This window comes from Streptomyces albidus (ex Kaewkla and Franco 2022) (assembly GCF_013870515.1).
In the GTDB taxonomy this organism is placed as follows: Bacteria; Actinomycetota; Actinomycetes; order Streptomycetales; family Streptomycetaceae; genus Streptomyces; species Streptomyces albidus.
On record NZ_JACBXA010000011.1, the window covers coordinates 1 to 57,671 of the forward strand.

General features: G+C 69.3%; 49 protein-coding genes and 7 tRNA genes (1 of these 56 running past the window's edge). 21 read left to right on the top strand and 35 right to left on the bottom strand.

The features are described from left to right. The first annotated feature begins 394 nt into the window (after positions 1–394). From H5J26_RS03750 to H5J26_RS03760, 3 genes are all read left to right on the top strand, one after another. The gene (locus H5J26_RS03750) at positions 395–2,035 is read left to right on the top strand and encodes a hypothetical protein (RefSeq protein ID WP_309237763.1); all 1,641 of its coding nucleotides are present in this window, start codon (positions 395–397) and stop codon (positions 2,033–2,035) included. Positions 2,036–2,171: 136 nt separating this feature from the next. Continuing rightward, positions 2,172–3,665 (top strand): N,N-dimethylformamidase beta subunit family domain-containing protein, encoded by a 1,494-nt coding sequence (locus H5J26_RS03755; RefSeq protein ID WP_181764230.1) that lies wholly within the window; start codon positions 2,172–2,174, stop codon positions 3,663–3,665. A 243-nt stretch (positions 3,666–3,908) separates the two neighbouring features. Further along, positions 3,909–4,850, top strand: coding sequence for a phosphoribosylaminoimidazolesuccinocarboxamide synthase (locus tag H5J26_RS03760; protein WP_181764231.1), 942 nt, complete (start codon positions 3,909–3,911; stop codon positions 4,848–4,850). Positions 4,851–4,928: 78 nt separating this feature from the next. Here H5J26_RS03760 and H5J26_RS03765 read toward each other — a convergent pair. After that, positions 4,929–5,001 (bottom strand) — tRNA-Gly (locus H5J26_RS03765). Positions 5,002–5,275: 274 nt separating this feature from the next. On the opposite strand from H5J26_RS03765, the gene H5J26_RS03770 reads away from it, so the two are divergent. Further along, the gene (locus H5J26_RS03770; protein WP_181764232.1) at positions 5,276–6,298 is read left to right on the top strand and encodes a helix-turn-helix transcriptional regulator; all 1,023 of its coding nucleotides are present in this window, start codon (positions 5,276–5,278) and stop codon (positions 6,296–6,298) included. A 186-nt stretch (positions 6,299–6,484) separates the two neighbouring features. Here the strand turns inward: H5J26_RS03770 and H5J26_RS03775 are convergent, their stop codons facing one another. The 14 genes from H5J26_RS03775 to H5J26_RS03840 form a co-directional block, all read right to left on the bottom strand. Next, positions 6,485–8,068 (bottom strand): phytoene desaturase family protein, encoded by a 1,584-nt coding sequence (locus tag H5J26_RS03775; RefSeq protein ID WP_181764233.1) that lies wholly within the window; start codon positions 8,066–8,068, stop codon positions 6,485–6,487. Continuing rightward, complete coding sequence (locus H5J26_RS03780; RefSeq protein WP_181764234.1) at positions 8,065–9,984, bottom strand: ABC transporter ATP-binding protein; 1,920 nt, start codon at positions 9,982–9,984, stop codon at positions 8,065–8,067. Before H5J26_RS03780 ends, H5J26_RS03775 begins: the two co-directional genes overlap by 4 nt. Before the next feature lie 12 nt (positions 9,985–9,996). Then, the gene (locus H5J26_RS03785) at positions 9,997–10,755 is read right to left on the bottom strand and encodes a class I SAM-dependent methyltransferase (protein WP_181764235.1); all 759 of its coding nucleotides are present in this window, start codon (positions 10,753–10,755) and stop codon (positions 9,997–9,999) included. A 187-nt stretch (positions 10,756–10,942) separates the two neighbouring features. Beyond that, positions 10,943–11,653, bottom strand: a complete 711-nt coding sequence (locus tag H5J26_RS03790; RefSeq protein WP_181764236.1) for a hypothetical protein — start codon at positions 11,651–11,653, stop codon at positions 10,943–10,945. Further along, on the bottom strand, positions 11,650–13,488 hold the full coding sequence (locus H5J26_RS03795) for an alpha/beta fold hydrolase (RefSeq protein WP_235980381.1): 1,839 nt from the start codon (positions 13,486–13,488) through the stop codon (positions 11,650–11,652). Before H5J26_RS03795 ends, H5J26_RS03790 begins: the two co-directional genes overlap by 4 nt. Before the next feature lie 350 nt (positions 13,489–13,838). Next, complete coding sequence (locus H5J26_RS03800; protein WP_181764238.1) at positions 13,839–14,009, bottom strand: hypothetical protein; 171 nt, start codon at positions 14,007–14,009, stop codon at positions 13,839–13,841. A gap of 82 nt (positions 14,010–14,091) precedes the next feature. Further along, complete coding sequence (locus H5J26_RS03805; protein ID WP_181764239.1) at positions 14,092–14,265, bottom strand: hypothetical protein; 174 nt, start codon at positions 14,263–14,265, stop codon at positions 14,092–14,094. A 548-nt stretch (positions 14,266–14,813) separates the two neighbouring features. Continuing rightward, a complete protein-coding gene (locus H5J26_RS03810) occupies positions 14,814–15,455 on the bottom strand; it encodes a response regulator transcription factor (protein WP_181764267.1) in 642 nt (213 codons plus the stop codon). 20 nt (positions 15,456–15,475) lie between these two features. After that, on the bottom strand, positions 15,476–16,768 hold the full coding sequence (locus tag H5J26_RS03815) for a sensor histidine kinase (protein WP_309237764.1): 1,293 nt from the start codon (positions 16,766–16,768) through the stop codon (positions 15,476–15,478). 34 nt (positions 16,769–16,802) lie between these two features. Continuing rightward, complete coding sequence (locus H5J26_RS03820; RefSeq protein WP_181764240.1) at positions 16,803–17,615, bottom strand: ABC transporter permease; 813 nt, start codon at positions 17,613–17,615, stop codon at positions 16,803–16,805. Then, positions 17,612–18,592 (bottom strand): ABC transporter ATP-binding protein, encoded by a 981-nt coding sequence (locus tag H5J26_RS03825; protein WP_181764241.1) that lies wholly within the window; start codon positions 18,590–18,592, stop codon positions 17,612–17,614. The genes H5J26_RS03820 and H5J26_RS03825 overlap by 4 nt, the downstream gene beginning before the upstream one ends. Before the next feature lie 228 nt (positions 18,593–18,820). Beyond that, a tRNA-Gly gene (locus H5J26_RS03830) sits at positions 18,821–18,893 on the bottom strand. A gap of 80 nt (positions 18,894–18,973) precedes the next feature. Beyond that, positions 18,974–19,045 (bottom strand) — tRNA-Gly (locus H5J26_RS03835). Positions 19,046–19,152: 107 nt separating this feature from the next. Then, complete coding sequence (locus tag H5J26_RS03840) at positions 19,153–19,470, bottom strand: histone-like nucleoid-structuring protein Lsr2 (RefSeq protein ID WP_181764242.1); 318 nt, start codon at positions 19,468–19,470, stop codon at positions 19,153–19,155. Between the two features lie 418 nt (positions 19,471–19,888). Here H5J26_RS03840 and purS point away from each other — a divergent pair, with 418 nt between their 5' ends. The 3 genes from purS to purL are packed head-to-tail and all read left to right on the top strand — an operon-like array spanning position 19,889 to position 23,141. Beyond that, on the top strand, positions 19,889–20,161 hold the full coding sequence (gene purS / locus H5J26_RS03845; protein ID WP_181764243.1) for a phosphoribosylformylglycinamidine synthase subunit PurS: 273 nt from the start codon (positions 19,889–19,891) through the stop codon (positions 20,159–20,161). Further along, a complete protein-coding gene (gene purQ / locus H5J26_RS03850) occupies positions 20,158–20,853 on the top strand; it encodes a phosphoribosylformylglycinamidine synthase subunit PurQ (protein WP_181764244.1) in 696 nt (231 codons plus the stop codon). Before purS ends, purQ begins: the two co-directional genes overlap by 4 nt. Next, positions 20,850–23,141: a phosphoribosylformylglycinamidine synthase subunit PurL gene (purL, locus tag H5J26_RS03855; RefSeq protein ID WP_181764245.1), complete on the top strand. Its 2,292-nt coding sequence runs from the start codon at positions 20,850–20,852 to the stop codon at positions 23,139–23,141. Before purQ ends, purL begins: the two co-directional genes overlap by 4 nt. 12 nt (positions 23,142–23,153) lie before the next feature. On the opposite strand, the gene H5J26_RS03860 is transcribed toward purL, so the two are convergent. The 5 genes from H5J26_RS03860 to H5J26_RS03880 all read right to left on the bottom strand — a co-directional run bounded on the left by H5J26_RS03860 (position 23,154) and on the right by H5J26_RS03880 (position 28,862). Then, positions 23,154–24,038: a polysaccharide deacetylase family protein gene (locus tag H5J26_RS03860; protein WP_181764246.1), complete on the bottom strand. Its 885-nt coding sequence runs from the start codon at positions 24,036–24,038 to the stop codon at positions 23,154–23,156. 81 nt (positions 24,039–24,119) lie between these two features. Then, on the bottom strand, positions 24,120–25,649 hold the full coding sequence (locus H5J26_RS03865) for an alpha-N-arabinofuranosidase (protein ID WP_181764247.1): 1,530 nt from the start codon (positions 25,647–25,649) through the stop codon (positions 24,120–24,122). 95 nt (positions 25,650–25,744) lie between these two features. Beyond that, positions 25,745–26,632 (bottom strand): carbohydrate ABC transporter permease, encoded by an 888-nt coding sequence (locus H5J26_RS03870; RefSeq protein WP_181764248.1) that lies wholly within the window; start codon positions 26,630–26,632, stop codon positions 25,745–25,747. Positions 26,633–26,637: 5 nt separating this feature from the next. Beyond that, a complete protein-coding gene (locus H5J26_RS03875; RefSeq protein ID WP_181764249.1) occupies positions 26,638–27,540 on the bottom strand; it encodes a carbohydrate ABC transporter permease in 903 nt (300 codons plus the stop codon). Further along, entirely contained in the window at positions 27,537–28,862 is a 1,326-nt protein-coding gene (locus tag H5J26_RS03880; RefSeq protein ID WP_328514946.1) for an extracellular solute-binding protein, read from the bottom strand. Before H5J26_RS03880 ends, H5J26_RS03875 begins: the two co-directional genes overlap by 4 nt. 229 nt (positions 28,863–29,091) lie before the next feature. On the opposite strand from H5J26_RS03880, the gene H5J26_RS03885 reads away from it, so the two are divergent. The 4 genes from H5J26_RS03885 to purM all read left to right on the top strand — a co-directional run bounded on the left by H5J26_RS03885 (position 29,092) and on the right by purM (position 33,924). Further along, positions 29,092–30,099 carry a LacI family DNA-binding transcriptional regulator gene (locus H5J26_RS03885; protein ID WP_181764251.1) on the top strand — a complete coding sequence of 336 codons (1,008 nt, stop codon included), beginning with the start codon at positions 29,092–29,094 and terminating at the stop codon, positions 30,097–30,099. Positions 30,100–30,270: 171 nt separating this feature from the next. After that, positions 30,271–31,086: a maleylpyruvate isomerase family mycothiol-dependent enzyme gene (locus H5J26_RS03890; RefSeq protein ID WP_181764252.1), complete on the top strand. Its 816-nt coding sequence runs from the start codon at positions 30,271–30,273 to the stop codon at positions 31,084–31,086. A 121-nt stretch (positions 31,087–31,207) separates the two neighbouring features. Beyond that, complete coding sequence (purF, locus tag H5J26_RS03895) at positions 31,208–32,785, top strand: amidophosphoribosyltransferase (protein WP_181764253.1); 1,578 nt, start codon at positions 31,208–31,210, stop codon at positions 32,783–32,785. A 68-nt stretch (positions 32,786–32,853) separates the two neighbouring features. Next, a complete protein-coding gene (gene purM, locus H5J26_RS03900; protein ID WP_181764254.1) occupies positions 32,854–33,924 on the top strand; it encodes a phosphoribosylformylglycinamidine cyclo-ligase in 1,071 nt (356 codons plus the stop codon). Positions 33,925–34,044: 120 nt separating this feature from the next. Here the strand turns inward: purM and H5J26_RS03905 are convergent, their stop codons facing one another. Together H5J26_RS03905 and H5J26_RS03910 are read right to left on the bottom strand one after the other, a co-directional pair. After that, positions 34,045–34,296, bottom strand: a complete 252-nt coding sequence (locus H5J26_RS03905; protein ID WP_181764255.1) for a DUF3073 domain-containing protein — start codon at positions 34,294–34,296, stop codon at positions 34,045–34,047. Between the two features lie 261 nt (positions 34,297–34,557). After that, positions 34,558–35,718 (bottom strand): Leu/Phe/Val dehydrogenase, encoded by a 1,161-nt coding sequence (locus H5J26_RS03910; RefSeq protein ID WP_419183750.1) that lies wholly within the window; start codon positions 35,716–35,718, stop codon positions 34,558–34,560. Between the two features lie 214 nt (positions 35,719–35,932). Here H5J26_RS03910 and H5J26_RS03915 point away from each other — a divergent pair, with 214 nt between their 5' ends. Together H5J26_RS03915 and bldC are read left to right on the top strand one after the other, a co-directional pair. Beyond that, positions 35,933–36,808, top strand: coding sequence for a hypothetical protein (locus H5J26_RS03915; RefSeq protein ID WP_181764256.1), 876 nt, complete (start codon positions 35,933–35,935; stop codon positions 36,806–36,808). 531 nt (positions 36,809–37,339) lie between these two features. Beyond that, positions 37,340–37,546 carry a developmental transcriptional regulator BldC gene (gene bldC, locus H5J26_RS03920; RefSeq protein ID WP_027749187.1) on the top strand — a complete coding sequence of 69 codons (207 nt, stop codon included), beginning with the start codon at positions 37,340–37,342 and terminating at the stop codon, positions 37,544–37,546. A gap of 506 nt (positions 37,547–38,052) precedes the next feature. Here bldC and H5J26_RS31235 read toward each other — a convergent pair. The 4 genes from H5J26_RS31235 to hrpA form a co-directional block, all read right to left on the bottom strand. Beyond that, positions 38,053–38,241, bottom strand: coding sequence for a DUF6274 family protein (locus H5J26_RS31235; protein ID WP_309237765.1), 189 nt, complete (start codon positions 38,239–38,241; stop codon positions 38,053–38,055). An 88-nt stretch (positions 38,242–38,329) separates the two neighbouring features. After that, complete coding sequence (locus H5J26_RS03925) at positions 38,330–38,965, bottom strand: DsbA family protein (protein WP_181764257.1); 636 nt, start codon at positions 38,963–38,965, stop codon at positions 38,330–38,332. Positions 38,966–39,074: 109 nt separating this feature from the next. Next, a tRNA-Asp gene (locus tag H5J26_RS03930) sits at positions 39,075–39,149 on the bottom strand. A gap of 94 nt (positions 39,150–39,243) precedes the next feature. Beyond that, the gene (gene hrpA, locus H5J26_RS03935) at positions 39,244–43,395 is read right to left on the bottom strand and encodes an ATP-dependent RNA helicase HrpA (RefSeq protein ID WP_181764258.1); all 4,152 of its coding nucleotides are present in this window, start codon (positions 43,393–43,395) and stop codon (positions 39,244–39,246) included. Positions 43,396–43,530: 135 nt separating this feature from the next. On the opposite strand from hrpA, the gene H5J26_RS03940 reads away from it, so the two are divergent. Next, entirely contained in the window at positions 43,531–44,634 is a 1,104-nt protein-coding gene (locus H5J26_RS03940) for an ABC transporter permease (RefSeq protein ID WP_235980383.1), read from the top strand. A 520-nt stretch (positions 44,635–45,154) separates the two neighbouring features. Here H5J26_RS03940 and sph read toward each other — a convergent pair. Continuing rightward, positions 45,155–46,177 carry a sphingomyelin phosphodiesterase gene (gene sph / locus H5J26_RS03945; protein ID WP_181764259.1) on the bottom strand — a complete coding sequence of 341 codons (1,023 nt, stop codon included), beginning with the start codon at positions 46,175–46,177 and terminating at the stop codon, positions 45,155–45,157. Positions 46,178–46,432: 255 nt separating this feature from the next. Between sph and H5J26_RS03950 the strand changes: the two genes are divergently transcribed. Beyond that, positions 46,433–47,914 (top strand): FG-GAP and VCBS repeat-containing protein, encoded by a 1,482-nt coding sequence (locus H5J26_RS03950; protein ID WP_235980384.1) that lies wholly within the window; start codon positions 46,433–46,435, stop codon positions 47,912–47,914. Between the two features lie 184 nt (positions 47,915–48,098). Here H5J26_RS03950 and H5J26_RS03955 read toward each other — a convergent pair whose 3' ends face one another. Then, positions 48,099–48,476, bottom strand: a complete 378-nt coding sequence (locus H5J26_RS03955) for a peptidoglycan-binding domain-containing protein (RefSeq protein WP_181764260.1) — start codon at positions 48,474–48,476, stop codon at positions 48,099–48,101. Between the two features lie 398 nt (positions 48,477–48,874). Between H5J26_RS03955 and H5J26_RS03960 the strand changes: the two genes are divergently transcribed. Next, a complete protein-coding gene (locus H5J26_RS03960) occupies positions 48,875–49,432 on the top strand; it encodes a snapalysin family zinc-dependent metalloprotease (RefSeq protein ID WP_419183751.1) in 558 nt (185 codons plus the stop codon). Positions 49,433–49,671: 239 nt separating this feature from the next. On the opposite strand, the gene H5J26_RS03965 is transcribed toward H5J26_RS03960, so the two are convergent. The 3 genes from H5J26_RS03965 to H5J26_RS03975 all read right to left on the bottom strand — a co-directional run bounded on the left by H5J26_RS03965 (position 49,672) and on the right by H5J26_RS03975 (position 51,783). After that, positions 49,672–50,277 (bottom strand): GNAT family N-acetyltransferase, encoded by a 606-nt coding sequence (locus H5J26_RS03965; protein ID WP_235980385.1) that lies wholly within the window; start codon positions 50,275–50,277, stop codon positions 49,672–49,674. A 327-nt stretch (positions 50,278–50,604) separates the two neighbouring features. Next, a complete protein-coding gene (locus H5J26_RS03970) occupies positions 50,605–51,021 on the bottom strand; it encodes a hypothetical protein (RefSeq protein WP_181764261.1) in 417 nt (138 codons plus the stop codon). Positions 51,022–51,315: 294 nt separating this feature from the next. Continuing rightward, entirely contained in the window at positions 51,316–51,783 is a 468-nt protein-coding gene (locus H5J26_RS03975) for a hypothetical protein (protein ID WP_181764262.1), read from the bottom strand. Here H5J26_RS03975 and H5J26_RS03980 point away from each other — a divergent pair. After that, positions 51,782–52,216, top strand: coding sequence for a tyrosine-type recombinase/integrase (locus tag H5J26_RS03980; RefSeq protein ID WP_235980386.1), 435 nt, complete (start codon positions 51,782–51,784; stop codon positions 52,214–52,216). The genes H5J26_RS03975 and H5J26_RS03980 overlap by 2 nt on opposite strands. Positions 52,217–52,314: 98 nt before the next feature. Here the strand turns inward: H5J26_RS03980 and H5J26_RS03985 are convergent. The 4 genes from H5J26_RS03985 to H5J26_RS04000 form a co-directional block, all read right to left on the bottom strand. After that, a tRNA-Phe gene (locus H5J26_RS03985) sits at positions 52,315–52,388 on the bottom strand. A gap of 4 nt (positions 52,389–52,392) precedes the next feature. Further along, positions 52,393–52,467 (bottom strand) — tRNA-Asp (locus tag H5J26_RS03990). 39 nt (positions 52,468–52,506) lie between these two features. Continuing rightward, positions 52,507–52,579, bottom strand: a tRNA-Glu gene (locus H5J26_RS03995). Positions 52,580–52,664: 85 nt separating this feature from the next. Then, complete coding sequence (locus H5J26_RS04000) at positions 52,665–54,374, bottom strand: metallophosphoesterase family protein (protein WP_181764263.1); 1,710 nt, start codon at positions 54,372–54,374, stop codon at positions 52,665–52,667. 108 nt (positions 54,375–54,482) lie between these two features. On the opposite strand from H5J26_RS04000, the gene H5J26_RS04005 reads away from it, so the two are divergent. From H5J26_RS04005 to H5J26_RS04020, 4 genes are all read left to right on the top strand, one after another. Next, positions 54,483–54,845: a metallopeptidase family protein gene (locus H5J26_RS04005; RefSeq protein WP_181764273.1), complete on the top strand. Its 363-nt coding sequence runs from the start codon at positions 54,483–54,485 to the stop codon at positions 54,843–54,845. Next, a complete protein-coding gene (locus H5J26_RS04010) occupies positions 54,842–55,435 on the top strand; it encodes a FluC/FEX family fluoride channel (RefSeq protein WP_181764264.1) in 594 nt (197 codons plus the stop codon). The genes H5J26_RS04005 and H5J26_RS04010 overlap by 4 nt, the downstream gene beginning before the upstream one ends. Further along, positions 55,432–55,806, top strand: coding sequence for a fluoride efflux transporter CrcB (gene crcB, locus H5J26_RS04015; RefSeq protein ID WP_181764265.1), 375 nt, complete (start codon positions 55,432–55,434; stop codon positions 55,804–55,806). The genes H5J26_RS04010 and crcB overlap by 4 nt, the downstream gene beginning before the upstream one ends. Before the next feature lie 889 nt (positions 55,807–56,695). Then, on the top strand, positions 56,696–57,671 hold part of the coding region annotated (locus H5J26_RS04020; RefSeq protein ID WP_181764266.1) for a DEAD/DEAH box helicase (this coding region is incomplete at its 3' end). The annotated region continues 307 nt past the right edge of the window; 976 of 1,283 annotated nt are visible.

Consider the following 57,671-nt stretch of genomic DNA (forward strand, 5'->3'; position numbering starts at 1 on the left):
GGCCGGACGGCAGCCCCGGAGAAACGGCCGCGCGGCCCGGCCTGGGCCCCGTTTCGAGGGCCGTTCCGCAGCGGGACTCCCCCAGCTGCACGGACAGGGCGACCAACGCCGCATAAGGGACACCTCCCTCACCCCCGGGCAACGCAAGAGCTCTCCCCAAAGCCATTCCATCGAGTGACCGGGCGGCGGAGCGGCTGACGCATGTCAGGGCCCCAACTAGGGTTCGGCGCAAGCCGCATGAAGCGTCCCCGAGTGGCCCTGCGCACGTTGCGCTGTCACCGCGCGGTGCCACAGTGGGGGAATCCGAAGGCCGTCGAGCACATCGTCCGGGGGTGAGCAGTTCGTGGTGGGCCAGCAGGCAGGCACGCGTTCGGCGCGTTCACACGCTCTCTCCGTGCTGCGCATCCGCGGCACGGCGCTCGCCGTAGCGCTGCTCCCGGCGGCTGCGGCGGTGATCCTTCTCGTGGGAGGAACGACCGGCCGGATCGGCGCCGGCTGGGACGGCGTCCGCTGGGTGGTGAGCGGCGTGGCGCTGCTTGCCCTGGCTGTCGCCGCGGGCGTGGCGTCCGTGATCATCAGGGCGGAGCCCGCCCTCACACCCACGGTCGCCCTGGACGAGAAGACCGCACCGGACCTCTACCACCTCGTACGGGACCTGGCCGAGCGCCTTGAGGTCCCCGTCCCCTCGGCCGTCGCCCTCACGCCGGACTGCGACAGCTGGCTGGAGGACCGCACCCACCCCTCGCACAGCGAGAACGGCGCCGCCGGAGAGCGGCGTGCCGGCCGGTCGCGGGCGGCCCCGGTCCTGGTCATCGGTTCACCGTTCCTGTGGTGGATGCGGGTGGCCGAGCTGCGTGCCCTGCTGGCCCCCGTCGTCGCCGGCACCGGGCCTTCGGCCCATCCGGACATAGCCGCGGCCCGCCGTTTCGTACGAGGGCTCGACGGCGCGGTCGCCGTGGCGGAGCGGGCAGGCAGGCATCCAGGTCTCCGGTTCGCGGGCGTGTGCGCCCGTCTGATGCTCCGTGCCTGTGCTCCGCACGCCGCCGAGATGGAGCGAGGCGTCGCCGCGGCGGCAGCGGCTCGTGCACAGACTGTGGATTACGCGCTGCGTACGAGCGCACAGGAGCAGGTCGGTCTCGCATACGCCGGCTGGGACAGGCTGCTCACCAGAGTCGCCCTGCCCGCGTGGCGCATCGGCCGGTGGCCGGCCCGGCTGGACGCGGGCGTCGTCTCGGCCCTCACCGAACTCTCCCGCCGCGACAGGCTCGCGGAGGGGTTCACCTCGCGCCTCGGCGAGCGCCCTGCCTGCGATCTGCTGGACGAGCCCGGCGCCGTCGACGAGGCGGTGTCCCTGCTGGCGGCCCGCCTCTTCCACGGCGGCCCGCCCGAGCCCGGCCCCGACTGGTCGCCTGTGGACTGGCAGGCGTATCCGGAGGAGGTCGTGGACCGCATATGGCGCAGCCGGGCGGCCCGTCTCTTCACTGAGTTCGACGCCCTGGACGTTCTGGAGCAGACCCTGCCCGAGGAGTCCGCTCGGGAGGACGCCGCACGCCCTGCGGGGGCAGGCGGCCTCCGTGTGCCGACGCTCGCACGCGTCGTGGAGCGGCTCTCCGCCGCAGGGCCACGCACGGACGCACCCGCGGACGCCCCGGCCGCCCGCATCGCCGCTGCCGTCGCCCGTGAGGAGGCCGCAGCGAGCACCGACGAGAGAGCGCTGGTGGCCCCCCTCATAGCGGGCGCGGGAGACGGCACGGGTATCGCACCCATGGGGCTCCCGCTCCAGGGGCCGCGCAGCGGCCGCGAGTTGATGGCCGACCACATCACCGCAGTGGTCTGCTGTGCCGCCGTGGACACCGCGGGTGCGGCACCCGGCCTGGACTGGCTCGACGGCCCGGTCCTCCTCGTCGCGGGGGAGCGCGCGCCGGACCTCACGGGCCCCGTGCTCGAACTCGTGGAGAACGCGGACCCGCAGCCGTTGCGTGACTGGCTCGCCGCCGTCGGCGTCCGCTCCGACAAACCTGTGCGTCTCGTCTGACCGTCCACCGAACACCCCTACGAGTGGAACGGCTCGGTATCGGCCAAATAAGCGACCAAGGGTGATGCCCCGCTCGCGTAATGTGATGGGCTGAAGCTGTCGGGGGCGGCGAAGAAGAGTTGGGCGGGTGAGACAGGTGGGGACGGAAGAGATGCGGCGCTGGGAGTCGGGGGCACTCGCACACGCCGTCACCGACCCGTTCGGCCAAGGTCCGCTGCCCTGGCTGCGATTCGGCGAGCAGTATTTCGACAACGGCCGGATGGTCCCCTGGTACGTGGACCACACCGGCCTCGAAGGCGTGGTGGACGGAGACGTCCGCCGCACGGCCGGAGTCGGCCGCCCGCAGACCGCGGACGACGTGCACTGCCAGATCAAGGGCTTCGCGGGAAGCGACGGCGGTACGGCACCCGGTGAGTCCCTCGACTTCCGCATCACGGTCGACCCGCCCCAGTCCTTCAGCGTCGACGTCTACCGCATCGGTCACTACTCGGGCGACGGGGCCATGAAGGTCATCACCAGCCCGCGGCTGTCCGGGATCCGGCAGCCGGCGCCGCTCACCGCCGAGCGCACCGTCTCCTGCCACCACTGGTGGCTCTCCTGGCGCCTCCAGATCCCCGCCACCTGGTCCACCGGCGCCTACGTCGCCGTCCTGACCACCGCCGACGGCCGCCACCGCTCCCACATCCCCTTCACCGTCCGCGACCGCGATCCCGCCGACCTGCTCCTCGTGCTGCCAGACATCACCTGGCAGGCCTACAACCTCTTCCCCGAGGACGGCCGCGGCGGCGCCAGCCTCTACCACGCGTGGGACGAGGAGGGCCGGCTGCTGGGCGAGGAGGACGCCGCCGTCACGGTCTCCTTCGACCGTCCCTACGCGGGCGCCGGCCTCCCCCTGCACGTGGGCCACGCCTACGACTTCATCCGCTGGGCCGAACGCGTGGGCTACGACCTGGCCTACGCCGACGCGCGCGATCTGCACGCGGGCCGCGTCGACCCCTCGCTCTACCGCGGAGTGGTCTTCCCCGGTCACGACGAGTACTGGACCGTGCCCATGCGCCGTGCTGTCGAGCGGGCGCGCGACGGAGGCACGGCGCTGGTCTTCCTCTCGGCCAACACCATGTTCTGGCAGTCCCAGTTGGACCCGCTTCCCGGCGGCTCACCCGACCGTCTGCTGACCTGCCGCAAGCACCAGGGCCCGGGCAAGCCCGCCCAGTGGCGCACCCAGGGCGAGCCGGAACAGCACGTGCTGGGAATCCAGTACACGGGCCAGGTCCCTCGGCCGAACCCGCTCGTCGTACGCAACAGCGAACACTGGTTCTGGGATGCCACGGACGCGGGGGACGGCGACGAACTGCCGGGTCTCGTGGCCGGGGAGGCCGACCGCTACTTTCCCCGTACGAGCCTGCCGGACCACACCGAACGAGTGCTGCTCGCCCACTCCCCGTACCGCGATGCACGTGGAGCGCGCCGCCATCAGGAGACGTCGCTCTACCGTGCCCCGTCGGGCGCCCTGGTCTTCTCCTCGGGCACGTTCGCCTGGTCGCCGTCCCTGGACCGTCCCGGTCACGTCGACTCGCGTGTCCAGCGGGCGACGTCCAACCTGCTGGATCGCGTCTGCAAAGGTGCCTGACCCGGCCTGACTTCGTCGTCCGGCGCCTCGTCCGGCGCCTCGGCCGGCGGCTGCACGGGCCGAAGGCTCAGCGCCCGGCCGGTGCCGTCCCGACTCCGGCGTGGACAGGGCCGAGGTGCATGCCCTCGCGGGTGTGCGAGGACCCGTGCGGGACAATCGGAACCTGAAGTCTTTTGAACTCTTCAGCCCGACCCGCCGGTGCGGCCGTCGCCGCCCCCGGCATCGATGTGACCCGGAGGACCAGTGTCCGGATTCGTGGAGAAGCCCGACCCCGTGCAGGTGCCGGGCCTGCTGCACCTGCACACCGGCAAGGTGCGCGACCTGTACCGGAACGAGGCGGGGGACCTCGTCATGGTGGCCAGCGACCGCGTCTCGGCGTTCGACTGGGTGCTGCCCACCGAGATCCCCGACAAGGGCAGGATCCTCACGCAGCTCTCCATCTGGTGGTTCGAGCAGCTCGCCGATCTCGTGCCGAACCACGTCATCGGCACCGACGTGCCCGCGGGCGCACCGGCTGACTGGGAAGGGCGCACGATGGTGTGCCGTTCGCTGCGGATGATCCCGGTCGAGTGCGTGGCACGCGGATACCTGACGGGCTCGGGCCTGGCGGAGTACCACAAGACCCGTACGGTCTGCGGCCTCGCCCTGCCCGAAGGCCTCACCGACGGCTCGGAGTTGCCCGGCCCGATCTTCACGCCGGCCACGAAGGCCGCCGTCGGCGATCACGACGAGAACGTGAGCTACGAGGAGGTCGCCCGCGAGGTGGGCGCGGAGACGGCGACGCAGCTTCGCCAGCTCACGCTCGCCGTCTACCAGCGCGCCCGTGACATCGCCCTCGACCGCGGAATCATCCTCGCCGACACGAAGTTCGAGTTCGGGTACGGAGCGAACGACGGCGAGGACGGCATCGGCATCGCGGCCGAGACCGATGTCGGACTGGTCCTGGGGGACGAGGTGTTGACCCCGGACTCCTCCCGTTTCTGGCCCGCCGACCAGTGGAAGCCGGGACAGGCCCAGCCCTCCTTCGACAAGCAGTTCGTGCGCGACTGGCTGGCCGGCCGGGAGGCCGGCTGGGACCGTACAGGCGAGACGCCGCCGCCCCCGCTGCCGGAGAAGATCGTGGACCAGACCCGCGCCAAGTACGTGGAGGCGTACAGGCTGCTCACCGGACTTGAGTGGTCCTGAGCCCGGGTCGGCCCAGCAGCCCGCAACGACGAGAAGGGTCCCGGCCGCACGGCCGGGACCCTTCTTCGTGTGCTGCGGAGCGGACGACGAGGTTCGAACTCGCGACCTCAACCTTGGCAAGGTTGCGCTCTACCAGCTGAGCTACGTCCGCAGACGCCGATGCCCGTATGACTCCACCGGATCGACTGCCCCCACTATAAACCAAACGCACGCGGGCTTTTCCGGAGCTGAATCCTCCGCGGAGGAAGGTGCATACGGGGGCAGAAGCTCACCACATGGCAGCCGCACGCGAATTGTTCATGGTCTACGGGGTGTTGGATGCCTTCGTTTTTCTTATGCTCGAACTCCTGTTGAGGCTCGAGCTACCTAAGTTCTGACGACCACCATGCCCGAGCCGGCAGGCGACCGAAGTGGGGGAGATCAGCTTGGGTACGAACGAGATGTCGTATCTCGGTCTCACCGAGGAGCAGGAGCAGATCTACCGTCTGTGCCTCCGTGAGCCCGGTATCGGCCTCGACGGCCTCATCGACCAACTCCGTCTGCCCCCGAACACCGCCCGCAGAGAGCTGCGCCGGCTCCGCGAACTGGGGCTCCTGCGCAGCGGGGGCACTTCACATGCGCGTGGGGCAGTGGGGGATGACGGGCTTGCCGCCGCCGACCCGGACGTGGCCGTGGCCAGACTGCTGGACCTGCGTCTGCACGAGCTGCACGAGAAGCTCCAACGGGTCACCCAGCTCCAGCCGTTGGTGGCCTCTCTGCGTGCGGAGCGCGGCGAACACCGCGCACCCGCCGTGGTCGGCATCGAGCAGGTCACCGATCTGCCCAAGATCCGCGACCGCATCGACGACCTGGCCTTCTTCGCGCGCGAAGAGGTCGCGATGGTGGAGCCCGGAACCGCGATGCGGCAGGAGGAGATCGAACAGGCGCGCCCGCGCGTGCTCCGCTGCCTGCGCAGAGGGCTGTCGGTTCGGACGGTGCTGGTGCGCAAGGTCCTGGACCACCAGCCGACCGTGGCGTATCTGAGAGAGCTGGAGTCTCATGGTGCGCGCGTACGGCTGATCGGCCATACCGCGGCCAAGATCCAGATGTACGACCGCCGTACCGCCGTGGTCCCCGTGCATCCGGAGGACAACTCGAGAGGAGCGCTGTTCGCGCAGGAGAGCGGGCTGGTCTCCAACATCCTCGCCCTGTTCGAGTCGATCTGGGCCGAGTCGGACGAGTTGGCCTCACTGCTCGGGGAGCGCAGGGCGGAGGAGGAGGGACCGTCGGAGCTGGAGCGGCAGGTGCTGAAGGCGATGTGCTCCGGGGGCAAGGACGAGGCCGGGGCACGTGACCTCGGCGTCTCCGTTCGCACGTACCGGCGCTACATCGCCGACCTCATGCAGCTGCTCGGCGCCGGCAACCGACCGCAGGCGGCGCTGCTGGCGCGCGAGCGCGGCTGGATCTGACGCGGAAAGTTCCATGGGGTTCGCGGGCCGGTGCACGCACCGGCCCGCGGTCATGAGCGTGCGGAGTGGTGCGTGCAGCGGCCCGCAGTCACGATCCGGTGCACGCACCGGCCCGCGGTCATGAGCGTGTGGAGTGGTGCGTGCAGCGGCCCGCAGTCACGATCCGGTGCACGCACCGGCCCGCGGTCATGAGCGTGTGGAGCCGGCCCCCGCTGCCGAGCCCGCCGCATGTCCCGCCGGGCTGAGCGAAGGTGCCTCGCGCACCCCGAACCGGTGCCGCAGCGCGGAGAGCGCCGCGAGGTGACCGGACATGCCGTGCACGCCCGGTCCCGGAGGCGTCGAGGCCGAGCACAGGAAAACCCCGGGCAGCGGAGTGCGGTGGGGATCGAATCGCGGCACGGGCCGGGCCAGCGACTGGTACAGCGTCATCGCGCCGGCGCCGATGTCTCCGCCCACGTAGTTGGGGTTGTAGCTCTCGTAGTCGCCGGCGGGGATTCCCCGGGCGGCGACGACGGTGTCGCCGAAGCCCGGTGCGTACCGCTCGATCCGGGAGCGTACGAGGGCCACGGGGTCCCGCGTATCGCCGTTGGGCACGTGTGCGTACGCCCAGACCGGCCGCTTGCCCGCCCGCGCGCGTCCGGGGTCGGTGGCCGCGGGATCGACGAGCAGCACGAAGGGTTCGTCCGTGGCCTGGCCTCGGACGGTCAGCCCCTCCTGGCGGGCGATCGCGGCGTGGCTGCCTCCCAGGTGGACGGTGCCCGCTCGTCCGACCTCCGGATTGGTCCAGGGGATGGGCTCCGAGACCAGGAAGTCGGCCTTGGCGGCACCGGGTCCGTAGTGGAAACGCCTCAACTGCCGGGCGTAGCCCGAGGGGAGCCGCTCCTCCCCCGCGAGTTCCAGCAGCTGCGTGGGCGTGGTGTCGAGCAGAACGGCCCGTACGTCGCCGAGTTGGCGAAGGTCGGTGATGCGGCTGGAGGTGTGGAACGTGCCGCCGTGGGCGCGGATGTCCTCCGCCATCACCTCGGCGATCCGCTCGCTGCCGCCCCGCGGCAGCGGCCAGCCGGTGCCGTGCGCGAGGTGCCCCAGCAGCATCGCCACGGCCCCGGAGGCGAGAGTGGGCAGCTTCCCGACGGCGTGCGCCGCGACACCGGTGAGCAGCGCCGGAGCGACGTCACCGCGGAACCCGCCGAGCATGCGGCTCAGGGGCGAGCCGGGCCGTGCGCCGAGGCGCGTGCCGTGCGCGGGCAGTCTGCTCGCGAGCAGCAGCGGCGCGACCAGGTCGTGCGGCACGGAGCGCTGGCCGCTCATGAAGAACTCGACCAGGCCGGTGCTGTGTTCGAGCAGCGGGCTCATCAGACGGCGCCAGCGAGCGCCGTCCGGGCCCAGCGCCTCGCAGGTGGTCTCCAGGTCCGGGTAGGCGAGCCCGGCTCGTCCGTCGTCCAGCGGGTGGGCGTAACTCACCTGCGGGCCGAGCAGTTCGATGCCCCGCTCGACGAGCGAGAACTCGCGGAAGAACGGTGAGGCGGCGGCCATCGGGTGGACGGCCGAGCAGACGTCGTGCCTGATGTCGCTGTCGAAGTAGGCCTCACCGCGAAGGCCGCCGCCGATGGTGGCGGCGGCCTCGTGGAGCTCCACGCGCAGGCCTGCACGGGCCAGGGTGATCCCGGCCGCCAGCCCGTTGGGGCCGGTGCCGACGATCGCGACGTCGGCCTGGCGGGCCTCGCCCCCCGGATGCTTCCCCGGGGCGGCGCTGCCGGCGTCCTGCGTCACAGGGTCTCCCCGACGGGGACGGGGGAGGTCTCCTTCACCAGGTCACCCACCGAAGTGGCTGCCTGGAGCTGGGAGTTCGCGAGCCGGTGGTACAACGTGTCCCGCTTCATCAGTTCCTCGTGCTTGCCGGAGGCCCGTACCGCGCCGTCGCTCATCACGACGATCTTGTCGGCGTCGATCACGGTGGAGATGCGGTGCGCGATCGCGATCACCGCGCAGCGCTCGGAGACCTTGCGCAGCGTCTCGCGGAACTCGCGTTCCGAGTCGGAGTCCAGGTGCGAGGTGGCCTCGTCCAGAAGCAGCACCGCCGGCTTCTGGAGCAGCGCGCGTGCGATGCACAGCCGCTGGCGCTGGCCGCCGGAGAGTCCGCTTCCCTGGTCGCCCAGTTCGGTCTCCAGACCGTTCGGCATGCCGTCGATCACCTTGGTGAGGCCGGCCAGCTCGATCACTTCACGGATGTCCTGCTCGCTCGCGTCCGGCTGTGCGTAGACCACGTTGTCCCGTACGGTGCCGCGCATCGCCGCAGTGTCCTGCTGTACGTAGCCGACGAGTCCGCGCAGCGTGTTCAGCGGCATCGACTCGATGTCCTTGCCGCCGACCATGATGCTGCCGGAGTCCAGCGCCCAGAAGCGTTCGATGAGTTGGAAGAGCGTGGTCTTTCCCGCGCCGGACGGGCCGACGATCGCCGTCATGCCGCGCGGAGCCACGGTGAAGGAGACGTCGGAGAGCGTCTCCACCGCCGACTCGTCGTCCTTCCCGTACTTGAAGTGCACGGAGCGGAACTCGACACCGTCCCTGTCCTTGGAGAGCGCCGAGACCGGAGAGGACTTGGCCGCCGGACGGGACCGCTGCCGCATCCGGTCCAGCACGCCGCCCTCCTGGGGGAGAACCGTGAGTTCGTCCACCCTGCGGATGGCGGCACGGCCCTGCTGGAACTGGCCGATGGCCAGGAAGAAGAGCACCAGGGGCGAGACCATGTAGAAGAGATACATCACGAACGCGGTCAGGTCGGCCATGGACATGGTCCCGCGCGTCACGCGTGTCATGCCGACCCCGACGACGACCGCCAGGGCGGCCTGCGTGCCGACATTCATGGCGGGCATGAACAGCGAATTGAGGCCGTTGACCCGGACTCCGGAGTTGCGTGCCCGCCAGGCGAGCAGGCCTATGCGCTGCGTCTCGCGGTCCTCCGCGCGGGACGCCTTCACCGTGGGCAGGGCGGACAGCGCACGCTGCACGTCCGAGCCGTAGGCGCTGGTGTCCTCGCGGTTGACGATCGCGGCGCGGCGCACGCCTCGCGCCAGCACCAGGGAGACGGCGCTGGCGATGCCGAGGCAGGCCAGGGTGATGAGCATCATCCAGACGTCGATGAGGAACATCACGACGACGCCGCCGACCACCGTGAAGCCGTTGATGATCAGCTGCGCCAGGCTCTGCGAGAGCGCGATCTTCGCCAGCGAGGTGTCGGCGACCGTACGTGTGAGGACGTCGCCCTGCTGCTGCTTGCTGTAGGCGGCCAGGTCGACGCGCAGCAGCCGCCGTGTCAGCAGCATCCGCACGTCGTAGACGATGTTCTCGCCGGCCCGCCCGATCAGGTACGACTGCAGGGCGGAGAATCCGCCGTCGACGCAGAAGAGGGCGACGAGAATGAGGATCGCCGTGGTCAGCGGCTCCTTCTGGCCCGCCTGCGTGATCAGTTCACCGATCGCGTACGGCTGCGCCAGCTGAGCGGTCACGCCGATCAGGCCGACGATGACGCCGGCGACCAGGAGCCCCCGGTGGCGCCGTGCGAGATACCACACGGCGGCTGGGCCGGTTCCGCCTCCGCGCCTGCGCGCGTGGGCGGGCCCGACGTTCTCCTCCGGACCCTCCACATGAAGGGTTCTGGAGCTCGCCTTCGCCTCCAGGGTGCTCATGGCTTGGTCACCTCACTTGCGGGTGTAGGTGCTGACGAACATGGGTGAGTCCTCGGCCCAAGGCGTCTCCTTCCAGTCCGCCCAGCGATCGACTGCCTGCAGACCGGCGGCTGACGCGTACTCGTCCACCTCCTCCGGGGTGGTGAGCCGGGCCAGTTCGGAACCTACCGAGGACTTGCCGTCTTCGAACCAGATGTGCGAAGCGTGCCAAAGACGGCGGTCCTCGAAGACCGTCGAGTACGTCAGCAGTCCGGTGTTGGGCTCCGGATAGGGGATGAAGTAGGAGGTGCGCTGCTGTCCTTCGTGCAGCACCTTCAGCCCGCTGGGGTTGGAGGTCTCCACCACGAGCGTCCCGCCGGGGGCGAGGCGTTCGGCGGCGTGCTGGATCGTGGCGCGCTGCTCGTCGGCGTCGAGGATCATGGAGAGCGTCGCGCAGATGCAGAAGACGAGGCCGTACTGCGCGTCGTCGGTGTACTTGCGTATGTCGCCGTGCACCGCTTCGACATCCGCGTCCGCGTCCTTGGCCTTCGTACGCAGCTGGTCCAGCATCTCCGGCGAGGAGTCGACACCCCTGACGGGGAAGGCCCGTTGAGCCAGGGGTATCGCCACGCGGCCGGTCCCGACGCCGAGTTCCAGAGCGCGCTCACCGGGCTGCGGGTGCAGGGAGGCGAGCTTCTCCACCGTCGGCTCGGTGTAGCCACCGCTGGGGAAGATCCGGTCGTAGAAGTCTCCGAACTGCCGCCCGTAGCCTATGTCGTCCACGGAGCTCATCAGGGGGCCTCCTCTCGTCGGTGTCGGCGGGCTTACTTCTTCTTGGCGATGTTCAGCGCGATGTAGCCGGCGATGGCGATGCCGATGAGAGCGATGACGATTGAAGCGGTGGACATGTGAACCCCTTTCGGGAATCCGGTGATGGTTCACCCGTCCCCGTGAACGCGGGGACGGACGTTCTGTGCTGTCACGCGGGCTGTACGGGCATCTCCTCACGGGAGTCGTCCCGTATGTGCGAGTCGTAGGAGGGCCGGGAACCCTCGGCGCCGCCGGAGTTCGCGGAATCGCCGGGCCCCGCCATCGAGGTGTAGGGAGAGACGAAGATGACCTCCGGCTCACTCTCCTCGAAACCGGTCGCCCTCACGAGGGTGAACTGGAATCCCTTCACGTTCTCCGCCGCGCCGTCATCGCGGATGCGGTCGCGGAGGAACGCGCACAGCATCCGGTAGGACGGCATCTTCTTCAACGAGCTGAAGCCCTTGTCCAGCTGGGTGATCAGCTCGGTGACGATGTCGAAGATGGCCTTCTCCGGACGGCGTCCCGGGAACCAGAAGATCTGAGGCAGCTTACGGCCGACGATGACCTCGACCATCTTCCAGGGAGAGGTCTCCCCTTCCTGGTTCAGCGTCCGGTAGAGGATGTGGTAGTCGTGCTGCGCCGGAGTGGGCGCGAAGAAACGCCAGTTGGGGAAGAGGGCGGAGAAGATGTCGACCTTCTGCGCCTTGTTGAACAGCGGGTTCGGGTGCTGCGCCGACAGTGTGCCGAGCAGCACGGCGGCTGCGGCGGCCCGCGTCAGGCCGCCCGGCCCGGTGAAGGCGCTGGAGAGTGCCGAGCGCGTTCCTTTGGCCGTACGGGCCAGGGTGCCGGCCAACGAGGCCGGAGTCTGAGTGCTGGTCATCGTGCCTCCTTGGACTGGTTCCCCTTCGACCGGCCTTCACCGCCGCGTCGTCCCGCCGATTTCGCCGCCGCCCCGTCCTGCCCCTCGACCTCGTCGAGGAATTCGAGGATCCGGCGCCCCACGTCGGTGCCGATCCGGGCGTCGGTGAGCATGGAGTCGTGGTCGGCGCGCTCGATGACCGAGGTGCGGGCCACCCGGCCGTCGCCGCGGTGGGCGGCGGCCAGTTCGTTGTGCATCAGCAGCTGCTCGGGGTCGCGGTCCACGGTCCGCTGTGCCGAGAGCACCAGGGCGTGGGCCTCGACGGCCGGGAGTTCACCGCTGAAGCCGTTGAAGTCGACCTCGGTGGCGTCCCATTCCCTCATCCCCGCCTTCCACAGCCTGCTGTCCGCGTACTGCGCGAAGGCGCGGCTGCGGACCTCGGCCGGCAGGTTGTGCACCCAGCGCGGCCGTACGAGCGTCGCTCCCAGGCCCGCCTGCAGGCTCCGGGTGAACATGTTCAGCCCGTCCTTGAGGCGGTCCGACGCGTCCTTCTGCTGCTTGGAGCGGGTCAGCTCCTCGGGGTGCGAGCTGTCCAGGTAGATCACGCCGCTGACCCTCGAGCCGAGCTCCACGGCGGCGCGGCGGGCGAACTCACCGCCGAGCGAATGGCCGGCGAGGTAGACCTTCCGGCCCTCGGCCACGGATCCCCTCACCAGGTCCACCAGGTCGTCCACCGACTCCTGGAGGACGTACGGGGAGGTGGCGTGGCGCTTGCTGGGACCGTAACCGGCGCGGCTGTAGGTGATGATTCCGTAGTCGCTCTCCTCGACCAGCTTGTCGGTGATCCAGCCGAAGTGCTCCGCCGTGGAGACCATGCCCGTTCCGAAGACCAGGACCGGAGAGTCCTCGTTCTCGGAGATGCGCTCGTTGTAGTGCAGTTCGTTTCCGTGCCGGGTGGTCAGCACGCGGCCGTGCGGCCACGGGTCCGTCGCCCTCATGCGGCGCATCGCGGCGAGGAATCCGGCGACCGTGACGCCGATGGCCGCCATGGACGCGGCGGCGGTCAGCGCCCGGTCGTCCCTGCCGGCGACGGCGGGGTGGTCCTTGGGGGCACTGGTGTAGGCGACCATCGGGTGCATCGCCTCGAACGCGGTGACGAACCGGCCCAGTCCCATGAAGTAGCCGTTGGCCACGTGGAATGCCGCCGCGCTTGCCATGACCGGGCGGGCGAGTGCGCCGCCCTTCAGGTACGCGATGGGGAAGAGGCATTCCAGGGCCAGGACGCCGTGCGCCAGGTAGCGGGCCGGCACCGGGTACCGGCGCGTGAGGTTCCACATGCCTTCGTGCCCGTAAGTACGGGTGCGCATGATGCCGTTGAGCGCGGAACCGTCCCGCCAGGGCTGCCCGAGGAGCTTCACCCAGCCGGAGACGAGGTAGGAGAGGTTCGCCTGCAGGGCCACGTACCACAGCAGCGCGTCCTGGACTGCGGGCTGCGTGGAGAGCCGGGCCGCTCCCGCGGCCGTCTGCACGAACGAGGACACCTGGTCGGAACCGTCGGTGCCGTAGCGGTGGCGCGGGTAGAGCACGGCGTTGCTCAGCCCGAGGAACATGTTGGCCGCGCCTCGCCAGCGGGCGTTGCCGGGCGCCAGCAGAGCCGCGCCCGCAGCGATCCGGGCTATGTGCAGCGCCTGCGTCGTCCTGGGGTGGCCGACGGCATCGAGGATGCGCCGGGTGGGACGGGTGGAGGAGGCGTGCATCCCCCGCGCGATGGTCCAGTCGTTGAGCCCGCCGCGGCGGATCTGCCGCTGGTGGGTGATGTATTCGAGGCTGGACGTGAGCGATGTGACTGCCGTCAACCGCTCGGAAATGGCGAGCGTTCGGTCACGGGAAATCGGTACCGGCCCGAGAAAAGTCGAGGTCAGCTTTTTGGCAAGCGATTTCACGTCGGTCTCCTCGGTGCCGGTGTCCCGGGTGACGGGGCGTCGGGAAATTGGTGGGGGGATTTTGGCAAGAGGCGTGGTGCGTCAAAACCGTGGTCAGCGGTGGAGCAGAAAGTAAAAAAGGAGGTGAACAATCACTCGGTGAAGATGATGGGACCCGGTCGGCCGGTGAATTCACCGACCGACCGGGAGGAGCCCCCATTTCACGTTGCCCCGCAGAAGGGGGTACTACGAGGTTCCGTGACTACGGGTGAAGGAGCCGGGACTCAGCCCTGGCCCGCCTCGAAGGCCGCAACCGTCGCCGAAGCGATGGCGACGCCGCCCAGGAAGGCACCCGGGGTGGCCATCACGGGGGTGTAGTCCGTGAAGATGGCACCGTCGGCGTCGACGGACGCCAGCTCTGCGCACTCGTTGATGTGCGAAGTGATGTCGTTCATGCGCACACTCCTGTTCTGGATTTGTTCCTCAACGGGGATTCCGGCCGGACCTGGAAGTCGGACCGGTTTCAGGGCCGAGTGGTCAGCCGACGGCCTTGCCGGCGGCGTAGGCGCCGGTCACGACGGCCGCGCCGCCGACGAAGGCACCCGCGAGGGCGGGGGTGGCGAGGACCGGAGTGGCCTCTTCCGCGATCTCACCGACGTGGCCCTCGTGGAGCTCGTCCTGAATACGAAGGTTCAGCTTCTCTTCCAGCATGGGATTCCTCCTGCTGATCGTGAGACATGGCTGGCTGTTGCTCGCGAAAGTGGTCTAAGGCAGGAACCCCGGAGTGGTCACCGAGCGCGGGTCCCCCGTCGGTTGAGCTTTCGGTCGTCACCGTAAACTGCAGCGAAGCGGGTCTCTATGCGCACGCTTACCTCTCGGTGAATGCCTAGGTTCGCTTCCGCAGAGATGAAGATGCCAGCATCGGGTGTGACGCAGAAGGGGAATCCGTGACAGTTTGTTGCAACGCGAAGCGACAGCTTTATGCCACGAAAGAGAAAGGCCTGGACCAGTATGGTCCGAGCGGTGCGCCGTTTCCGGTTCACTGGGCGCTAAGCTCAAGTAAACCTCAATCTTTGGGAATTGGCACGGGGGGCGGCAAGGGATAATCAAAGATAGCGAGGGATATCCTTGTCCGTAATACTTGGGCCGAGCTTCGCCCCTGCGGACGAATTCGTCCGACTTCGCCCCCGTCGAGGCGGGTGCGTGCGGTCGTGGACCGCAGTATCCCCCCGTGTCCTGCCGTATCCCGCCTCGTGCCGTCAGAGCCAGCCGCGCTCCCGCGCGATGCGCGCGGCAGCGTGCCTGTTCTCTGCGCCCAGCTTCGCCGTGGCAGCCGAGAGGTAGTTGCGCACCGTCCCGGACGTCAGCGACGCCCGCTCGGCGATCTCCGCCACCGGAGCACCGTCCGCGGCCAGGTCCAATAGTTCCGCTTCGCGAGCCGTGAGCGGCGAGTCGCCGGCGCTGATCGCGTCGGCCGCCAACTCCGGGTCCACGTACCGGACTCCGTCGTGCACCGCGCGGATGATCTCCGCGAGCTGCTGCGCCGACGCCGTCTTCGGAACGAAACCGCGCACCCCGGCCGCGAGCGCCCGCTTGAGGTGACCCGGCCGGGCGTGGCTCGTCACGATCATGTTCCTGCACGCGGGCAGTGCGTCGCGCAGCTGGGTCGCGACCTTCACACCATCCGCGCCCGGCATCTGCAGATCGAGCACCGCCACATCCGGCTCGTGCGCGCGTGCCATCGCGACGGCCTCCGGGCCCGACGCCGCCTCGGCGACGATCGTGAGGTCCTCCTCCAGAGCGAGCAGCGCGGCGAGAGCACCGCGGATGAGATGCTCGTCGTCGGCGAGGAGCACGCGAATGAGGCGAGAGCCCTCGCCCCCGCCGCTCTCGTCACCCACGTCGGGCTGCTGCTTCCCGGTCACTCCGAGGCTTCCTTCCCGTCACGGCCCCCGCCCTCATCCGTACGGCTGCCGAGGGGGACCTCGGCCGTCAGACGGAACGTACCCCTCTGGCTCTCCTCCGCCACACGCAGTGTGCCGCCCACACCGGCGAGGCGTTCACGCAGGCCGGCGAGGCCGGAACCGGAAGGCCCGCCCGAGGGCTCACGAACGCCGTCGTTCTCCATGACGAGGAGCGCCTTCCCGCCCGGGTCGTCCGTGCCCACCCACACGGTGCACCAGGTGGCGTCCGCGTGCCGCAGCACGTTCGTCGCGCCTTCGCGCACGACCCATCCGAGCGCCGCCTGCACCGGTCCCGGCAGCCGCTCCTGGCTCTGCGGGGCCTCCTCCGCACGGCAGTCGACCCCCGCCGCACGCAGGATGCCGCGTGCGCCCGCGAGTTCGGTGGACAGGTCCGCGTCGCGGTAACCCCGCACGACAGCCCGCACCTCCGACTGGGAGTCGCGGGCGATCCGCTGCACCTCCGTCATCTGCTCGACGGAGTCGTCCGCGGCGGAGCCGCGGCGCACGAGTTGGACGGCGAGTTCGCTCTTGAGCGCGATCGCCGAGAGGTTCCGGCCCATCACGTCGTGCAGGTCCCGGCTGAAGCGGAGGCGCTCCTCCGCGACGGCCAGCCGTGCCTGTACGCCTCGCGCCTCTTCCAGCTCCCGGATGACGGCGATGTACCAGGCGGAGGAGCGGCCGGTGAAGACGGAGACGAGCCCTCCCAGCCCCAACAGGAGCGCCGCCACCGGTGCGTTCGGCCACGGCATCCCGGCTGAGGTCAGGGCCGTCGCGGCGATGACGACGAAGGCGACGAGGGCCAGCGCCGCGGTCCGCCGTGGCACCGTCACGCCGAATGTCACGGCGAACGGTGCCACGGCTCCGTACAGCGCCACACCGACGGTCACACCCCCTTCGACCGCGTCGAGCGCGACCAGAGTCACCGTCAGCGCGGACATGGCCACCACAAGGGCGCCAGGCAGAGCGAGCCGCGCCCAGGAGATCGTGCCGTTGCCCAGATAACTGTCGAAGGCCTGGCGCAGCAGCCCTGTGCAGAGAAGGCACTGCGCCAGGCCCAGTCCGAAGACGCACCAGGCCAGGGCGCCCGGCAGAGCGCCCGGCCCGGTGCTCGAGAGGAGCTGTGCGACGAAGCTGATCAGGATCGCCCACGCGTATCCGACGAGCATCCAGCGTGTCGAAGCCTCGACCTGCTCGTGGCTGCTGCGCTCCTGCCACCGCCGGTACCCGGGGGAAACCAACCAGCCGATCACGTGCTCGCGCTCCTCACCGGCGCCCCCGGCCCGTCTATCGCCGCGGCTCCCAGCGGAACCAGCGGTTGACACCCAATCCTGCAAGGACGATCCACACCAGGGCGACGCCCAGGGCCTTGAGCGTATCCGTCCCGGACAGCGTGCCGACCCAGCCGCCGCGCACCAGCTCCATCAGCGGCGACACCGGAAGCAGGGAGCAGGCGAAGGCCAGCTTGTCCGGCATCACGTCCAGCGGAACCACGATGCCGGAGCCCACGAAGGAGATCGCCATGAACGGGAAGGAGGTGATCTGCGACGCCTCGGTCGTGCGCGTGAAGGCAGCGGAGAGGGCGGCCAACAGCACCATCATCACCAGGCCCAGCAGCAGTCCCGCGGCCACCAGTTCGGGCCGCTCGGGCGGGGCGAGTTCGAGCAGCAGCGCACCGCCTCCGAGCAGCAGCACGCACTGCCCGAGTGCGAGCACCACGGACGGCAGCGACCCTCCGGCGAGGATCTCGTTGTCGCTGGCCTCACCTGTACGCAGCCGCTTGAGGACCAGCTCCTCGCGGCGTGTGACGTAGATGCCCGTCATGTTGGCGTAGACAGCGAAGACCAGCACGTAGCCGATCGAGCCCGGCACCAGCACCGTGCCCATGGACAGGCCGGTGCCCTTGAGGTCCATGCCGGCGGCGGTCTGCCGCATGAGGACCGTCAGCAGGGCCGGAGTGGCGAGCGCCACGAACAGCGCCGCCTTGTTCCGCATCAGCAACGTCAGCTCGGCACGGCCGAGTGCGCGCAGGCGGCGTCCCCTCGCTGAGGAGCTCACCTTGCCCGGCGCCTTCACCGTGGCCGCATCGGTCGTGGTCATACGCGCTCCACCTCCTTCTCGCCCGCGGTGTCCTGGCCCTTGTCCTGCGGCAGGGCGCCTGGTTCGTCCTCGTCGTCCTCGGGTGACTGCGCGATCTCCAGGAACACCTCTTCGAGGGTGGCCGTACGCGCGTGCAGACCTTGGAGTTCCACGTCCGACTGCCGGGCCCACAGCAGCAGATCCGTGAGCGCGCTCTGCAGCTGCGGCGTCCGGATCTCCACGCGCTGTCCCTGCAGAGTCGCGGCCGGCAGGGACACCGGCAGAGCGTCCGGCGTCATCCCGTCCGGAAGCGTGAAGCGGATGTTGGAGGGCCGTTCGGCGACGACCTGCTCGGGCGTGCCCGCGGAGACGATGCGTCCGGAACGCATGATGGCAAGCCGGTCGGCGAGCGCCTCGGCCTCCTCCAGATAGTGCGTGGTCAGCAGGACGGTCGTTCCCGCCGTCCGCAGCTGACGCACCAACTCCCAGGTGTCCCGGCGGCCTTCGGGGTCCATGCCGGTGGTCGGCTCGTCCAGGAACAGCACCTCGGGACGGCCGATGAGCGCCATGGCCAGGTCCAGCCGCCTGCGCTCACCGCCTGACAGCTGCTTCACGCGTACGCCCGCACGCCGGCCCGACAGCCCCACTTGCGCCAGGACGTCCTCGACGGGACGCGCGTCGCTGGTGCAGCCCGCCCACATCCGTACGGTCTCGGTGACCGTCAGCTCGGAGGGGAAACCGCCCTCCTGCAGCATCACGCCCGTGCGCGGCCGCACCGCTTTGCGCTCGGAGTACGGGTCGAAGCCGAGGACGCGGATCACTCCCGCGCTCGGCCTTGCAAGCCCTTCCAGCAGCTCGACCGTGGAGGTCTTGCCCGCCCCGTTCGTCCCCAGCAGCGCGAAGATCTCGCCTTCCCGGACGGAGAAGGAGACACCGCGCACGGCTTCGAAACCCTTTGAGTATCGCCGTTTGAGTCCTTCGACCTCGATCGCATCCATGGCCTCATCCTTCCTCGCGAGAGGAGGCGTGAGGCGTGCCCGCTGTCATGGGTGCGGATGACGAACGTCATCTGCAGACGGTGCGGATCCGCACAAAGGCCGAAGTGCTGAAGGCAACTGAAGGCAGCTGAAGACGACTGAAGACGAGTGAGGACAAGGCGAAGGCAGAGGAAGGAGTCCGGGAAGAAGAATAGGCCCCGGTCGAGGACCGGGGCCTATTCATTGCGGAGCGGACGACGAGGTTCGAACTCGCGACCTCAACCTTGGCAAGGTTGCGCTCTACCAGCTGAGCTACGTCCGCATGCTTCCACCCGGCTTTCACTGGGCGGCGCGACCCTCACTGTACCTGATCGTTTCCGACGGAGGTCCGGTGAAGGAGAGAGCGGGTGACAGGGATCGCACACTGCGCCTCCCCCTTGGAAAGGGGGCGCTCTACTACTGAGCTACACCCGCGCGGTCCGTAAGGTTTCCCTTGCGGCGACTGGCCAGACTCTAGCGGATCAACCGGGGTGTGTGGCAAGTCCGGCCGCCCGGCCCGTCGTACGGGCCGGGCCGAGGGGTCACCGGGACGCGTTGAAGGCGTCGTAGATCTTCTTCGGGATGCGGCCGCGGGCGGGTACTTCGAAGCCGTTCGACTCGGCCCAGGCGCGCACCGCGCGGGGGTCGGGGTCCACCGAGGTGCGGTGGTAGGTCTTGCCCGACTTCGCCCGCTTGCGGCCGGCTTCGACAAAGCGGGCGAGGTCCTCCCGCAGCTTCTTGGCGTTGTCGAGGTTGAGGTCGACCTCGTACGACTTCCCGTCGAGCCCGAAGGAGACCGTTTCCGATGCTTCTCCGCCGTCGAGGTCGTCGGAGATTGTCACCACTACGCGTTGCGCCACGGATATCGGACCTTCCATCAGGATCACGAAATGGATCACTCGACTTCTCCGCGGCGGCTTGTGAAGGCCTGGAGGAGGACGTAAGTGGTCCGGAGGATTGGGGTGGGTGTCTCTTTATCTTTATGTACAGCGACAAGCTTTGCAATGTGAAGCGAGAGTATTTCGAATCGCGTGTCAGACCGCAATCGCGACCATACTTTTTTCACTGCATTTTTCCCAGAGCTGCGGCTGATCCCCCGATCGCCGATGATCTGCGGAAAGCAGCGGGCCGCTGATATCCACGCGCGTAGATTCTCCGGGCCGGTACGCTTGCGAACGCGTCGCTGCATCCCGGGCGGCCCGTTCCCCAAGCGGGGCGACCGCAGGCCGGACAGCACGCGCCAGTGCACGAGCACCACCACCATCACCGGGAGTACCTGTGGCTCGCGTCGTAGTCGACGTCATGCTGAAGCCGGAGATCCTCGACCCGCAGGGACAGGCGGTGCAGCGCGCACTTCCACGTCTCGGCTTCGAGGGCGTCGACGGCGTACGCCAGGGCAAGCGCTTCGAACTGGAGGTGGCGGAGCCCGTCACCGACGACGCGCTCGCCCGTATCCACGATCTGGCGGAGACGTTCCTGGCGAACACCGTGATCGAGAACTTCACCGTCCGCGTCGAGGACGCCGAGTCCGCACAGGGAGCTCCCGCGTGACGGGCTCCGCTTCCGGGCTCGGCCGCATCGGTGTCGTCACCTTTCCCGGTTCGCTCGACGACGGAGACGCACAGCGCGCCGTCCGGCTCGCCGGCGGTGAACCCGTCGCCCTCTGGCACCGCGACAAGAATCTGCACCAGGTGGACGCAGTCGTCCTCCCGGGAGGCTTCTCCTACGGCGACTACCTGCGCTGCGGCGCCATCGCACGCTTCTCCCCGGTCATGGAGCCGCTGTTGGAGCAGGCGCGCGCAGGCATGCCGGTGCTGGGCATCTGCAACGGCTTCCAGGTGCTGTGCGAGTCGCATCTGCTGCCGGGCGCGCTGACCCGCAACGACCATCTGCACTTCGTCTGCCGTGACCAGAAGCTGCGCGTGGAGCGTACGGACACCGCCTGGACGTCCGACTACACGCACGGCCAGGAGATCACCGTCCCGCTGAAGAACGGCGAGGGCGGCTACGTCGCCGACGAGCACACCCTGGACGCCCTGGAGGCCGAGGGCCGCGTCGTCTTCCGTTACGTCGGCGGCAACCCCAACGGCTCCCGCCGGGACATCGCCGGCATCACCAACGAGGCCGGGAACGTGGTCGGCCTCATGCCGCACCCCGAGCACGCCGTCGAGACCCTGACAGGGCCGACGACCGACGGGCTGGGCTTCTTCACCTCGGCACTCAAGAGGCTGGTCACCGCATGACGCCGTCCCCTCCCCCCTCGCAGTCCGCACAGCGCGCGGCTCTCGACACCGTCAAGCACGCGACGGACACCCCCGCGACCACTCAGCCGTGGGCCGAACTCGGCCTCAAGGAGGACGAGTACACGCGCATCCGCGAGATTCTCGGCCGCCGTCCCACCGGTGCCGAACTCGCCATGTACTCGGTGATGTGGTCGGAGCACTGCTCGTACAAGAGCAGCAAGGTGCACCTGAAGCAGTTCGGCGAGAAGGCTCCCGAGACCGACGCCCTGCTGGTCGGCATCGGTGAGAACGCCGGCGTCGTCGACATCGGCCAGAACTACGCCGTCACCTTCAAGGTGGAGTCGCACAACCACCCCAGCTACATCGAGCCCTACCAGGGCGCGGCCACCGGCATCGGCGGCATCGTGCGCGACATCCTCGCGATGGGCGCCCGCCCCGTCGCCGTGATGGACCCGCTGCGCTTCGGCGCGGCCGACCACCCCGACACCAAGCGGGTGCTGCCCGGAGTCGTCGCGGGCATCGGCGGCTACGGGAACTGCCTGGGCCTGCCGAACATCGGCGGCGAAGCCGTCTTCGACGACTGCTATCAGGGGAATCCCCTGGTCAACGCCTTGTGCGTCGGTGTCATGAAGCACGAGGACATCCACCTCGCGCAGGCCTCGGGCACCGGCAACAAGGTCATCCTTTACGGGGCGCGCACCGGCGGCGACGGCATCGGCGGCGTCTCCGTGCTCGCGTCGGAGACCTTCGACGCCACCGGCCCAGCCAAGCGTCCCGCGGTCCAGGTCGGCGACCCCTTCCAGGAGAAGCTGCTCATCGAGTGCACCCTGGAGATCTTCCGGGAGAGGCTGGTCGCGGGCATCCAGGACCTGGGCGGAGCGGGGCTGTCCTGCGCCACCTCCGAGCTGGCCAGCGCCGGCAGCGGCGGCATGCGCGTCGAGTTGGACACCGTGCCGCTGCGCGACTCCTCGCTCTCCCCCGAGGAGATCCTCATGAGCGAGTCGCAGGAGCGGATGTGCGCCGTCGTCGAACCCGACAAGGTCGCGCGCTTCCTGGAGATCTGCGAGAAGTGGGACGTCATCGCCACCGTCATCGGTGAGGTGACCGAGGGCGAACGGCTGGAGATCTACTGGCACGGCGAGCAGATCGTCGACGTGCCGCCGCGAACCGTCGCGCACGAGGGTCCGGTCTACCGGCGTCCGTACGAGCGTCCGTCCTGGCAGGACTCGCTCCAGGCCGACGACGCCGCCGCGCTGCCGCGTCCCGGCACCGGCGACGAACTGCGCGCCGCCGCCCTCGCGCTGATCTCCTCCCCGAACCAGGCCGCAAAGTCCTGGATCACCGACCAGTACGACCGCTACGTCCTCGGTAACACCGTGCTGGCCCAGCCCGAGGACGGCGGCATGATCCGCGTCGACGCCACCACGGGCCTCGGGGTCGCCGTCTCCACCGACGGCAACGGCCGGTACGCCAAGCTCGACCCGTACGCCGGTGCGCAGCTGGCGCTGGCCGAGTCCTACCGCAACGTCGCGGCCACGGGCGCCCGGCCGCTCGCCGTGACCGACTGCCTCAACTTCGGCTCCCCCGAAGACCCGGACGCCATGTGGCAGTTCGCCGAGGCGTGCCGCGGACTCGCCGACGCCTGCCTCGAGTTGGGCACCCCGGTGACGGGCGGCAACGTCTCCCTCTACAACCAGACGGGCGACGCCGCGATCCACCCCACCCCGGTGGTCGGCGTGCTCGGCGTCATCGACGACGTGAGCCGCCGTACGCCCATCGCCTTCGCCGACGAGGGCAGCCTGCTCTACCTGCTGGGGGACACGCGGGAGGAGCTGGGGGGCTCCGCCTGGTCGCAGGTCGCACACGGTCACCTGGGCGGGCTCCCGCCGGCCGTCGACCTCGAGCGGGAGCGGCTGCTGGCGGACATCCTGATCGCCGCCTCCCGCGACGGCATGGTGGACGCCGCGCACGACCTGAGCGACGGCGGTCTCCTCCAGGCCCTCACCGAGTCCTGCCTCAAGGGCGGCAAGGGCGCACGCGTGGTCGTACCGGACGGGTTGTCGCCGTTCGTGTTCCTCTTCTCCGAGTCGCAGGGGCGCGCGCTGGTCGCCGTCCCGCGCAGCGAGGAGGTCCGCTTCAACGACATGTGCTCGGCGCGCGGACTGCCGGCCGCGCGCGTGGGCGTCGTGGACGGGGACGCGATCGAGGTGCAGGGCTCGTTCAGCATCCCGCTGGACGAGGTCCGGGCCGCGCACGAGGCGACGCTGCCGGAGATCTTCGGCCGGTGACCCGCGGGGTCTTCATGTGACCGCGGGCCGTATCCGTGTGCTGTCGCCCGCCGCATCCGTGACGGGCGGCAGCACGAAGGTCCAGCCGGTGTCGAGCAGTTCGGGCAGGTAGGTGCTCAGCGCGTCCGTCGTCTGCGCGTTGACGGATCCTCCGTCGTGGGAGAGGACGATCGAACCGGGGACGACGTTGTCCATGACCGTCGAGACGATCTTCCCTACGCCCGGCTGCTCCCAGTCGCACGTGTCGACCGACCAGCCAAGAGGGCTCATGCCGAGGCCCGCCGATATCGCGAGCGTCTCCTCGTTCCATTCGCCGTACGGCGCACGGGAGAGGGCGGGACCGGAGCCCACGGTGTCGCTGATGACCTCGCTGGTGCGGGTCAGCTGCCTTCGCGCTTCGCGGGTGCTCACCTTCGTCAGGAGGGGGTGGCTCCACGAGTGGTTCGCTATTCGGTGGCCTCCCTCGGCGATCGCGTAGACCAGCTCGGGGTAGGCGGCCGCGTTCTCACCGAGGACGCAGAACGTGGCGGGGACCCGGTACCGGCGGAGTATCTCCAGTATTCGGGGCGTGTGGACGGGGTCGGGGCCGTCGTCGAAGGTCAGAGCTATCTGACGGCCCTCGGCGGAGTCCAGCGTGTACGAGACGGTGGTGCTCGCGCCCGTACGGGCGGGCGTCATGCCTGCTTCCGGACGGAGCCGGTACCGCTGCGGGTCCGGCATCGGGTGGAGGCGGGGGCCTCCGGGGCGGCCGGATCCCCGCCCGACGGCACTCGCCGTGCCGGTGGCGCAGGCGCCGGTGAGGAGCAGGCCGCCCAGGAATATGCGTCGTGTGGTGCGCGAGGGGCGTGAGCTTGAGGTCATGTAGACGTACTGCCGTGCCTGAGCGTAATCACACATGAACCGGCAGTGACTTCACCCGTTTGCCTTCGCCTGTCTACACGACCGGCGGGGGCCGGACTGCTATCGGGCCGGCGCCGCTCAGCTCTCCGGCTCCAGCCGGATCACGCTCCACGAGACGGGCGGCAGCACTGCCTCCAGCTCGTCCTCGCCGGTCACCCTGGTGTCCGGCACGGGGCGCGGGGTGACCCGGTCCGGCTGTGCCTCGGTGTTGGCGGCGTCGGGGTCGGAGTCGGCGATCACGAGGTGCTCGACGACGCGGTAGCGCGAACCGAAGCCGCGCAGCGCCGCCCGCAGGCCCAGGTTCTCCTGCTGGTCCCGGTTGACCGCCAGCACGGTCAGCGCGCCCGTCTCCTCGTCGAGGGTGGTGGCCGTGTCGAGCGCCTGCACCGGACCGTGGCGACGGGTCTCCACGACCGGCCCCGACACCTCGGTGCGCAGCACGGTGCCCCTCGCATACCGGGCCGTCAGCGCGAAGGGGTGGAACGTCGTCTGCCGCCAGGAGGGGCCGCCCGGCTCCGCCCGGATCGGGCCGATGACGTTGACCAGCTGTGCGAGGCAGGCGATCGCCACGCGGTCCGCGTGCCTCAGCAGCGTCATCAGCAGGGAGCCGACGACGGCCGCGTCCGTGACGCTGTAGGTGTCCTCGATCAGCCGCGGGGTCTCCTCCAGCGGCAGGGCCCGCTCGCCGGGGAAGCGTGACTGGTACCAGACGTTCCACTCGTCGAAGGACAGCAGCATCCGCTTGCGCGAGCGCCGAACGGCCCGCACGTGGTCGGCGGTGGCCACGACGTTCGCGATGTAGGCGTCCATGCGGGCGCCGCTGGCGAGGAAGCTGGCGCGGTCGCCGTCCTTCTCCTCGTAGTAGGCGTGCAGGGAGAGGTAGTCGACCTCGTCGTAGGTCTGGTGCAGGACCTCGCGCTCCCACTCGCCGAACGTCGCCATTTCAGCGTTGGAACTGCCGCACGCCACCAGCTCGATGGACGGGTCGACCTGGCGCATCGCCTTGCCCGCCTGCGCCGCGAGCTGCCCGTACTGCGTGGCCGTGGTGTGGCCCGTCTGCCAGGGGCCGTCCATCTCGTTGCCCAGGCACCACAGCCGTACGCCGTGGGGGTCGCGCGTGCCGTTCTTGATCCGGAGGTCCGACCAGGCGGTACCGCCTGGAACGTTGCAGTACTCGACGAGGGCGCGTGCGGCGTCGATGCCGCGGGTGCCGAGGTTGACGGCCATCATCGGCTCGAGGTCCTGCCGCCGTGCCCAGCCGAGGAACTCGTCCGTGCCGACCTGGTTCGTCTCGATGCTGCGCCAGGCCAGGTCGATACGCCGGGGGCGGTCCTCGGCCGGGCCGATGCCGTCCTCCCAGTGGTAGCCGGAGACGAAGTTGCCGCCCGGGTAACGGACCAGGCCCGTGCCCAGCTCGCGTACGAGTCCGGCCACGTCGCTGCGGAAGCCGTGCTCGTCGGCCTCCGCGTGGGCCGGCTCGTGGATGCCCGTGTAGACGCAGCGGCCCATGTGCTCGACGAACGTCCCGTACAGACGCGGATCCACGGTGCCGAGGGTGAAGTCGGGGTCGATGGTCAGACGGGCGGTGCCGGCGGGCTGTTCGGTCATACGGCGGGTGCCTCTCTTGGTGCTCGTCGTGCGGCTGTCGGGTTCATGCCCGCGTTCGCTGGACGGACGCGGTCACTGGCACGGTCGTGCGGCTGTCACTTCAGGCCGGTGCCGGCGATGCCTTCGACGATCCGGCGCTGGAAGAAGAGGAAGACGGTGAGAAGCGGGAGGGCGCCCAGCACCGCCGACGCCATCAGCTGTGCCTGAGGCAGTCCGAAGGCGTCCTGCACGGAGTTGAGGCCGACGGGCAGCGTCATCATCTGCGGGTCCGTGACGGCCAGCAGCGGCCAGAGGAAGTTGTTCCAGGACCACACGAAGACGAAGATCGTCACGGCGGAGATGGCGGGCCGGGACAGCGGCATCACGATCTGCCAGTAGATCCGCAGCCAGCTCGCGCCGTCCGCCCTCGCCGCGTCAGTCAGCTCGACGGGGATGCCGTCGAAGAACTGCTTGAAGACGAAGACCGAGACGACGTTGGGCACCTGCGGCAGGATCACGGCCCAGTACGTGTTGAGCATCCCGGTGGCCTGCAGCGTCAGGAACTGCGGGATCATCAGCAGCTGCGGGGGGATCATGACCCCGGCCAGGATGACCAGGAACACCGGCCGCCGGAAGCTGAACTTCAGCCGGGACAGCGCGAAGGCCGCCAGGGACGTCGTGCACACCGCGAGCAGCGTCGTCAGCGACGAGGTGATGAGGCTGTTCACGTACCAGTACTGGATCCGGCCGGCCGAGAGGATCTCCTGGTACGAGGAGAGCGTCGGGTTGTCCGAGACCCACGAGGTCGGGTTCGTGGCGATGTCGTTGGGCGGCCGCAGGGACGTGGCCGTGGCCCACGCGATCGGGACCAGCCACAACAGGGCCAGAGCGATGAGCACGCCGAGCACGACCCTGTTGAACAGCCGGTCGGAATCGGTGTGGCGGCGGGGCGGGGAGGTCGCGGCCTCCGTGGTGCGTGGTGCCGCCGGGGTGAGGGTGGCCATCGTGCTCAGCCCTCCTTCTCGGTGCGCCGGATCAGGGCGAACCAGACGAGCGAGATCAGCAGGATGATGACGAAGAGAAGCAGCGCGACGGTCGAGGCGTAGCCGGCACGGCCGTCCGTGAAGCCGGTCTGGAAGATGTACAGCAGTGATGGCCGGGTGGCGTCGTCGGGGCCGCCGTTCGTCATCATGTAGATCTGGTCGAAGACCTTGAGCGACGCGACGAGTTGGAGCACCGCCACCAGTGTGGTCGCACGCCCCAGCATCGGGATGACGACCAGCCGGAGCCGCTGCCAGGGTCCTGCTCCGTCGATCGCGGCGGCCTCGTGCACGTCGCGCGGGATCTCCTGCAGCGCGGCCAGGTAGATGACGAAGTTGAAGCCGACCGTCCACCAGACCGTCGCGGCGGCGATCGAGATCATCGCCCAGTTCGGGCTGCCCAGCCAGGAGGGCGCGGCGTCCACGCCGAACCACGTGACCACGCCCTGTGCCAGTCCGATCTGGTCCGCGTAGATCCACATGAAGAGGAGCGAGATCACCGAGGACGGCAGCATGAACGGGGCGAAGAAGGCCAGCCGGAAGAACCACTTGCCGCGCGAGAAGCGGTCCGTCATGAGGGCCAGCGTCAGCGACAGCAGGATCAGCGGCACCGTCGTCAGCACGGTGAACCAGAGGGTGTGGCCGAGGCTGGACCAGAACTCCGGAGAGCCGAGCGCCTCCGCGTAGTTCGCCGTGCCGACCCATTCGCCCGGACCACTCTTGACGAGGCTGTCGTTGAAGAAGCCAGCGACCGCCGTGTAGAGGAGCGGGCCCAGCAGGAAGAGCACGTAGAAGATGCCGAAGGGGAGCAGCATCCCGGACGCCGTCCAGCGTTGGCCCCCGGTCGTACGCACGCCGGTCGCGGTGCTCATATGGGTGCCTCCATCCCTGCCAGGTCCTTCAGCGCCGCGTGCATGCGTGCCGCGCCCGCGCCGGGGCGGGTGTGGCCACCCACGACGGAGGAGACGACGTCGCTGAAACGCCGGTAGAGGTTGCTGTCCGCGCCGGAGTACCAGGCGGCCGGGTCGTACGCCGCGCCGTCCGCCGCTTCCGCGTAGTGCGCCTGCGGTTCCAGATGGTGATAGGCGCTCGAGCGTGCGGTGGCCTGCCAGGCGGGGATGTGGCCGCCCTTGGCCCAGTCGAGGCTGGCGTCGAGCATGGAGCGTGCGAACTCCAGTGCTTTGTCGGCCCGTTGGGCTTTCTCGGACGGTGCCTTCGGAAGGATGAAGGCGTGCGAGTCCGCGGCGCACGCGTACGGCGCGTCGCGGAAGATCCGGGGGAAGGTCCGCATGTCGAACTTGTCCTTCACCGCTCCCTGCACGGCGAGCAACTGCCATTCGCCGTCCATCAGGAAGCCGGCCTTGCCGGCAGTCAGCAGTGTGATCGCGCCGCCGTCGCCGTCGGCGCCGGGCGGGATGAGCTTCTGGTCCGCCATGCGCCGGATGTAGGCGAGCGCCTCCTCCGCCGCGGCGCGGTCCATGACCACCTTCCGGCCGCCGTCGGTGACGAGGTCCGCGCCGAGTTGCCGGTAGAGGGACCAGAAGAAGCGCCAGCACGTCGCGGGGTCCTTGACGGTGGCGATGGAGGCCCCCCACAGGCCGGTGACCTCCTTCACGGCCCGCATCGCGTCCAGGAACTTGTCGGGCCCGTCGACGTCCGTCAACTGGCCCTTGTCGTCCAGCAGTCCGGCCTTCTTCGCGATGTCGGTGCGGTAGTAGAGCACGAAGGGGTGGGTGTCCAGGGGGAGCGCGTAGAGCTTGCCCGCGTGGTGGGCCGACCGGAAGGCGCTCTTGGCGAACCGGCCGGCGGTCAGGCCGTGCTGGTCCAGCTCGGAGGGGGATATCTCCCGCAGCAGCCCGGACGCCGCCAGCGTGGGAAGCCGCGACACGTGGGTGATCGCCACCTGCGGCGGGCGTTGGCCGAGCGTCGCGAGGGTGAGCTTCGTGTAATACGGGGAGCCCCACACCAGCGTGGTCGACTTCAGGTCGGTGCCCGGGTTCCGCTTCCGGTACCCGCTTTGCATCCCGACCAGCTGTGCGCCGTCGCCGCCGGTGAAGGGATGCCAGAAATTGAGAAGTGAGGACGGGCCCGCAGACCCGGTGAATGCCTGTCCGACTGCGGTGCTGCAGCCGCTCAGAGCCCCGGCGGCGGCCAGTGATCCGGCGGCGCCGAGAAACCTCCTCCTGCCTTGCATGCGTACCACGCCCGTCCAACGTTGGAATCCACAGGAGCGACTGGAAGAAAGCTGCCCGGCCGAGCCCGCCCAACCGGTGTTCCAACGTTGTACTCAGGGCGTAATCTGGCGTCAACACATCGGACGGATCTTTCTGTCCGCGGTACGGCGCGGGGTGGAGCAGTTCGAGCCGTACGGACCGGGAACGAAGGGCGACGCAGGACAGCGGTGCGGCCCGAGGGGAGCGGGGATGACGGGGACGAGACTCAAGGACGTCGCCGAGCGCGCGGGCGTCTCCATCAAGACGGTCTCCAACGTCGTACGGGGCAACGTCCGGGTCGCCGATGCCACCCGGCAGCGCGTCCTCAGCGCCATCGCCGAGCTTGACTACCGGCCCAACGCCTCGGCCCGCCACTTGCGTACCGGCCGGAGCGGAGTCATCGCCCTTGCCGTCCCCGAACTCGTCCAGCCCTACTTCGCCGAGCTGGCCACCGCAGTGATCAACGCGGCCCGCAAGTACGACGTGTCCGTTCTCATCGAGGACACCGGCGGCGACCCCGCAGCGGAACTGCGCGTCGCCTGCGGGCTCTCGGACCCCCTGATCGACGGCGTGCTGCTCTCCCCGCAGCGTCTCGACCAGGCCACTCTCGCCCGCCGGGAGCGCCGCGTCCCCCTGGTCCTGCTCGGCGAGCGTGACTACGAAGTGGCCGCCGATCACGTGCTGATAGACAACGTCCTGGCCGCCCAGGAGGCCACGGCTCATCTGATCGCGGGCGGGCGCCGCCGCATCGCCGCCGTCGGCTTCCAGGCCGACCCGCTCTACAGCACCTCCCAACAGCGGGCCCGCGGGTACATCAAGGCGCTGGAGTCTGCCGGCCTGCCCCACGAACCCGAACTGACCCCGCTCGTACCCGCCTTCACCCGCACCGACGGGATGCGGGCCATGCGCAGTCTGCTGGCGCTGCGGGAGCCGCCCGACGCGGTCTTCTGCTTCTCCGACCTGCTCGCCTCCGGAGTCGTCCGCGCCGCGCACGACGCGGGCCGCACGGTCCCGGGCGACGTCGCCGTGATCGGTTTCGACGACGTCGAGGAGACGCGATTCAGCGTCCCCTCCCTCAGCAGCGTCGCCCCCGACAAGGCGCAGCTCGCCCGGCTCGCGGTGGAGGCCCTGCTCGCCCGCATCGAGGGTGACCCCGAGGCGCCGCATACGACGTTGCACGCGGACCACCGCCTGGTCGCCAGGGAGAGCACCGGCTGACGTACCCGGCGTGCAGCGAGACGGAGCGGCTCCCGCGCTTCAGAGGCGCCGGGCCTCAACGGCGCGACTTGTGCTGTTCGGTCTGTGCGGGCCCGTGTGCCCCACGCACTCAGCACTTCGGACGGTCCACCACATCCCAAGAGGACCGGGACACCCTCTAATCTCATGACCATGCCGCCCGCGAAACGCAGCAGCCCACCGTCCAAGCGCAGCTACGACCCTGCGAGGGTCCGGCAGGCACTCATCGGCCAGGTCGAAGCCGTCACGGCTTCCGCCCACGAACTCACCGCCGAACAGCGCGCCCTGCCCTCCGGGCTGCCCGGCTGGGACGTACATCACCTCCTCGTCCACATCGCCCTCCAGATCGACGCCGTGCCGCGCTGTCTCGCCGGCCCCGAGTCCAAGGCCAGGACGCCCGAACTCGACCTGCCGCGCTGGGTGCTCTCCACGCCGAAGGCCGCCGACGACCTGGACAGGGAGACCCGAGCGGAGGCGGAGCGCACTGCGGACGGCGCCGCCCGCATCGATGAGGCCGTCGCGCAGCTCGAACCGGTGCTGGAGTCGGCCGTACGAGGCGATCTGATCGTCCCGCACGGCTTCGGCGCGATGCGGATGCTCGACTTCACCGTGACCAGGCTCGTCGAACTGGTCGTGCACAGTGACGACTTGGCCCGCGCCACCGGCGTAACCGCCAACCTCGACCGTCTGGCTCTCGCCGCGACTGTGCGATTGCTCACGGACACCCTGGCCGTGAAGGCGCCCGGAGCGTCGGTCGAGGTGCGCGTGCCGCCTTTCGCCGTCGTGCAGTGCGTGGAGGGCCCGCGGCACACGCGAGGCACCCCGCCGAACGTCGTCGAGACGGATCCGCTCACCTGGGTCCGGCTTGCCGCCGGCAGGCTCGCCTGGACCGATGCCCGTGAGGCCGGCGCCGTCTCCGCGAGCGGTGAACGAGCCGATCTGGACGCCCAGTTGCCCCTTCTCGGCTGACTCCGCCGCCCCTCAGCCGGGCCCCGAAAGGCTCGTAACCACAGGTAGCGGAGGTGTCACCCGATTCGCTGAGCATGTCCCCGATTCGGAGCAACGCGGCACCTGTCCTAGACTCGACGACGTGCCACGTGGTGACGGACGACTCAGCCACGACCTGCTCCCCGCTGAGAAGGGCCCCCAGGACGCTTGCGGCGTCTTCGGAGTCTGGGCCCCTGGGGAAGAGGTCGCGAAGCTCGCATATTTCGGTCTGTACGCGCTGCAGCACCGCGGTCAGGAGTCCGCGGGCATAGCTGTGAGCAACGGTTCCCAGATTCTGGTCTTCAAGGACATGGGCCTGGTCTCCCAGGTCTTCGACGAGACCTCCCTCGGCTCTCTCCGCGGCCATATCGCCGTCGGTCACGCCCGTTACTCGACGACGGGCGCGTCCGTGTGGGAGAACGCCCAGCCGACCTTCCGTGCCACCGGGCACGGTTCGATCGCGCTCGGGCACAACGGCAACCTGGTCAACACCGTGGAGCTCGCGGAGATGGTCGCCGAGCAGTCGACGGAGAGGCCCGGCGGCCGTGCGACCCGCGTCGCGGCCACCAACGACACCGACCTGGTCACCGCCCTGCTGGCGGGCCAGACCGGTGAGGACGGCACTCCGCTGACCGTCGAGCAGGCCGCCCCCCTCGTGCTGCCGCGTGTGAAGGGCGCCTTCTCGTTCGTCTTCATGGACGAGCACACGCTCTACGCCGCCCGTGACGCCCAGGGCGTGCGTCCGCTCGTGCTGGGCCGCCTCGAGCGCGGCTGGGTCGTGGCCAGCGAGACCTCTGCCCTGGACATCGTCGGCGCGAGCTTCATCCGCGAGATCGAACCGGGTGAGATGGTCGCCATCGACGAGGACGGGCTCCGCTCGAGCCGTTTCGCGGAAGCAAAGCCCAAGGGCTGTGTCTTCGAGTACGTCTATCTCGCCCGCCCCGACACCGACATCGCCGGGCGCAACGTCTATCTCTCCCGCGTCGAGATGGGCCGCAAGCTCGCCGCCGAGGCTCCGGCCGAGGCCGACCTGGTCATAGCCACTCCCGAGTCCGGCACCCCCGCGGCGATCGGATACGCGGAGGCCAGCGGCATCCCCTACGGCAGCGGCCTGGTGAAGAACAGCTACGTCGGCCGCACGTTCATCCAGCCGAGCCAGACCATCCGTCAGCTCGGCATCAGGCTCAAGCTGAATCCGCTGAAGGAAGTCATCAGCGGCAAGCGCCTCGTCGTCGTCGACGACTCGATCGTCCGGGGCAACACGCAACGCGCGCTGGTGCGGATGCTGCGCGAGGCCGGCGCGGCGGAGATCCACGTGAGGATCTCGTCCCCGCCCATCAAGTGGCCCTGTTACTTCGGCATCGACTTCGCCAACCGCGCCGAGCTGATCGCGAACGGCCTCACCGTCGAGGAGATCGGCAAGTCCCTCGGTGCGGACTCCCTGGCCTACATCTCCATCGACGGCATGACCGAGGCGACCACCATCGCCAAGCCGCAGCTGTGCCGAGCCTGCTTCGACGGCGAGTACCCGATGCCGCTGCCCGACCCGGAGCTGCTGGGCAAGCACCTCCGGGAGCCGGACGGCCGGCCGGAGGCGGAGCAGCCCGCCGTGCCGGACGTCGACGGCGTCGGGAGGCTCACCGCGGGCATCGGCGGATCCGACGCCCTGCGCCGCCCGTAGCCCGGACGGGGCTGCACGTTCGCTCACGCACGCCCATGACCACCGACGATCCGAGAGAGCTGACCGTCATGCCTGCTGAATCTTCCGGCGCGAGTTACGCGGCGGCCGGCGTGGACATCGAGGCGGGCGACCGCGCCGTCCAGCTGATGAAGGAGTGGGTGAAGAAGGCCCAGCGCCCCGAGTCCGTGGGTGCGCTCGGCGGCTTCGCCGGCCTCTTCGACGCCTCCGCTCTCAAGCGCTACGAGCGTCCGCTGCTGGCGTCGGCGACCGACGGCGTGGGCACGAAGGTGGCGATCGCGCAGCGCATGGACCAGCACGACAGCATCGGCCACGACCTCGTGGCGATGGTGGTCGACGACCTGGTCGTCTGCGGCGCGGAACCGCTCTTCATGACCGACTACATCTGCGTCGGCAGGGTTGTCCCCGAACGGGTGGCCCAGATCGTCAAGGGCATCGCCGAGGGCTGCGTGCTCGCGGGATGCGCGCTGGTCGGCGGAGAGACGGCGGAGCACCCGGGGCTGCTCGGGCCCGACGAGTACGACGTCGCCGGTGCCGGGACGGGCGTGGTCGAGGCCGACGCCGTGCTCGGTGCCGATCGCATCCGTACGGGGGACGCCGTGATCGCCATGGCCTCCTCCGGGCTTCACTCGAACGGGTACTCGCTGGTCCGGCATGTGCTCTTCGAGCGTGCGGGCTGGGCGCTGGAACGGCACGTACCGGAGTTCGGCCGCACCCTCGGCGAGGAGCTGCTGGAGCCCACGAAGATCTACTCCCTGGACTGCCTGGCCCTGGCCCGTACGAGCGAGGTGCACGCCTTCGCGCACATCACCGGCGGGGGGCTCGCCAGCAACCTGGCCCGCGTCCTGCCCGAGGAGCTCCACGCGAGGGTGGACCGCGGCACCTGGACGCCCGGTCCGGTCTTCGACCTGGTCGGCAAGGCGGGTGAGGTGGCACGCGGTGAGCTGGAGAGCACGCTCAACATGGGCGTCGGCATGATCGCGGTCGTCCCGCAGGAGTCGGTCGCCGCGTCCCTGTCGACGCTGGAGGAGCGTGGAGTCAGCGCCTGGGTGGCGGGGGAGATCACGGAGCGAGCAGGCGGCACCGAGGCGGTGACCCTCACCGGGGAACATCCGCGCTGATCGCCTCGGCCGTGCGGGCACGGGCACGCACGCCGTGCGGCACGACTCGCGCCCACACCCCCCGGAACAGCACAAGAACCCGGCCCGGCTTACGCCGGACCGGGCAGGGTTCTGTGGACTTCAGCCCCGGCGCCGTTGCGCCGAGGAATCGGAGGACTCGTCGTCCTCCTCGTCGTTGTAAACGTCCCCGTACTGTGCGTACGGGTCGTCCTCTTGCTCATCGTCCTCGAAGCGGTCGCCATTGTTCGGCGGCTCGTTCGACGTCGATGCGCCCAGCTCCTCAGCCAGGCGCGACAGATCTGTCCCGCCGCTGTTGTACTTCAGCTGGCGGGCGACCTTCGTCTGCTTGGCCTTGGCCCGGCCGCGCCCCATGGCTCGACCCCCTCAACGACGGGGCTCGACGGCCCCAGAGTCTTGACACGCGTTCACAATTCAGAGCGGACCCTCGAAGGAGAGACCGGCCCGTAGGGCTTCCACGGTACCTGCTTCCGCCGCCCTACGGTACGTCGCCCGCACGACACGAGCGCTCACCGACGTCTCCGCCGGTTCTCTCTTCGCTGGTCAGCTCTGATTTTACCGTGCGCCGAGTATCGACCCGCCGAGGGGTGGTGAGAACCCTCTCGCGGGAAGTGTTCAACCCACCTCGTGCCCCGGTTCGCCGCCCGCCATCCGCGATTCGGCGAGCCTGTCGGCCGCCGCGGCCGGAGGCACGCCGTCGATCCCGGCGCGGTCGAAGATCGAGAGGGTCGTGTCGAAGATCTTTGCTGCCTTTGCTTTGGCACGCGCGAAGTCGAAGCCCAGCAGCTCGTCCGCGACCTGGATGACCCCGCCCGCGTTCACGACGTAGTCCGGCGCGTAGAGGATGCCGCGGTCGGCGAGATCCTTCTCCACACCGGGATGCGCCAGCTGGTTGTTGGCCGCTCCGCACACGGCGCGTGCGGTCAGCGCGGGCACGGTGTCGTCGTCGAGCGCGCCGCCCAGGGCGCACGGGGCGTAGACGTCCAGCCCTTCCAGACGGACGAGGGCGGCGGTGTCGGCGGCGACCTGGACCTCCGGGTGCGTCGTGCGCACCTGCTCGACCGATTCCGCCCGCACGTCCGTCACGACGACCCTCGCGCCGTCCTCGAGCAGGTGCCGCACCAGATGACGGCCGACCTTGCCGACTCCGGCGATGCCCACCGTCCGGTCACGGAGGGTGGGGGCGCCCCACAGATGCTGGGCGCTGGCCCGCATGCCCTGGAAGACGCCGAAGGCGGTGAGTACGGAGGAGTCCCCGGCGCCGCCCTGCTCGGGGGAGCGTCCGGTCGTCCAGCGGCACTCACGCGCGACCACGTCCATGTCCTGCACGTACGTGCCCACGTCACACGCGGTGACGTAGCGGCCGCCCAGCGAGGCAACGAAGCGGCCGTAGGCGAGCAGCAGTTCCTCTGTCTTGATCTTCTCCGGGTCGCCGATGATCACCGCCTTGCCGCCACCGTGCGGGAGGCCGGCGAGAGCGTTCTTGTAGGACATGCCGCGAGCGAGGTTCAGCGCGTCGAGCAGCGCTGCCTCCTCGGGGTGCTCCTCGCCCGCGTAGGCGTGGAACCTTGTGCCGCCCAGGCCGGGGCCCAGGGCGGTGGAGTGGAGGGCGATGACTGCCTTGAGGCCGCTCGCGCGGTCCTGGCACAGCACGACTTGCTCGTGTCCGCCCTGCTCGGACCGGAACAGGGTCCGCAGAATCCCAGAGCCGCTCGCTCCGCCGGCGCTGATGGTGGGCGCGTGCTCGGAGGGCTGGGAGGGACGTACGTCAGCCACGGTGGTGACTCCTGGTGTCGCGGTTGTACGCCCTCTTTGCCGCCTTTCGCGCTTGTGGCGCGCAACGGCGGGGAGGGCCGGTTGACAGCAGGGTACGACCTGCGAGCGGCGGCATCGTTGCGGTGCCACGATCGGTGGTAGTCAACTGTCCTCGGGGCCCGCCCGAGAGGGGGCGGGCGCATCGGGATCTTGCCGGAACACTTGGAGGAAACGCGTGGCTCAGCAGGCGTCGGCCATCGTCCCGTACGCGGCGTATCTGCGGGTGTACGAGCCACTGGCCGCGTTTCCGGAACCGGAGCGCGCGCACTGGGTGCGGTACGCCAAGCGGGACCGTGTGCCCACCGCCCAGGACGAGTTGAAGCGTTCGCTTGCGGACCTGCTGCCCGTACCGCCCGTCGCCGTACCCGAGCAGGAGAGCGCAGACGCCTTCGTCGCGGAGGTCGACGGGGTGGTCTGCGTGTGCCCCTGGCGCACCCGGCTGCGGGGCTGGCAGGCGCTCGCGGCGCTGTCCCACGCGGCCGGTGACCAGGAGGTCGCGATGCCGCAGACGGTGCTGGACGCCGCTGTGCCGCCCGTGGTGCGAAGGCAGGCGGCGGCGGACTACGAGCGCTGGCTGACCCGCAACCCCGATGCCCGTCCGTGGATCCGTACGGCGCTGTGGCATGTGCCTGTGCGCTGGTTCGTTCTTTTTTCTTCGGAAGAGAAAGAGTTTGCGAAGCCCGGAACGGGTGAGGAGAGCGTTCAGCAGTTCGTCCTCCGCTATCGCACACCGATGGTCCAGGCGCGGCGCCGCCTCGCCCGTGGTCTGAAGGTGCTCCGCGAGGAGTTGGAGGAGGGGCCGCTCGTCGACGGACTGGTAGACGTGGGGCGGTGGTTGGAGGAATTCCATCCACGGTCGCTCGTCGAACTGGACTACGGCGGTCTTGCGCACGCGATCCCTGAGGAGCAGCTTGCCGACGACCACTCCGCGGCCGATGTCGCGGAAGGGATCGCGGCACTGCGCGAGGGGGACGGGGAGCGGGCCGGCGTCGCCTACGAGCGGCTGACGGACCGCTGGCGGGCTGTACGGGAACTGCAGTTCGCCAACTGACTACGCGGGTCGGCTCGCAGATTCACGGTGACTTCGTGAACTGAACGCGGGCGGGCGCCTACGGGGTTTGCAACACGTCACGGACCTCCAGGACCTTGGTCCCGAAAGGGGCCAAAGCCTCAAGCGTGACGGATAGCACTTTCCGGGGCCTTGCTCTCAGAGGTGTCCCTCGTGTCAAAATAGGACAAGGAGCCCGACGGGGGCTCCATCCATCCAACTATGGTCGGATAGATCGGTATTGCCTTGCTTGGTGGGTCTGGTGCCGCTTGGTCCTATCGTGACTGATCGTCACGGTGGAGTGACTGTCCGCTATGGGACGGTCCATCGGGCTTCCGCCGAAGTTGAACCCTCAGAGGGCAATTCCATCGGTTTGGCCGACGTGGCTGGACAGATGGTGTAGTTGTAGTGCCGAGGACAAGCCGTTCGTCCTATAACCGACTCGGCTCGCGTACGTCCATATCGGGCAACGCGGGCCAAGGTGCAGAATTTAAGGAAAGAACCGTATGGTTCGGTTCCTCGAGGAGGCCGCTCATGACCGCTCGCACCCCTGATGCCGAGCCGCTGTTGACCCCGGCGGAGGTTGCCACGATGTTCCGCGTGGACCCGAAGACGGTCACACGCTGGGCAAAGGCAGGCAAACTCACGTCGATTCGCACGCTCGGTGGTCACCGCCGCTACCGCGAGGCGGAGGTGCGCGCCTTGCTGGCGGGCATCCCGCAGCAGCGCAGTGAGGTTTGATCAGGCGAAATAACTCCATATCCGGGCGCATTCGGGGCCCACACCCCGGATCGGTGCCCGCGACACAACACGTCAGGTCGCTGTCCCCAACGGCGCTTGATCGTTGATCGCGCTGGACTCCGCCGGGTCCGGCGCGATCTTTTTTGTGCTTCGCTGACCTGGTGGAGTTCCGTGCCGGATGCCCGGGATCGCGCGTCCCGGAGGCCGGCCGGGGCTTCACCGGGGGCTCGATCAGTCCTGGCGCAAGGGGAGTTGGGGAGAGTGCCGGAGGCCTTGGGTGTGTGCCGCAGAGGCCCGGTGGGGCAGGGTGCAATTGCACATATTAAATTGACGGGTGGTGAGAAGCCCGTAAGTTCCGCCACATCCCGAGCGGAAGCGGTGACTCCCGTCACATCCCTCACCACTTGTGGCCCTTGACTACTCTGAGGTAGTGGAGGTCACCGCACAGGCCGACCTGGGCTCGGATCGGGCGGTCACACAACTGCCTTATCCGGAACCGGCGTTGACTACTTGGAAGCAGACGGCCGACCGCCCTCGCCGCGCTCATCCGGGGCGGGTTCCATCGCGAGGCGCAACAGACGGTGACAGATGGGGCAGTGGCGCGTCACGTGCCGGTAGCGAGTGGCGGCCGCAAGGTGCGCGCGAAGCAGCGCCTTGGTCTCGTGCCGTCGAGGCCCCTGCGGAGTAGTCCCCACGATCGCCCCACCTCCCTCCAAGAGGGGTACCGGTGCGGCGTTGGAGCGTCAAGGGAGTGACCTACCGGCGCACGAAGCACGAGAGGCGCTATGCGGGCGCCTTGGGCGGCGTCGCCTTGAGTTCGTGGAAGCCGGGCGTCCCCGCGACGAGCAGGACGCCGTCCCACAGCCGTCCCGCGGCCTCCCCGGTGGGCACTTGGGAGATGACGGGACCGAAGAAGACCGTCCTGCGCTCCCGGTTCCCCTCGCTTCCCTCGACGGCGATCACCGGTGTGCCGACGTCCTTCCCGATGAGGTCCATGGCCTCCCTGTGGGAGGCGCGCACGGCCTCGTCGTGGTCCGTATTCATGCCGGCGTCCGAGAGCGACTTCGGCAATCCGGCGCTCTCCAGCGCGTTCTGAAGGTCGTTGAGCCACTTCTCCTCGGGGGAACCCTCGGACTCGTTCGTCCACAGGGCTGTGTAGAACTTCGCGAGCGCCTCCTGCCCGTACTGCTGCAGCACGGCGGCACAGATCCGCACGGGGACCCACAGGTAGCCCTCCGGGTCGTTCTCCGGGTCCTCGTCCCGGCCTTCGTTGAGCACGGAGAGGCTCATCAGGTGCCAGCGCACCTCGAGGGAACGCGCCGCGGCGGCCTCCAGAAGCCAGCGCGAGGTCAGCCAGGTGAAGGGGCAGGAGGGGTCGAACCAGAAGTCGGCGGTGCGTGCTTGCGAGGACTGAGTCACTGCTTGCTCCGAGTCGCGGGGATGCTTCGGCACGCTCAAGGTGACACAAGGGACCGGCAACGAGAACAACCCGCCCCCGCATGGCGGGGACGGGTTGTTCCTTCTCTTGCGGTCCTGACGGGATTTGAACCCGCGGCCTCCACCTTGACAGGGTGGCGAGCACTCCAAACTGCTCCACAGGACCTTGCGATGAGCGCCGGACGACGCTCCGCCGACGCGAGACGAGACTCTACAGCAGGCCGGAGAGCGGCGCGAACTCACTGTGTGCGACGCCCGGATCACCCTGACGGGGCAGCCGCGTCCACCGCCTTCACGATGCGTTTGTCGGAGATCGGATAGGCGGTACCCAGAGCGTGGGCGTAGTAGCTGACCCGCAGCTCCTCGATCATCCAGCGGATGTCGCGGGCCGCCTGCGGAACGGGACGGCCCTGCGGGAACTGCTCCAGCAGCCACAGGTATTCGTCCTGCATCTCCTTCACCTTGGCCATGCGCGAACGGTCGCGCTCGGCGTTGGTCGGCATCTGCTGGAGGCGGCGGTCGGCGGCGACCAGGTAGCGCATCAGGTCCGGAAGCCTCCCGGCCCCGTGGCGGGTGACGAAGCCGGGGCTGATGAGGGCGCCGACCTGCTCCGCGACGTCCGCGGTCGAACTCGCCAGCGCAGGGCTGGTGACGCCGCGAAGGCGCTGCTCGCAGGAGTGCCAGGCGGCCAGGACCTCCTGGACCTGGCGGACGGTCTTGAGGGTGGCGTCGACCAGATCCGCACGCACCGCGTCGAAGAGCTTGCGGAAGGACTCCTCGTCCCAGGCGGGTCCGCCGTGCACGGCGATGAGCCGGTCCGCCGCGGCCGTCACGCAGTCCTCGAAGAGGGCCTGCACGCTGCCGTGCGGGGAGCGGGAGAGGGCGAGCTTCTGCGGGTTCGACATCTTCGAGGCGGCGAACTTCGCAGGGTTGGAAGGGATGTTGAGCAGGATCAGCCGGCGCGTGCCGGTCCACATGGCCTGCTGCTGCTCGGACTCGGTGTCGAAGAGGCGTACCGAGACGGACTCGCCGTCGTCCACGAGGGCCGGGTACGCCTTGACGGGCTGACCGGAGCGCCTGGTCTCGAAGATGCGGGGCAGGGCGCCGAGAGTCCAGTCCGTGAGGCCCGAACGGGAGGACAGCGGTGCGGCGGCACCCTCGGAGCCCGCGGGGCCGTCCGCACCGGTCTCCGCGCCCTCGCCGCCGGCGGGCTTCTCCCCCGCCGCGGACCGCTTGGCGTGCCGACCTCGCGCCGAGGACTCGAAGGCACGGGCGATGGCGGCCTGGGTCTTGTCCCGCAGCCGGAGTTGGAGGTCCTCGAGGTCCTTGGACTCGGCCAGCGTGCGGCGCTTCTCGTCCAGCACCCGGAAGGTGACCTTGAGGTGGTCGGGGACCTTCTCCAGCGCGAAGTCCTGCCCGGAGAAGGGGACTCCGACCATGCGCTGCAACTCGCGGGCGAGCGTGCCGGTCAGCGGCTCCTCCCCCGACGTCACCGTCCGCAGGAACCGGGCGGCGAAGTCTGGCGCCGGGACGTAGTGCCGCCGTACGGCCTTGGGGAGCGAGCGGATCAGCTCGGTGACCAGGCCGTGGCGGAGGCCGGGGATCTGCCAGTCGAAGCCGGCGGGGGTGATCTGGTTGAGCACCTGGAGCGGTACGTGCACGGTCACGCCGTCCGCGTCCGTGCCGGGCTCGAACTGATAGGTGACGCGGAGCGAGAGCTGCCCCTGCTGCCAGACGTCCGGATAGTCGCTCTGACTGACGTCGTCCGCCTGCTCGTTGATGAGCATGGACTTCTCGAAGTTCAGCAGATCCGGGTCCTCGCGGCGCCGCTTCTTCCACCAGGAGTCGAAGTGGGCGCCGGAGACGACGTCGTCGGGGACGCGCTGGTCGTAGAAGTCGTACAGGGTCTCGTCGTCGACGAGGATGTCGCGGCGGCGGGCCCGGTGCTCCAACTCCTCGACCTCGTCGAGGAGTTTGCGATTGTCACGGAAGAACTGATGGTGCGTGCGCCAGTCGCCCTCGACCAGCGCGTGCCGGATGAAGAGGTCGCGGGCCGTCTCCGGGTCGATGCGCCCGTAGTTGACCTTGCGCTGCGCGACGAGTGGGACGCCGTAGAGCGTGACGCGCTCGTACGCCATCACGGCGGCCTGCTTCTGCTCCCAGTGCGGCTCGCTGTAGGTGTGCTTGACCAGATGCTGCGCCAGGGGTTCGATCCACTCCGGCTCGACGCGGGCGTTGACGCGTGCCCACAGCCGTGATGTCTCGACCAGCTCGGCCGACATCAGCCAGCGCGGCTGCTTCTTGAAGAGCGCCGAACCCGGGAAGACCGCGAACTTGGCGCTTCGGGCGCCCAGATACTCGTTCTTCTCGGTGTCCTTGAGCCCTACGTGCGAGAGCAGCCCGGCCAGGAGCGACTGGTGCACCGCGTCGGGAGACGCCTCCGTGTCGGACGCCGCGAGCTGGATGTCCATGGTCCGGGCGACCTGGCGCAGCTGCGCGTAGATGTCCTGCCACTCCCGTATCCGCAGGTAGTTGAGGAACTCCGCCTTGCACATCCGCCGGAAGGCCGAGGAGGAGAGCTCCTTCTGCTGCTCCCGGACGTAGCGCCAGAGGTTGAGGAGCGCGAGGAAGTCGCTGGTCTCCTCGCGGAACCGTGCGTGCTGCTGGTCGGCCTGGCTCTGCTTGTCCGCGGGGCGTTCGCGTGGGTCCTGGATGGACAGTGCCGCGACGATGACCATCACTTCGCGCGCACAGCCGTTCCGGTCGGCTTCCAGCACCATGCGGGCGAGGCGCGGGTCGACGGGGAGCTGGGCGAGTCTGCGGCCGGTGGCGGTGAGGCGCTTCTTGCTGTCCTGGCCCTGCCGCACCTGCCCGTCGCCCTTGTCGCCCTTCTTCGGAATCTCGAACGCGTGCAGTTCTTCGAGGAGTTGGACGCCCGCCTTGATGCTGCGGTGGTCCGGCGGGTCGATGAACGGGAACTTCTCGATCTCGCCGAGCCCGGCCGAGGTCATCTGCAGGATGACGGAGGCGAGGTTCGTACGCAGGATCTCGGCGTCCGTGAACTCGGGCCGCGAGAGGAAGTCCTCCTCGGAGTACAGCCGGATGCAGATGCCGTCGGACGTACGGCCGCAGCGGCCCTTGCGCTGGTTCGCGCTGGCCTGGCTTACGGGCTCGATCGGCAGGCGCTGGACCTTGGTGCGGTGGCTGTAGCGCGAGATGCGGGCGGTGCCGGGATCCACGACGTACTTGATGCCGGGGACGGTGAGGGAGGTCTCGGCGACGTTGGTGGCCAGGACGACCCGGCGGGTGGAGTGGCGCTGGAAGACGCGGTGTTGCTCGGCGTGGGAGAGGCGGGCGTAGAGGGGGAGGATCTCCGTGTCCCCGGCGCGGTGGCCTCCCGCGCGTACGAGGCGTTTCTCCAGCGCGTCCGCCGTGTCGCGGATCTCGCGCTCGCCGGAGAGGAAGACCAGGACGTCGCCGGGCCCTTCGCCCTGCAGCTCGTCGACGGCGTCGCAGATGGCCGTGATCTGGTCGCGGTCCTGCGCGTCGCTCCTCCCGCGGGAATCGCCGGAGGAGCCGCGGGACGAGCTCCCCGCTTCGCCCGGATCCCCTTCCAGGAGCGGCCGGTAGCGCACCTCGACCGGGTACGTGCGCCCGCTGACCTCGACGATCGGGGCGTCGCCGAAGTGCTGCGAGAAGCGCTCGGGGTCGATCGTCGCCGAGGTGATGACGACCTTCAACTCGGGGCGTCTGGGCAGCAGTTGTGCGAGATAGCCGAGCAGGAAGTCGATGTTGAGACTGCGCTCGTGCGCCTCGTCGATGATGATCGTGTCGTACTGGCGCAGGTCGCGGTCCTGCTGGATCTCCGCGAGCAGGATGCCGTCGGTCATCAGCTTGACCAGCGTGTGGTTCTTGACCTGGTCGGTGAAGCGGACCTTCCAGCCGACGGACTCCCCGAGCGCCGTGTTCAGCTCGTCGGCCACGCGCTGGGCGACCGTACGTGCCGCGAGCCGGCGGGGCTGGGTGTGACCGATGACTCCGTGGATCCCGCGCCCCAGCTCCATGCAGATCTTCGGGATCTGCGTCGTCTTGCCGGAGCCGGTCTCCCCCGCGACGATCACGACCTGGTGATCGCGGATCGCCGCGAGGATCTCGTCCTTCTTCTGGCTGACGGGCAGCTGCTCCGGATAACTCAAGGCGGGAAGCGCCTCGCGGCGTGCCGCCACCTTCAGCTCGGACTCGTCCATGGCGGCGGAGATCTCGGCGAGGACGGCGTCGCGTGCCTCGGGCTTACGGATCCTGCGGGCGCCGTCGAGTCGGCGCCCGAGCCGCTGCTGGTCGCGGAGCAGCAGCTCGGGCAGGCGTTCACGCAGTGCGTCGAAAGACGGGGACGGTGATGTGGAAGTCGGCATACCGGCTCCAGGATCGCACCTCACCGAATCGCGCTGCCAACCAATTCCCGGCGAGGCCCCGTGAGCGCCCGGCATGTGCCACTACTGAGCGAACAAAAAGGATCAACAGGGCAAAGCATGCTTAAGGTGGCGCGCATGAGTGATCAGCGGGAGCCCGGCCCCGATTCCGAGCCCGAGCAGGCTCCTGACCAGGCGCAGCGGCACCACTCGGGGCCGGGCGCGCGATGGCGGGCCTTCACGCACACGCCCTTCTTCCCGGCGGCGGTCCTGGTGCTGATCGTCGCGGCGGCGGCCGGGCTGTTCGCGGGCTCCTACACCTACGCCATGGCCGACCCCGCGCCGCACGACATCCCCGCGGCGGTCATCGGTCATGCGCAGGACCGGCAGCAGACCCGGGCCTTCGTGGACGGGCTGGAGAAGGCGCTCGGCTCGTCGCTCAAGCTGCGGCACTACCGCACGTTCGAGGAGGCGAAGCGCGCCGTCGACGACCAGCAGATCTTCACGGTCCTCCGGCAGAGCGAGCGCGGTCGCATCGACATGGACATCTCGAGCGCGTCCGGTGCCTCCGTGGCCGAGGTACTCCAGCAGGCGGCACCGAAGGTCGGCAGGAAGGTCGGCGTGGAGGTGGTCATCAGAGACCTCAAACCCCTCGGCAAGGGCGACCCCCGTGGTCTGACGGTCTTCTACATCACCCTCGCCGCCGACATCATCGGCTTCATCGGCGCGATCCAGCTCAACGTCAACGCCGCCGGTCTCTCGCGGCGAGCGAAGATCTTCACCATCGCCGCGTACTCCCTTCTCGGCGGTTTCGTCATCGCGGTGATGGTGAGCTGGCTCCTCGACGCGGTGCCCCTGCCGTTCGTGCACTCGTGGCTGATCCTGGCGCTGACGATGTTCACCTCGGGCATGGTCTTCCTGATGTTCAACACCTTCTTCGGGCGCTGGGCGATGATCCCCACCTGGCTCCTGATGGTGCTGCTCGGCAACCCCTCGTCCGGTGGCGCGGTCTCCTGGCCGCTGCTCCCGTCCGCGCTGGGCGCCGTGGGGCGGTGGCTCCCTCCTGGCGCGTCGGTGAACGCGCAGCACACCGCGATCTACTTCCCGGGCAGCGAGCACGTCCTGCCGTACGTGGTGCTCGCTGCCTGGGCGGCGATCGCCACGACCGTCTTCCTCACGCTCGATGAACGTCTTCGCGGTGGCGCCACGGCAGGGACTCCGTCCGAGGCGGAGCCGGCATGAGCTGAGACTCGTGAGGCGGGACTGAGCAACCGTCCAACACCCTTGTGAGCAAGGGCAGTTCGCGTACGGAGAGCGTCGCGGGGGAGGGCTCGCGGGGCCCGGGAAAACAACTTTCGCCGAGCGGGCAGGCCTGCGACCCTTCTGTGAGTTGCTCGCAGGAGCGAGACGGAGGGGAGAGGTGAGGGCCGTGGAGCCGCTGGATCTGATCAATGCCCTCAGTGCTGCCGTCAGCGCCGTGTCAGGCGTCGCGAGCGTGTGAATCGCCGCTCGGTCGTTGGCCGTTCAGCGGCGCGACACCACCGCGGAGGATCGCCGCCGGGATGACGCTTCCGTCCCGCCGTGGGGCGCCGGCCGGGCGTGCCGACGTGACGGTCCCGGCCGGCCTCCGAAACCGCGGCTGCCCAGGTCCGCGGCGACGTCCTGCCGTGCCGGCCCGCTGGCTGTGCCGACCTCCGACTGTGCCGAAACGCCGAGACCCCCGGCCGGGAAGCCGGGGGTCTCGCTCGTGCCGTTCAGTCGTCTACGACGACGGGGCCGCGATCACCGGGTAGTGGTCGGAGAGGTTGGTGAAGGTGCCCTCGGAGGTCTCCCAGGGCTCGGTCTCCTCCTTGATCACCTCGTTCTCCCAACCCGCCGGACGTGCGTGGCCGTTGCGGTGAAGCACGTAGTCCAGGTCGGACTGGCTGCCGTTGTCGCTTCGCCCCTTCGCGATCGTGTTCTCCACATGGTCGCTGGAGTACGGATGTCCCGTACGGGCGTCCGCCGGCGCAAGATCTGCGTTGGCCAGCATCGATCCGTACTCGTCCCCGCGGGAGTCGACGTTGAAGTCGCCCGCGACCATGACCTGTTCGTCCGCGGGGATCGCCTTCTCGTCGAGGAAGGAGTCGATCGCCTTGAACTGGTCGGCGCGTATCTCCTTCGCCTCACCGTCACCGCAGGCGGAGTCACCCGCCTGGAGGTGCGTGCCGACGACGTGCACCTTGGTGCCGTTCACGTCCAGGACGGCGTACACGAAGCCCTTGTTGGACAGGTAGTCGGCGCCGCATCCGTGGTCGTAGACGAACTGTTCCTTGCGGATGATCGGCCACTTGCTGAGGACGGTGACTCCGCCGTCCTCCAGTGCGATGTCGGACCAGGAGCCGCCGGTCGCGTCCCAGCCGTCCTTTTTCCGGCCCAACACGGGGGTCTGGTGCGGGTATTGGGCCTCCGCCTTCTTCTGGAGCGTGTCGGACGCGGAGTTCTCGAACGCCTCCTGGAGGACGACGACGTCGTTGCCCTGGAAGAAGTCGGCGTCGGGGATGGCCGAAGACCGGTGGTCCTGACCCCAGTTGGGATAGATCAGCTTGTTGAAGAGGAAGGTGTTGTAGGTGAGCACCTTCAGGTTCGGGGTCTCGGCGGCTCTCGCGGAGCCCGGCGCCGAGGTCTCGGGCGCGGCACCCGCGGAGGGTCCGCTCGCCACGAGACCGGCCGCGGCCAGTGCGGTGGCGATCGCCAGAGTCGGGACGCGCAGTAGCTTTCGGACCCGGCTGCTGGAGGGTGGCATGTCATCTCCCGTGGGGGGTGGGGGATCGGTCCACCACACATCCAAGCAAGCAAGCTTGATTCTGTTAACCGGTCTGCGCGCAAACTTCTGTCCAATGCGTGGCGGCGAACCGGCGAAGTCCCCGCAGCGGCCTGCTGCTTCGGGGTCGGGACGGCCTCCCCGAGCACTTCGAGAAGCGGTGCGAAAAGGGTGCAACTATTCGTACGTCCCGGGCGTCTCACTTCCGTACCGCCGCATTCGGCGGGCTTTGGAGGAATGATGCGCGTTCGTACGCTTTGCGTTGCAGTCGTCAGCCTTGCTGTCGCCCTCACGGGAGGAGCCGCGTCCGCAGCGGGCGGCGCGCAGTCCTCCGCGAAGACGACGGCGGCGTCCGTACGGGAGGACTTCAACGGCGACGGGTACCAGGACCTCGTCACCACGGCCTCCGAAAGCCCCGTCGCGGGGCAGCCCAGGGCCGGTTACATCGTGGTCACGTACGGCTCGCCGACCGGGTTCGATCCCGAATCCAAGACGATCGTCAGCCAGAACACGGCCGGTGTCCCCGGCAACGCGGAGACCGACGACCGCTTCGGTCAGAAGGTGGTCGCCCGCGACCTCGACGACGACGGATACACCGACCTCGCCGTACGCAGCTCGGGTGAGTCCGTCACCTCCACCAACAGCTACGGCACCGTGACCGTGCTGTGGGGCCGCGAGGCCGGAATCGCCGGTGCGGGGGCGGTGACCATCGAGGCACCTGCCGGGTCCAGCGGATGGGCGGTCGGTGAGAACCTCGCCGCCGGGGACTTCAACGGGGACGGCCTCTCCGACCTGATGATGAGGCACGGCGACGACTGGGAGTTCCGCGCCGTGCTGTTCGGGCCGTTCACCCGTGCCGGCGCTCCGGCGGACGAGCAGCCGATCGACATGTTCAGCACCGACAACGGGATCCTCGCGGTCGCCGCAGGAGACATGACCGGTGACGGCTTCGACGACGTCGCCACGTTCTACGCGTACGAGAACCACGCCGAGGGCGGCAAGTTCTGGCGCGGCTCGGCATCGGGGCTCTCGACGACGGCGACCGCCCTTCCCTCCGCCGCAACCGCCGTGGTCGGGGACTTCGACAGGGACGGCAAGGGCGACCTCGCCACCCGTACGGTCCCCAACGGCATCACCGAGGACCTCCCGTACGACGCCGGAACCATCAAGATCTACTACGGCACGGCGAGCGGCCCCAGCACCACCCGCGTCCGGACGATCACGCAGAACACGGACGGCGTCCCGGGGTCCAGCGAGAAGGGCGACCAGTTCGGTGCCCGCCTCGACGCCGGTGACGTCAACGGCGACGGGTACGCGGACCTCGCAGCGGGCGTCCCCTTCGAAGCCATCGGGAACAAGGCCGCCGCGGGCGCGGTGGTGCTGCTGAAGGGCCGTTCAGGCGGTCTCCTCGGCACCGGTGCGCAGGCGTTCCACCAGGACACCGCCGGCATTCCCGGTGTCGCCGAGGCCGGTGACCGCTTCGGCGGCGCCGTACATCTCCTCGACATCACCAACGACGCCAAGGCCGAACTCGCCGTCTCCGCACCGGAGGAGAACAACACCGGCGCGTTCTGGTCGCTGCGCGGCACGGCCTCGGGCCTGACGGCGACCGGGTCGGCGGCGCTCAACCCGCTCGACCTGGGCGCCCCTTCCGCGAACGCACGCTTCGGTGTGGCGTTCGGCAACGAGAACGGCACCTATCTCTACCCGCCGGACTGAGCGGTGCCTTGAGTACAGGAGAAGCCCTCGCCGGGGATCTCGGCGGGGGCTTCTCCCGTTTCAGCGGTGGCTGCCGCGGGCCTCAGCCCGCGCTCATGTCCCGTACGCAGGACGGCTGTCCGCCGACAGACTGCTCAAGTAGTCGGAAGACGGAGGGAGTTGCCGTCGAAGTCACCGGGCAAGGTCAGCAGACCCTGCCGGTGCTCATGTACTGCTCGAACACCGACCAGGTGCTCGCGCCGACGACACCGTTCGAGGCCAGACCGGCGCAGCTCTGGAACTGGCGGACGCGGAGTTGGGTCTTGGCGTCGAAGTTGCCGCTGACCTCGATGAGGTCGTCGATGATCAGCGTGTGCAGCAGGTAGCACTGGGCCTGCTTGACGGCCGGGCCGGTGTCCCCGAGCTGGAGGGTGGGTCTCGCGGTGGAGTAGTTGCACTCGTTCGCGGCCGGGTTGCTCGGCGCCTCAGCGGCTGCGGCGCTCCCGGTGGCGCCGGCCGCCGTGAGGGCCAGCACTGCGAAGGCGGTCGTGGCGATCTTGCCTGCGGTGCGGTTGAGCTTCATCGGGTTCCCCTCGTTGTCACGGTTGTGGTAGGTCGCTCAGGGGGCGCCGGACCCTGGCGCGATACGCGCGGATGAGCCGGCACCTGATCTTTGCGACGCCCAACAATGCTGGCTGGCCTGATGGTTGAACAGCGATCGCCCGGCACATTCGCCGACGACATTGGCCGGTCTCGGACTTGTCCGGGGGTGCGTGGACGCTCATCCCCGAGCCGGGCGGAGAGCCTCCGGCGCGCAGAGGCAAGTGGCCTTCCGGCCAAGGCGGTTCGGTTGCTCCCGCAGGGCCTTTCGGGAAGATCACGAAGAATTCTGGCGGAGTTTGCGTTCCGTAGGAATCCGCCGTGCCCCAGAGGGCATGAACACGCCAACATCTGAGCTCTGTCCCCCACCAGGAGGCTGATGTGTTGCTCCGCAATGTCGCCCGAACTGCCCTCGTCGGGCCCCTCGTTGCTCTCGCTCTGCTGGGCGGCCAGGCCGTGGCCGCGGAACCACCCCAGGACAGCGCTGCGGCGACGGTCCTCAAGTACGACGCCAGCGAATCCGCCGAGTTCGCCGAGGCGGTGGACAGTGGCGTGCAGGTCTGGAACGAGAGCGTCACGGGCGTCCGTCTCGAGAAGGCCGAGGGCGGTGAGCAGGCCAACGTGCGCATCGTCGCTGACGACGGCTGGCCTCGCGCCGTCACCACCAGCCTCGGCAACGGCACCGTCTACTTCGGCCGCGAGGCGGTGCAGCAGGGGTACAACACCACCCGCATCGCCTCACACGAACTGGGGCACATCCTCGGCCTGCCCGACATGAAGCCGGGCCCGTGCTCCAGCCTGATGTCCGGATCCACCGGCGGGGTCTCCTGCACCAACGCCAACCCGGACGCTGCGGAGAAGGCCGAGGTCGAGGCGAACTTCGGGGGAGGCTTCTCGTTCACGCAGGACCGTCAGCGGCCCCTGGTCTTCCAGGACTGATCGACTGAGCGGCATCCGCTGAAGGCTGCGGTGGCCCGGGCCCGTCCCGTGGTCACCGCAGTCGGTTGCCACCCAACTGCGGGCGGACGACCGCGGGTTGGAGGTCTCGCTTCGGCCGTCCAGGCGAAGGGCGATCTGGCGATCATCTTCGGTCTGCCCGGGTGATGTTCGCGGTCTGTGGTTGCGGTACTTCGTTGCGGTACGTCAATCCCCGGACACGCCAGCCATGGAACAGCCCTTTAACGGGCCGGGATCGGCGTGATCGACGGCCGCCACTCTCGCCTGATCAACCCGAACACCCACGAGTCGGATACCTCGCCGTTCACGACGCAGTCTTCCCGCAACGTCCCTTCACGCACGAATCCGTTCTTCTCCAGGACCCGGGCAGACGCCACGTTGCGCGTATCGGTCTCGGACTGAACTCGGTTCAGGTCCAGCGTGTCGAATGCCCACTGCAGCAAGGCGTGCGCGGCCTCCGTCGCGTAGCCGTGGCCCCACATCGCATTGTCGAGGACGTAGCCCAATGTCGCGCTGCGGTAGTCCGGGTTCCATCCAGTCAGACCGCACCAGCCGACGAAGGCCCCGTCCGAAGCCCGGTCGATGGCCACCCGCGCCCCGGTGCCTTCGTCCGCCGTCTTCCGGCACTTCGCGATGAAGCGCTCGGCGCGAGCCCGTTCGTTCCACGGCGGGGAGTCCCAGTAGCGCATCACGTAGGTGCTGCTGTGCAGCGCGAAGAGGGGCTCCGCGTCGGCGTCGGTGAAGGGGCGCAGCCGCAGGCGGGCGGTGTGCAGTATGGGGGTGGCCAGAGTCGTGCGCACCAGCTTGCGCTCTGACGGGGCGGGCAAGGTACCGAATTCTTGGCCCCGGTGCGGCCCGAACGACCAAGGCACAGCCGTGGAGCCGACCGCCCCCGCCGGCGCCTTCTCCTGCCGTCCTCCGGGCACACGAAGAAGCCCCCGCCAAGTGACCTCGACGGGGGCTTTTCGCTGTTCATCCGCGGTGGCTGGGGCCGGGATCGAACCGGCGACCTATCGCTTTTCAGGCGGAGGAGGTGAGGGGTGAGGGACCGGCGTGCCCAGGTCGACGGTCCGCTGATGTCCACCCGTACCGCCGACGTCCATGCCCGTCGGCGTCAGCACTGGCGTCACGAAGATCAGCTTGCACAAACCAGGTCAGCGGACCACGACGCCTGGGATCAGGGCTGCCAGCCCCGAAGCGAAGCTGCCAACGCCGGCCAGTGTCACGACGACGGCCTTCCCGTCCGAGAACAGGCCGCGGCAGAAGGCGCGGATCTGTCGGCGCACGATGAGCATCTTGAGCTTCTGCCAGCGATGCTGCCGGATGTGGCACCCCAATAGGAGTCCGGCCGCGTTGTTGCGGCAGCCATCCGGTCGTCCTCGCACCTCTGCCTTGCAGGTCACGGGCGCCTGGAAGAAGCACCAGAGCAGCACGATCGCAGAGAGGCCGATGACCACCGGTGGGCCAGCGGCCTTGTTGATCCAAGCCGCGATCAGCAAGAAGCCGGCCAACACGCCCCACCACTTGCCCAGTCCGCCGAATGCCGCTTTCCGTGCCCCCGAAGTTGCCATGCCACGGAGCGTAAGGATCAGCTCCGGGCACGCAGGCTCGGCTCGGTGGTTCTGACTTGAAAGGGCCGACGGAAGGCTGGAGCTGGGGTGTTGACGGAGCGTCCAGGTCGAAGTGGCACGGATGCCCCTCTCGTTGCGAACTATGGGCATGACGGTCGATGAGGTCTCCCGGGCCGGTCGGCTAGCCGCCTGGAGTCACTGATGGCTGGCAGCGGTCGCCGTGATTGCTGTACGTCGTTGCTGTACAGCGCTGATGCTCCATAGGCAGGGGTGCGATCTAGCGTCTAGCGCTTCTCAGCGCACGTCTCCTGAAGCCAAGGAGATGAACTGTTCCAAAGTCGTCGTCGCTTCATTCCCGTTCGCGCTCAAATGGCCCGAGTCGTTGGCTCGATGGACAACAGATGTCTTGTCGTAGGCGAGCTTTGCAGCGTGGACCAGCCCCTGACTACTGGCTATGAGCTGGACCCGGAAGAGCGCCTGGAGCGCGACCCCGCGAAGCCGATAAGACTCGGTTCGGGCCTCGATGTAAGCCTGGCCCGCAGCATCTTCGTTCTTCCTGTGCCAACGATCTTCCTGACCGCGTCGAAACTCCGTGACGGCGCCGGCGAAGTCGCTGTACACGTTGAGACGATCGGAACGGAGCTGCTGCCCCACGGCGAAACCTTGAGCCCGGTCGGCCGCCTTGCGCTGGAACAGGTGAGTAACCACCGCGCCCAGCAGGGTGCCCGCTACGGCTAACAGAGTTGCGAGTCCACCGCCCATGGGATCACTCTCCATCACAACGTCAGCTGGCGCACTGTCCCGGACAGAGACTTGCAGCTGGAACCCTCAGTGCGCGCTCCCAAAGCACCCTGCGGAAGCTGGCCCCCGCCCTCTGCAGCCCGTGCGCTTGCCGGCCTGGACTGGAAAGAGAACGGGCTCGTCTTCCCGTCCCGGATCGGCACACCGTTCGAGCCGGACAACCTCTGGCGGAGCTGGGACCCCGTACGGAAGCGGGCGGCTCGGTCTGGATCTCCGCTTTCACGATCTGCGGCACACCTGCATCACGCTGCTGCTGGATCTCGGCGCCCCCGTGCACATCGTCCAGCAGATCGCCGGGCACAGTGATCACGGCGTGACGATGCAGGTCTACGCGCACGCTTCGCTCGACGAGCAGCGCAAGGCGCTCGGCCGTCTGGAAGGCACGTTGCTGTAGCGGATCGCCGCCGTGGCGTCAGAACTGCCGTCCTCCGGGCACACGAAGAAGCCCCCGCCAAGTGACCTCGACGGGGGCTTTTCGCTGTTCATCTGCGGTGGCTGGGGCCGGGATCGAACCGGCGACCTATCGCTTTTCAGGCGATCGCTCGTACCAACTGAGCTACCCAGCCGCAGCGGTCCTGACGGGATTTGAACCCGCGGCCTCCACCTTGACAGGGTGGCGAGCACTCCAAACTGCTCCACAGGACCAAGCTTCGCGCGAGCACCAGTCTCGCACACGGTGGTGCGTGCCCCCAACGGGATTCGAACCCGTGCTACCGCCTTGAAAGGGCGGCGTCCTGGGCCACTAGACGATGAGGGCTGATGGCCCACCTGGGCGCTTCCGGTCTGTCAGCGCGTCGGGGACGTGAGAAGCATATGGGATAGGGGAGCGTTCGCCAAAACGGTTACGGGGAGTTGACCGGCGAGGGGGAGGGCGAGGGTTCCCGTCCGGGGGAGGTGAAGGTCGAGGACGGACTGGACGACGGGGAGGGTGACCGCGAGGAACCGGGTTTGGCGTCGTCTTCGGTGTCCTCGGCGAGGTGGCGGGTGACCTCGGCGGTGGTCAGACCCAGGCCTCCCAGGGTGATCGAGTCCCAGGCCTGCAGTCCGCCGCCGTCCCGGTCCAGGTAGAGCACGGACGCGGACACCTTCTGCGGCTCCTCCTTCTCGACCGCCCGCAGACCGCCGCCGCCCGTCGAGCCCTCGATCATCAGCCGGGTACGGCCGCGGAGGATCTCGTTGCTGCGCTGGTGGGTGTGGCCCGCCAGGGCGAGGGGGACGAGGCCGTCGGTCTCCTTGACGAGTACCGGGTTGTGGGAGACCGCGATGTCGATCGGTGTGCCCGAGATCTTCTGCGCCCGTACGGCCGTCGCCAGCTGCCGCCCCTCGCTGCGCTCCTCCGGGTCGCCCTCGGGCCTGACGGAGCGGTCCGGTGTGAACTGCGGGTCGCCCCAGCCTGCGAGGCGGAGCCCGGCGACGTCGAAGGGCACACCGTTGTCGAGGACGTGGACGTTGCTGCCCTTCTTCTCCGCGAGCTTCTCGAACGCCTTCTGCGTGGTGTCCGAGTCGTGGTTCCCGCGCACCCAGAGGTAGGGGGCGCCGAGGTCCCGTACGGGTTCGATGAAGCCGTTCTCGGCGGCGGTGCCGTGGTCCATCGTGTCGCCCGTGTCGATGATCGCGTCGATCTCGTACTGGTCGACCAGGGACTTGATGATCTGCCACGCGGCCGGGTTCAGGTGGATGTCCGAGACGTGCAGCACGCGCGTGGTGGAGGGGTCGGGCTCGTACGCGGGGAGGGTGGACGTCGCCTCGTAGAGCTTGGTCACGTTGGCGACCAGCCGGGCCAACTCGCGCTGGTAGATGTCGAAGTCGGTGACGATGCTGCGTGCGTTGCCGACGACGGACGGCGCGCTCGCCAGCAGGCCCGAGAACTTCGGTTCCAGCACGGACTTCGGGTTCCACGTGGCGAACGCCGTCACGCCGGAGGCCGCGAGCAGCGCCAGGGCGAGGCCGCCGGCGGCGAAGGCGCGCCGGGGCCTCCGGTAGACGGCGAGGGCGAGCGCGCAGGAGCCGACGACGACGGCCGCGGTGGCGCGCAGCGCGAGGTCCGCGGTGCCGGAACGCACGTCCGAGGTGATCTCGGCCTCCAGCCCCTCCAGCCGCTCGGGATGGTCGACGAGGGCGGCGGCGCGCTCCTGGTCGAGCTGGTCCACGTCGACGTCGAGGCGGAGGGGCGCGTAGTGGCTGCGCAGTTCGAGGGCGCCGAGGGGCGAGACGTTGACTTTCGTGCCGCCCGTCAGCGACGGGCGCAGCGTCATCTTGGTGTCCATCGGGCCGACCGGGGCGGTGACGCTGCCCACGATCAGCAGCCCCAGCCAGGCGCCGAGGAGCGTGACAACGACGAGGCCGAGGCCGCGCAGGTACGGACGGGGTGTGCGGGTCAGCGTCAGGGTGGCGGTCGTGGAGGCCTTCGCGGGGCGCGGGGAGTCCGGCCCACCGGTGTCGTCGTGGTGGCCGCGACGGCGGCGGAAGCGGTCGAGGAGGGTGGCGGGCAGCTTGCGTACGCGTTGCGGCAGTCGGAGTGGTTTGCGTGGCTTCCGGGCATCGCGGGCCATGAGGCCCCCTATGCCCGTCCGGCAGGCCACCTATGCGGGGCAGCCGTGTGGGAAAACCGCGCCGGACGCCCCGTGCACGGCGGAAGCGCGGTGACCGACAATGGCGGGGTGCTGGAGATGACGCGCGAGGACTTCGAGGTGTTGGTCGCAGAGGCGCTCGACCGCATCCCGCCGGAACTGACCAGGCTGATGGACAACGTGGCGGTGTTCGTCGAGGACGAGCCCCCGGCCGAGGACCCGGAGCTGCTCGGTCTGTACGAGGGCACGCCGCTGACCGAGCGGGGCGAGTGGTACGCCGGGGTGCTGCCGGACCGGATCACGATCTACCGGGGCCCGACGCTGCGCATGGTCGAGAGCGAGGGCGGCGACCGGGAAGGAGTCGTCGCGGAGGTCGAGGTGACCGTCGTCCACGAGATCGCACACCACTTCGGCATCGACGACGAGCGGCTGCACGCACTGGGCTACGGGTGAGCGACGCCCCCGGCGGACGCGACGGACCCGGTGACGCCCGCCGCCCCCCGGACGACGGCGGTGCCGGCGCACCCGACCCGCTCGCCGAGGAGGCCGTCGACCCCGACGTCGACCTGCACGTGCCCGCCCAGCGGGCGGAGGCCGCGGGCCGCCACGGATCGGTCGTGCTGGCCGTCGTCGCGGCCGGCGGTGCGCTGGGAGCGGTCGCCCGCCATGCGCTGTCGTTGTGGCTGCCGCCTCGCGGGGATGCCGGATTCCCGGTGGGCGTCTTCCTCGTCAACGTGCTGGGCTGCGCCCTGATCGGCGTCCTGATGGTGCTGGTCAGCGAGGGTGGCCGCGACGCCCGTACGCATCCGCTGCTGCGCCCCTTCCTGGGCGTGGGGGTGCTCGGCGGGTTCACGACGTTCTCGGCGTACGCGGCCGACGCGGCCCGGTTGCTGGAGGGCGGCGCCCATGCAGCCCTGGTGGGTCTCGCCTACATCGGCGGAACTCTGGCCGGCGCGCTCGCCGCGGTCTGGGCCGGTGCCGCGGGTACGCGCGCGTTGCTGACCCGGGGGCCCGCGCCCTTGCAGAGGCGTGAGGCACCGTGAACTGGCTGCTGGTGATCGCGGGTGCCGCAGTCGGGGCTCCGCTGCGGTATCTGACGGACCGGGCCGTCCAGTCCCGGCACGACTCGCACTTCCCGTGGGGCACGTTCGCCGTCAACGTGGCGGGCAGCCTGGCGCTCGGCCTGCTGACCGGGGCCGCGAGCGCCGGCGTCGTCGGCTCCGGGCTGACCGCGCTGCTGGGGACGGGCCTCTGCGGTGCGCTGACGACCTATTCGACGTTCTCGTACGAGACGCTGCGGCTGGCCGAGCGGGGACGCCGGGGGACTGCGGTGGCGTATGTGGCGGCGTCCCTGGCCGCTGGGCTGGGCGCGGTGTTCGTGGGACTGACGGTGGCACGCTCGCTCTTCATGTGAGCCCGGAGCGCACGCGGGCGGCCGGTCGGCGTGCCGCCGCTCGGTCGCGTGACCCTTTGCGGCGAGGGGCAGTTGGGCAGTGGGCCCGCTGCTCCCCGCGCTTGGAGGTCTCACCGTGCGCCGTCCATCCCGATCACTTCCCCTCCCCCGGGGCCCGCGCACGAGAAGAGTCGTCCTGGGCGTCGCCCGTACGGTCGCGGGCACGCTCATCCTGGCTTCGCTCTCCGGGTGCATGACGGTCAGCGGCGAGGGCGGGAGCGGTGTTCCGGAGGGAGGCGGGGCCGGTGCGAGCGCGGGGGCCGCCGCCGGGGGCGGTGTCGACGGAGGCGCGAAGCTCGGCGGAAAGGGCGCGGGGAAGGGCAAGAACGCGCGGGGGAAGGGCAATTCGGGGCACGCGCACGAGCGTGGAGACGGGCACGGCGACGGTGGTGGAAAGCGCCGGGCGAAGGATGCGCGGAAGGGCGGTTCCGCGAAATCCTCGAAGTCCGCGAAGCCCAAGTCGCGTCACCACGGCCAGGATGGCCGGCCCGGGATTCCCAAACCGCCCAAGCCGCCCCGCACTTCGTACCCTCACCCGCCCCTTCCGCCGATGCCGAGTGTGCCGAAGCCCACTCCGACGCGACCGGACGTCCCGACGGTGGCTCCCACCGTTCCGACCAGCGGATAGTCCTTCACAGAGGGGCTATGATCCCGATCCGGTCCTCATTTGCGCAGCGCCCCGCGGGGTGCGTATGCTGGGTGATCGTTTGATCCCATTTGCCCGGCGCCCCTGAAGAGCGCGCCGCGTGGCGCGTTTCTCTTAGCCGTGGCTGACCGCATCGAGGCGGTCGTTTGCGAATTCACGGAGTCTGGGCGCGTGCTGCTGAACTCCGGAAGGTTCGCATTTCGCATGTCTGTTGCCTCAATCGACGCTGTCCTGCCCGATGACGAGGAGACCGTCACGTTCGCTGATCTCGGGCTCCCCGAGGCGGTCGTACGCAAGCTCGCACAGAACGGTGTCACCACCCCTTTCCCGATCCAGGCCGCGACCATTCCGGACGCGCTGAAGGGCAAGGACATCCTCGGCCGTGGCCGTACCGGCTCCGGCAAGACCCTCTCCTTCGGGCTCCCGCTGCTCGCCCGCCTCACCGGCGCACGCACCGAGCGCAAGCGCCCCCGCGGCATCATCCTCACGCCCACGCGTGAGCTGGCCATGCAGGTCTCGGACGCGCTGCAGCCGTACGGTGACGTGCTCGGCCTGAAGTTCAAGGTCGTCTGCGGCGGTACGTCCATGGCGAACCAGATCACCGCGCTCGAGCGCGGCGTCGACATCCTCGTCGCCACCCCGGGCCGCCTTCGCGACCTGATCGGGCGCGGTTCGTGCTCCCTGGCCGACGTCGAGGTCGCGATCCTCGACGAGGCCGACCAGATGTCCGACCTGGGCTTCATGCCCGAGGTCACGGAGCTGATGGACCAGCTGCCCGTGGGCGGCCAGCGGATGCTCTTCTCCGCGACCATGGAGAAGGAGATCGACACGCTCGTACGGCGCTACCTGGTGACCCCCGTGGTCCACGAGGTCGACGCCGCGCAGGGTGCGGTCACCACCATGAGCCACCACGTGCTCGTCGTGAAGCCTCGCGACAAGGCGCCGGTGACCTCCGCGATCGCCGCCCGCAAGGGCCGCACGATCATCTTCGTACGGACGCAGCTGGGCGCGGACCGCGTCGCCGAGCAGCTCCGTGAGGGCGGTGTGGGCGCCGAGGCGCTGCACGGCGGGATGACGCAGGGCGCCCGGACGCGCACCATGGCCGACTTCAAGGAAGGCAAGGTCAACGTGCTGGTCGCCACGGACGTCGCTGCCCGCGGCATCCACGTCGACAACATCG

Coding starts and splice junctions, on each gene's coding strand:
- H5J26_RS03780 (WP_181764234.1), bottom strand. CDS start 9,984: ATGAGCACCCTGGAGGCGAAGGCGAGCTCCAGAACCCTTCATGTGGAG.
- H5J26_RS03785 (WP_181764235.1), bottom strand. CDS start 10,755: ATGAGCTCCGTGGACGACATAGGCTACGGGCGGCAGTTCGGAGACTTC.
- H5J26_RS03790 (WP_181764236.1), bottom strand. CDS start 11,653: ATGACCAGCACTCAGACTCCGGCCTCGTTGGCCGGCACCCTGGCCCGT.
- H5J26_RS03800 (WP_181764238.1), bottom strand. CDS start 14,009: ATGAACGACATCACTTCGCACATCAACGAGTGCGCAGAGCTGGCGTCC.
- H5J26_RS03805 (WP_181764239.1), bottom strand. CDS start 14,265: ATGCTGGAAGAGAAGCTGAACCTTCGTATTCAGGACGAGCTCCACGAG.
- H5J26_RS03820 (WP_181764240.1), bottom strand. CDS start 17,615: ATGACCACGACCGATGCGGCCACGGTGAAGGCGCCGGGCAAGGTGAGC.
- H5J26_RS03825 (WP_181764241.1), bottom strand. CDS start 18,592: ATGGATGCGATCGAGGTCGAAGGACTCAAACGGCGATACTCAAAGGGT.
- purL (WP_181764245.1), top strand. CDS start 20,850: ATGACGCCGTCCCCTCCCCCCTCGCAGTCCGCACAGCGCGCGGCTCTC.
- H5J26_RS03860 (WP_181764246.1), bottom strand. CDS start 24,038: ATGTGTGATTACGCTCAGGCACGGCAGTACGTCTACATGACCTCAAGC.
- H5J26_RS03865 (WP_181764247.1), bottom strand. CDS start 25,649: ATGACCGAACAGCCCGCCGGCACCGCCCGTCTGACCATCGACCCCGAC.
- H5J26_RS03870 (WP_181764248.1), bottom strand. CDS start 26,632: ATGGCCACCCTCACCCCGGCGGCACCACGCACCACGGAGGCCGCGACC.
- H5J26_RS03875 (WP_181764249.1), bottom strand. CDS start 27,540: ATGAGCACCGCGACCGGCGTGCGTACGACCGGGGGCCAACGCTGGACG.
- H5J26_RS03880 (WP_328514946.1), bottom strand. CDS start 28,862: ATGCAAGGCAGGAGGAGGTTTCTCGGCGCCGCCGGATCACTGGCCGCC.
- H5J26_RS03885 (WP_181764251.1), top strand. CDS start 29,092: ATGACGGGGACGAGACTCAAGGACGTCGCCGAGCGCGCGGGCGTCTCC.
- H5J26_RS03890 (WP_181764252.1), top strand. CDS start 30,271: ATGCCGCCCGCGAAACGCAGCAGCCCACCGTCCAAGCGCAGCTACGAC.
- purM (WP_181764254.1), top strand. CDS start 32,854: ATGCCTGCTGAATCTTCCGGCGCGAGTTACGCGGCGGCCGGCGTGGAC.
- H5J26_RS03905 (WP_181764255.1), bottom strand. CDS start 34,296: ATGGGGCGCGGCCGGGCCAAGGCCAAGCAGACGAAGGTCGCCCGCCAG.
- bldC (WP_027749187.1), top strand. CDS start 37,340: ATGACCGCTCGCACCCCTGATGCCGAGCCGCTGTTGACCCCGGCGGAG.
- hrpA (WP_181764258.1), bottom strand. CDS start 43,395: ATGCCGACTTCCACATCACCGTCCCCGTCTTTCGACGCACTGCGTGAA.
- H5J26_RS03940 (WP_235980383.1), top strand. CDS start 43,531: ATGAGTGATCAGCGGGAGCCCGGCCCCGATTCCGAGCCCGAGCAGGCT.
- sph (WP_181764259.1), bottom strand. CDS start 46,177: ATGCCACCCTCCAGCAGCCGGGTCCGAAAGCTACTGCGCGTCCCGACT.
- H5J26_RS03950 (WP_235980384.1), top strand. CDS start 46,433: ATGATGCGCGTTCGTACGCTTTGCGTTGCAGTCGTCAGCCTTGCTGTC.
- H5J26_RS03955 (WP_181764260.1), bottom strand. CDS start 48,476: ATGAAGCTCAACCGCACCGCAGGCAAGATCGCCACGACCGCCTTCGCA.
- H5J26_RS03970 (WP_181764261.1), bottom strand. CDS start 51,021: ATGGCAACTTCGGGGGCACGGAAAGCGGCATTCGGCGGACTGGGCAAG.
- H5J26_RS03980 (WP_235980386.1), top strand. CDS start 51,782: ATGGGATCACTCTCCATCACAACGTCAGCTGGCGCACTGTCCCGGACA.
- H5J26_RS03975 (WP_181764262.1), bottom strand. CDS start 51,783: ATGGGCGGTGGACTCGCAACTCTGTTAGCCGTAGCGGGCACCCTGCTG.
- H5J26_RS04000 (WP_181764263.1), bottom strand. CDS start 54,374: ATGGCCCGCGATGCCCGGAAGCCACGCAAACCACTCCGACTGCCGCAA.